The organism is Allobosea sp. 47.2.35 (assembly GCF_024655635.1).
Classification (GTDB): Bacteria; Pseudomonadota; Alphaproteobacteria; order Rhizobiales; family Beijerinckiaceae; genus Allobosea.
Genome location: NZ_JANLGI010000015.1, coordinates 55,268 through 111,312, shown reverse-complemented (window position 1 = coordinate 111,312; position 56,045 = coordinate 55,268). Strand labels below are relative to the sequence as shown.

General features: G+C 67.0%; 52 protein-coding genes and 1 other RNA gene (2 of these 53 running past the window's edge). 22 read left to right on the top strand and 31 right to left on the bottom strand.

Features of this window, described 5'->3' with window-relative positions:
- Both NUV79_RS18240 and NUV79_RS18235 read right to left on the bottom strand, forming a co-directional pair.
- On the bottom strand, positions 1-455 hold the 5' portion of the coding sequence (locus NUV79_RS18240) for a GNAT family N-acetyltransferase (RefSeq protein ID WP_257734521.1). Its footprint begins 28 nt before the window's first position; the window shows 455 of its 483 coding nt (coding positions 1-455); the start codon lies at positions 453-455; its stop codon lies off the left edge, out of view.
- Positions 452-1,246: a thymidylate synthase gene (locus NUV79_RS18235; protein WP_257734520.1), complete on the bottom strand. Its 795-nt coding sequence runs from the start codon at positions 1,244-1,246 to the stop codon at positions 452-454. The genes NUV79_RS18240 and NUV79_RS18235 overlap by 4 nt, the downstream gene beginning before the upstream one ends.
- Before the next feature lie 216 nt (positions 1,247-1,462).
- Between NUV79_RS18235 and NUV79_RS18230 the strand changes: the two genes are divergently transcribed.
- From NUV79_RS18230 to NUV79_RS18200, 7 genes are all read left to right on the top strand, one after another.
- Positions 1,463-1,726, top strand: a complete 264-nt coding sequence (locus NUV79_RS18230) for a hypothetical protein (RefSeq protein WP_257734519.1) — start codon at positions 1,463-1,465, stop codon at positions 1,724-1,726.
- Between the two features lie 38 nt (positions 1,727-1,764).
- Positions 1,765-2,150: a transfer-messenger RNA gene (ssrA, locus tag NUV79_RS18225) on the top strand.
- 591 nt (positions 2,151-2,741) lie between these two features.
- On the top strand, positions 2,742-4,229 hold the full coding sequence (gene ltrA / locus NUV79_RS18220) for a group II intron reverse transcriptase/maturase (protein WP_257734518.1): 1,488 nt from the start codon (positions 2,742-2,744) through the stop codon (positions 4,227-4,229).
- Positions 4,230-4,376: 147 nt separating this feature from the next.
- Positions 4,377-4,949, top strand: coding sequence for an SspB family protein (locus tag NUV79_RS18215; protein WP_257734517.1), 573 nt, complete (start codon positions 4,377-4,379; stop codon positions 4,947-4,949).
- An 11-nt stretch (positions 4,950-4,960) separates the two neighbouring features.
- Entirely contained in the window at positions 4,961-6,355 is a 1,395-nt protein-coding gene (gene fumC / locus NUV79_RS18210) for a class II fumarate hydratase (RefSeq protein WP_257734516.1), read from the top strand.
- A gap of 15 nt (positions 6,356-6,370) precedes the next feature.
- On the top strand, positions 6,371-6,568 hold the full coding sequence (locus NUV79_RS18205; RefSeq protein WP_257734515.1) for a DUF4169 family protein: 198 nt from the start codon (positions 6,371-6,373) through the stop codon (positions 6,566-6,568).
- Entirely contained in the window at positions 6,565-6,789 is a 225-nt protein-coding gene (locus tag NUV79_RS18200) for a ribbon-helix-helix domain-containing protein (protein WP_257734514.1), read from the top strand. Before NUV79_RS18205 ends, NUV79_RS18200 begins: the two co-directional genes overlap by 4 nt.
- Positions 6,790-6,891: 102 nt before the next feature.
- On the opposite strand, the gene NUV79_RS18195 is transcribed toward NUV79_RS18200, so the two are convergent.
- Both NUV79_RS18195 and NUV79_RS18190 read right to left on the bottom strand, forming a co-directional pair.
- The gene (locus NUV79_RS18195) at positions 6,892-10,494 is read right to left on the bottom strand and encodes an AsmA family protein (RefSeq protein WP_257734513.1); all 3,603 of its coding nucleotides are present in this window, start codon (positions 10,492-10,494) and stop codon (positions 6,892-6,894) included.
- A gap of 164 nt (positions 10,495-10,658) precedes the next feature.
- Positions 10,659-12,098 carry an FAD-binding oxidoreductase gene (locus NUV79_RS18190; protein WP_257734512.1) on the bottom strand — a complete coding sequence of 480 codons (1,440 nt, stop codon included), beginning with the start codon at positions 12,096-12,098 and terminating at the stop codon, positions 10,659-10,661.
- Positions 12,099-12,300: 202 nt separating this feature from the next.
- On the opposite strand from NUV79_RS18190, the gene NUV79_RS18185 reads away from it, so the two are divergent.
- The gene (locus NUV79_RS18185; RefSeq protein ID WP_257734511.1) at positions 12,301-12,873 is read left to right on the top strand and encodes a thioesterase family protein; all 573 of its coding nucleotides are present in this window, start codon (positions 12,301-12,303) and stop codon (positions 12,871-12,873) included.
- Between the two features lie 12 nt (positions 12,874-12,885).
- On the opposite strand, the gene NUV79_RS18180 is transcribed toward NUV79_RS18185, so the two are convergent.
- The 3 genes from NUV79_RS18180 to NUV79_RS18170 form a co-directional block, all read right to left on the bottom strand.
- Complete coding sequence (locus tag NUV79_RS18180; RefSeq protein ID WP_257734510.1) at positions 12,886-13,683, bottom strand: potassium channel family protein; 798 nt, start codon at positions 13,681-13,683, stop codon at positions 12,886-12,888.
- 72 nt (positions 13,684-13,755) lie between these two features.
- Positions 13,756-14,439: a class I SAM-dependent methyltransferase gene (locus NUV79_RS18175; protein ID WP_257734509.1), complete on the bottom strand. Its 684-nt coding sequence runs from the start codon at positions 14,437-14,439 to the stop codon at positions 13,756-13,758.
- A complete protein-coding gene (locus NUV79_RS18170; RefSeq protein ID WP_257734508.1) occupies positions 14,436-15,659 on the bottom strand; it encodes a BtaA family protein in 1,224 nt (407 codons plus the stop codon). Before NUV79_RS18170 ends, NUV79_RS18175 begins: the two co-directional genes overlap by 4 nt.
- 239 nt (positions 15,660-15,898) lie before the next feature.
- Here NUV79_RS18170 and msrB point away from each other — a divergent pair, with 239 nt between their 5' ends.
- Positions 15,899-16,330 (top strand): peptide-methionine (R)-S-oxide reductase MsrB, encoded by a 432-nt coding sequence (msrB, locus tag NUV79_RS18165; RefSeq protein ID WP_257734507.1) that lies wholly within the window; start codon positions 15,899-15,901, stop codon positions 16,328-16,330.
- 89 nt (positions 16,331-16,419) lie between these two features.
- On the opposite strand, the gene NUV79_RS18160 is transcribed toward msrB, so the two are convergent.
- Complete coding sequence (locus NUV79_RS18160) at positions 16,420-18,066, bottom strand: acyl-CoA dehydrogenase family protein (RefSeq protein WP_257734506.1); 1,647 nt, start codon at positions 18,064-18,066, stop codon at positions 16,420-16,422.
- A 115-nt stretch (positions 18,067-18,181) separates the two neighbouring features.
- Here NUV79_RS18160 and NUV79_RS18155 point away from each other — a divergent pair, with 115 nt between their 5' ends.
- The 4 genes from NUV79_RS18155 to NUV79_RS18140 are packed head-to-tail and all read left to right on the top strand — an operon-like array spanning position 18,182 to position 21,951.
- A complete protein-coding gene (locus NUV79_RS18155) occupies positions 18,182-20,557 on the top strand; it encodes an ATP-dependent helicase (RefSeq protein ID WP_257734505.1) in 2,376 nt (791 codons plus the stop codon).
- Positions 20,558-20,562: 5 nt separating this feature from the next.
- Positions 20,563-21,198 (top strand): hypothetical protein, encoded by a 636-nt coding sequence (locus NUV79_RS18150; protein ID WP_257734504.1) that lies wholly within the window; start codon positions 20,563-20,565, stop codon positions 21,196-21,198.
- On the top strand, positions 21,199-21,486 hold the full coding sequence (locus NUV79_RS18145; RefSeq protein ID WP_257734503.1) for a type II toxin-antitoxin system HicB family antitoxin: 288 nt from the start codon (positions 21,199-21,201) through the stop codon (positions 21,484-21,486).
- Between the two features lie 42 nt (positions 21,487-21,528).
- Entirely contained in the window at positions 21,529-21,951 is a 423-nt protein-coding gene (locus tag NUV79_RS18140; protein ID WP_257734502.1) for a GNAT family N-acetyltransferase, read from the top strand.
- A gap of 4 nt (positions 21,952-21,955) precedes the next feature.
- On the opposite strand, the gene NUV79_RS18135 is transcribed toward NUV79_RS18140, so the two are convergent.
- Positions 21,956-22,375: a winged helix-turn-helix transcriptional regulator gene (locus NUV79_RS18135; protein ID WP_374679296.1), complete on the bottom strand. Its 420-nt coding sequence runs from the start codon at positions 22,373-22,375 to the stop codon at positions 21,956-21,958.
- Between the two features lie 102 nt (positions 22,376-22,477).
- Here NUV79_RS18135 and NUV79_RS18130 point away from each other — a divergent pair, with 102 nt between their 5' ends.
- Positions 22,478-23,233, top strand: a complete 756-nt coding sequence (locus tag NUV79_RS18130; RefSeq protein WP_257734501.1) for an SDR family oxidoreductase — start codon at positions 22,478-22,480, stop codon at positions 23,231-23,233.
- Positions 23,234-23,245: 12 nt separating this feature from the next.
- Here NUV79_RS18130 and NUV79_RS18125 read toward each other — a convergent pair whose 3' ends face one another.
- Entirely contained in the window at positions 23,246-23,638 is a 393-nt protein-coding gene (locus NUV79_RS18125) for a VOC family protein (protein ID WP_257734500.1), read from the bottom strand.
- Between the two features lie 121 nt (positions 23,639-23,759).
- Here NUV79_RS18125 and NUV79_RS18120 point away from each other — a divergent pair, with 121 nt between their 5' ends.
- The gene (locus NUV79_RS18120; RefSeq protein WP_257734499.1) at positions 23,760-24,707 is read left to right on the top strand and encodes a 50S ribosomal protein L11 methyltransferase; all 948 of its coding nucleotides are present in this window, start codon (positions 23,760-23,762) and stop codon (positions 24,705-24,707) included.
- A gap of 45 nt (positions 24,708-24,752) precedes the next feature.
- On the opposite strand, the gene NUV79_RS18115 is transcribed toward NUV79_RS18120, so the two are convergent.
- Entirely contained in the window at positions 24,753-24,881 is a 129-nt protein-coding gene (locus NUV79_RS18115) for a hypothetical protein (RefSeq protein ID WP_257734498.1), read from the bottom strand.
- 56 nt (positions 24,882-24,937) lie between these two features.
- Complete coding sequence (locus NUV79_RS18110) at positions 24,938-25,180, bottom strand: hypothetical protein (protein ID WP_257734497.1); 243 nt, start codon at positions 25,178-25,180, stop codon at positions 24,938-24,940.
- 297 nt (positions 25,181-25,477) lie between these two features.
- Between NUV79_RS18110 and NUV79_RS18105 the strand changes: the two genes are divergently transcribed.
- The gene (locus tag NUV79_RS18105) at positions 25,478-27,313 is read left to right on the top strand and encodes an aminopeptidase P family protein (protein ID WP_257734496.1); all 1,836 of its coding nucleotides are present in this window, start codon (positions 25,478-25,480) and stop codon (positions 27,311-27,313) included.
- A gap of 196 nt (positions 27,314-27,509) precedes the next feature.
- Here NUV79_RS18105 and NUV79_RS18100 read toward each other — a convergent pair whose 3' ends face one another.
- The 4 genes from NUV79_RS18100 to NUV79_RS18085 all read right to left on the bottom strand — a co-directional run bounded on the left by NUV79_RS18100 (position 27,510) and on the right by NUV79_RS18085 (position 30,753).
- Positions 27,510-27,809 carry an AzlD family protein gene (locus NUV79_RS18100; protein ID WP_257734495.1) on the bottom strand — a complete coding sequence of 100 codons (300 nt, stop codon included), beginning with the start codon at positions 27,807-27,809 and terminating at the stop codon, positions 27,510-27,512.
- On the bottom strand, positions 27,806-28,519 hold the full coding sequence (locus NUV79_RS18095; RefSeq protein ID WP_257734494.1) for an AzlC family ABC transporter permease: 714 nt from the start codon (positions 28,517-28,519) through the stop codon (positions 27,806-27,808). Before NUV79_RS18095 ends, NUV79_RS18100 begins: the two co-directional genes overlap by 4 nt.
- Before the next feature lie 29 nt (positions 28,520-28,548).
- Positions 28,549-29,412, bottom strand: coding sequence for an AraC family transcriptional regulator (locus tag NUV79_RS18090; protein WP_257734493.1), 864 nt, complete (start codon positions 29,410-29,412; stop codon positions 28,549-28,551).
- Positions 29,413-29,508: 96 nt separating this feature from the next.
- On the bottom strand, positions 29,509-30,753 hold the full coding sequence (locus NUV79_RS18085; RefSeq protein WP_257734492.1) for an MFS transporter: 1,245 nt from the start codon (positions 30,751-30,753) through the stop codon (positions 29,509-29,511).
- Positions 30,754-30,848: 95 nt separating this feature from the next.
- On the opposite strand from NUV79_RS18085, the gene NUV79_RS18080 reads away from it, so the two are divergent.
- Positions 30,849-31,823 carry an AraC family transcriptional regulator gene (locus NUV79_RS18080; RefSeq protein ID WP_257734491.1) on the top strand — a complete coding sequence of 325 codons (975 nt, stop codon included), beginning with the start codon at positions 30,849-30,851 and terminating at the stop codon, positions 31,821-31,823.
- A 3-nt stretch (positions 31,824-31,826) separates the two neighbouring features.
- Here the strand turns inward: NUV79_RS18080 and ligA are convergent, their stop codons facing one another.
- Positions 31,827-33,992, bottom strand: coding sequence for an NAD-dependent DNA ligase LigA (gene ligA, locus NUV79_RS18075; RefSeq protein ID WP_257734490.1), 2,166 nt, complete (start codon positions 33,990-33,992; stop codon positions 31,827-31,829).
- A 213-nt stretch (positions 33,993-34,205) separates the two neighbouring features.
- Here ligA and NUV79_RS18070 point away from each other — a divergent pair, with 213 nt between their 5' ends.
- Positions 34,206-34,997, top strand: coding sequence for a DUF2189 domain-containing protein (locus tag NUV79_RS18070; protein WP_257734489.1), 792 nt, complete (start codon positions 34,206-34,208; stop codon positions 34,995-34,997).
- A 217-nt stretch (positions 34,998-35,214) separates the two neighbouring features.
- On the opposite strand, the gene NUV79_RS18065 is transcribed toward NUV79_RS18070, so the two are convergent.
- Positions 35,215-37,239 carry a DEAD/DEAH box helicase gene (locus NUV79_RS18065; RefSeq protein ID WP_257734488.1) on the bottom strand — a complete coding sequence of 675 codons (2,025 nt, stop codon included), beginning with the start codon at positions 37,237-37,239 and terminating at the stop codon, positions 35,215-35,217.
- A gap of 357 nt (positions 37,240-37,596) precedes the next feature.
- Here NUV79_RS18065 and aidB point away from each other — a divergent pair, with 357 nt between their 5' ends.
- Positions 37,597-38,418: an AidB family quorum-quenching N-acyl homoserine lactonase gene (gene aidB / locus NUV79_RS18060; protein WP_257734487.1), complete on the top strand. Its 822-nt coding sequence runs from the start codon at positions 37,597-37,599 to the stop codon at positions 38,416-38,418.
- 5 nt (positions 38,419-38,423) lie between these two features.
- Here aidB and recN read toward each other — a convergent pair whose 3' ends face one another.
- From recN to NUV79_RS18020, 8 genes are all read right to left on the bottom strand, one after another.
- Positions 38,424-40,106, bottom strand: a complete 1,683-nt coding sequence (gene recN, locus NUV79_RS18055; RefSeq protein ID WP_257734486.1) for a DNA repair protein RecN — start codon at positions 40,104-40,106, stop codon at positions 38,424-38,426.
- Between the two features lie 70 nt (positions 40,107-40,176).
- Entirely contained in the window at positions 40,177-41,070 is an 894-nt protein-coding gene (locus NUV79_RS18050; RefSeq protein WP_374679297.1) for an outer membrane protein assembly factor BamD, read from the bottom strand.
- A 311-nt stretch (positions 41,071-41,381) separates the two neighbouring features.
- Positions 41,382-42,329 carry a UDP-3-O-acyl-N-acetylglucosamine deacetylase gene (gene lpxC, locus NUV79_RS18045; protein WP_257734485.1) on the bottom strand — a complete coding sequence of 316 codons (948 nt, stop codon included), beginning with the start codon at positions 42,327-42,329 and terminating at the stop codon, positions 41,382-41,384.
- Positions 42,330-42,636: 307 nt separating this feature from the next.
- Entirely contained in the window at positions 42,637-44,343 is a 1,707-nt protein-coding gene (gene ftsZ, locus NUV79_RS18040; protein ID WP_257734484.1) for a cell division protein FtsZ, read from the bottom strand.
- Positions 44,344-44,440: 97 nt separating this feature from the next.
- A complete protein-coding gene (ftsA, locus tag NUV79_RS18035; protein ID WP_257734567.1) occupies positions 44,441-45,736 on the bottom strand; it encodes a cell division protein FtsA in 1,296 nt (431 codons plus the stop codon).
- A gap of 32 nt (positions 45,737-45,768) precedes the next feature.
- Positions 45,769-46,731, bottom strand: a complete 963-nt coding sequence (locus NUV79_RS18030; protein ID WP_257734483.1) for a cell division protein FtsQ/DivIB — start codon at positions 46,729-46,731, stop codon at positions 45,769-45,771.
- 5 nt (positions 46,732-46,736) lie between these two features.
- Positions 46,737-47,651 carry a D-alanine--D-alanine ligase gene (locus NUV79_RS18025; protein ID WP_257734566.1) on the bottom strand — a complete coding sequence of 305 codons (915 nt, stop codon included), beginning with the start codon at positions 47,649-47,651 and terminating at the stop codon, positions 46,737-46,739.
- Between the two features lie 135 nt (positions 47,652-47,786).
- Positions 47,787-48,284: a MarR family winged helix-turn-helix transcriptional regulator gene (locus NUV79_RS18020; RefSeq protein WP_257734482.1), complete on the bottom strand. Its 498-nt coding sequence runs from the start codon at positions 48,282-48,284 to the stop codon at positions 47,787-47,789.
- Between the two features lie 111 nt (positions 48,285-48,395).
- Here NUV79_RS18020 and NUV79_RS18015 point away from each other — a divergent pair, with 111 nt between their 5' ends.
- Together NUV79_RS18015 and NUV79_RS18010 are read left to right on the top strand one after the other, a co-directional pair.
- A complete protein-coding gene (locus NUV79_RS18015) occupies positions 48,396-48,980 on the top strand; it encodes a nitroreductase family protein (RefSeq protein ID WP_257734481.1) in 585 nt (194 codons plus the stop codon).
- Between the two features lie 36 nt (positions 48,981-49,016).
- Positions 49,017-49,910 carry a DMT family transporter gene (locus NUV79_RS18010; RefSeq protein ID WP_257734480.1) on the top strand — a complete coding sequence of 298 codons (894 nt, stop codon included), beginning with the start codon at positions 49,017-49,019 and terminating at the stop codon, positions 49,908-49,910.
- Here NUV79_RS18010 and murB read toward each other — a convergent pair.
- From murB to NUV79_RS17990, 4 genes are all read right to left on the bottom strand, one after another.
- Positions 49,885-50,811, bottom strand: coding sequence for a UDP-N-acetylmuramate dehydrogenase (gene murB, locus NUV79_RS18005; protein WP_257734479.1), 927 nt, complete (start codon positions 50,809-50,811; stop codon positions 49,885-49,887). The genes NUV79_RS18010 and murB overlap by 26 nt on opposite strands.
- A 94-nt stretch (positions 50,812-50,905) precedes the next feature.
- The gene (gene murC / locus NUV79_RS18000; protein ID WP_257734478.1) at positions 50,906-52,312 is read right to left on the bottom strand and encodes a UDP-N-acetylmuramate--L-alanine ligase; all 1,407 of its coding nucleotides are present in this window, start codon (positions 52,310-52,312) and stop codon (positions 50,906-50,908) included.
- Positions 52,313-52,327: 15 nt separating this feature from the next.
- Positions 52,328-53,425 carry an undecaprenyldiphospho-muramoylpentapeptide beta-N-acetylglucosaminyltransferase gene (gene murG / locus NUV79_RS17995; protein WP_257734477.1) on the bottom strand — a complete coding sequence of 366 codons (1,098 nt, stop codon included), beginning with the start codon at positions 53,423-53,425 and terminating at the stop codon, positions 52,328-52,330.
- Between the two features lie 4 nt (positions 53,426-53,429).
- Positions 53,430-54,554, bottom strand: a complete 1,125-nt coding sequence (locus NUV79_RS17990; protein WP_257734476.1) for an FtsW/RodA/SpoVE family cell cycle protein — start codon at positions 54,552-54,554, stop codon at positions 53,430-53,432.
- Between the two features lie 312 nt (positions 54,555-54,866).
- Here NUV79_RS17990 and NUV79_RS17985 point away from each other — a divergent pair, with 312 nt between their 5' ends.
- Positions 54,867-55,340 (top strand): VOC family protein, encoded by a 474-nt coding sequence (locus NUV79_RS17985; protein ID WP_257734565.1) that lies wholly within the window; start codon positions 54,867-54,869, stop codon positions 55,338-55,340.
- 3 nt (positions 55,341-55,343) lie between these two features.
- On the opposite strand, the gene murD is transcribed toward NUV79_RS17985, so the two are convergent.
- Positions 55,344-56,045 carry the end of a UDP-N-acetylmuramoyl-L-alanine--D-glutamate ligase gene (gene murD, locus NUV79_RS17980; protein WP_257734475.1) on the bottom strand. The gene runs 732 nt beyond the window's last position, so the window shows 702 of its 1,434 coding nt (coding positions 733-1,434); its start codon lies beyond the right edge, outside the window; it ends in the stop codon at positions 55,344-55,346.

Below are 56,045 nucleotides of genomic sequence, written 5' to 3'. Positions count from 1 at the left end.
GCCTCGCCTTCCAGCCGCTTCACGGTCCATTCGTCCTGCGCCTTGGCGCCGATCGCCCGGTAGAAGACCCGCGAGGGCTCGTTCCAGTTCAGCACCCACCAGGCAAGGCGCGGCAGACCTTCTTCGACGCAGCGCCGCGCCAGCCCCGCGATCAGGGCCTTGCCAATGCCGCGCCCGCGCTGGTCCGGCCGGACATAGAGGTCCTCCAGCCAGATGCCGTGCCGGCCGGAGAAGGTCGAATAGGTGTAGAACCACACCGCGAAGCCGACCGGCTCGCCATTCCATTCGGCGATGTCGCAGAAGGTCTTCGGATTCGGCCCGAACAGCGCGGCCTCGAGCTCGGCCTCGGTCGCCACGACCTCGTGCAGCAGCTTCTCGTATTCGGCGAGCTCGCGGATGAAGGCGAGCACGAGCCCGGCCTCGCCGGGACGGGCGGAACGGATGGAGAGCGTCATACTGCGATCGGAGCCTTGATGCCGGGATGCGGGTCGTAATCGGTGATCGTGACGTCGGAGAACTCGAAATCCTCCAGCCGCGTCACCGCCGGGTTGAGCGTGAGCTTCGGCAACGCGCGCGGCTCGCGCGAGAGCTGGAGGCGCGTCTGGTCGAGGTGGTTCACGTAGAGATGCGTATCGCCAAAGGAATGCACGAACTCGCCGACGCCGAGCCCCGTCACCTGCGCCACCATATGGGTCAGCAGCGCATAGCTCGCGATGTTGAAGGGCACGCCGAGGAAGACGTCGGCCGAGCGCTGGTAGAGCTGGCAGGAGAGCTTGCCGTTGGCGACGAAGAACTGGAACAGGCAATGGCAGGGCGCCAGCGCCATCTTCGGGATGTCCGCCGGGTTCCAGGCCGAGACGATCAGCCGGCGCGAATCCGGATTGCGGCGGATCTCGTTCACCAGCCAGGCGATCTGGTCGATCACCTGCCCGTCCGGCGCGGCCCATGAACGCCACTGCCGGCCATAGACCGGGCCGAGATCGCCATTCGCGTCGGCCCATTCGTCCCAGATCGTGACGCCGTTCTCCTGGAGATAGCGCACATTGGTGTCGCCGCGCAGGAACCAGATCAGCTCGTGGATGATCGATTTCAGGTGCAGCTTCTTGGTCGTGACCAGCGGGAACCCTTCCGACAGGTCGAAGCGCATCTGATGCCCGAAGACGGCGAGCGTGCCGGTTCCGGTGCGGTCGTCCTTGCGGACGCCCTCGGTCAGGACGCGTTGGAGCAGGTCGTGATACTGGCGCATGGCGACTCTCTGGAAGGCGCGCGACTATAGCGGCTCGCGGGCGGCTTGGCCCCTGCCCGGCAGGCAGGCATCCCCAGCCTTTGCCGCAGACCCTGTCAGGGTGTGGCGGGAGCCTGACTCCTCACGCGAATGCGAAACGTCGTGAGGCATCCCCGTCCGCAAACCCGCCCCAATCGGCGCCGCTCATCGCGCGCTTGATTCGTGGGGATAGTCGATATGCCGACCCTGAACGCTCCGACACGCTTGCTTGCCGCGCTCGCTCTCAACACCCTGATCGTGCTGTCGGCGCATGCCGAGGAAACCTATGCCAACGCGACGATCTCGGAGCGGCAGGCCCGCGACATCGCCTGGAGCGCCGGGCTCGTCCATGTCGAGGAGATCGTCCGCCTGGACGACCGCTGGGAGGTCGCCGGCCGCACCGCCGAGGACGACGAGATGAGCCTCGATATCGACATCCGAAATGGACGCATTCTGAATTGAGGCAGGGAAACCGCAGTCCTTGTCGAAAAAGCGTGAGAACCCTTTCCCAACGCCGCGGGGTTCCCTATATTCGGGAGTGCCGCTCGCAAGAACGGCTATGGCGATAAACGGATTACGTAATAAGCCTTTCGGACCCGGGGGCGGTACCCGGCGCCTCCACCCCAGCCCTGCAGCGCGAGCAGCAGGAACGTGCAGCCGAGCGGTTGCAGGGCTGCGGCGGGGGCGAAATAGGATCGACGAGGGTGTAAAGGTCTTCCTTTTGCTCGGAATGGTTCCGCCGTTATCGGGCCATTGCATAGTTGCCAACGACAACAATGCTCGGGTTGCTGTCGCCGCGTGAGCGGTGCTGGTTCCCAAACCTAAGTCCTTCCGTTTAGCGACGTAAGGCGGGGCTCGGAGGCGCCTGGCAACAGAAGCCTCGTTCGACCGGAGGGGTCAGAAACCGAAAGGTTTTTGACCCCGAAGGCCCTCTTTTCTAGTGCTCCACGGTTCGCTGTCGGAGACTCTGCGGTGCTCAGATGTCCCTATCCGAGGGCGTAACGGAGTAATCCAATACGCTGAGACTCGGAGACAAAGGGCGATTGGCTGGCAGCCTAAGCCGGCCATAGCCTGAGGGAAGACGGGTATGGTGAACACAAGCTAACTGCCATTAGGCTCGTCATGTTGAAACGGCCAAATAAGGCTGACAGGCCGTGACCAAAAGGTGAGTGGGGCGTGAGCCGGCGATGGAGCTCGTCTGCTCAGCACCTGTTGTCCCCACCGGGCTAAGAGGCAGCACCTAACCCCGTCACATTCTGGAAATGGGGGAACCGGGTAAGCCCATTGCATCCCGTCGCAAGCGGTATCCCAACCGTAAGGGAGGGGGACGATGCAGGGGGTAAAGGATGTCAGAGAAAGCGAAGGCCCGCCTGTAATCGGCGGGATAGGTCCGGAAACGGGTATAACCGACCCGAAAGGGTGCAGACTTCTGACGGGTACCAACGGAAGCGAAGCTAACGTATCGGCCTAACCTGCTATGACGTTTGACGGCTCTGCCGAACGGAAAGAAGGACGACTCACGAAGGCGTGGGACCAGATCGACTGGGCCACGGTGGAACGAGAAGTACGCCGACTGCAAGAGCGCATCTTCCGAGCTGCGAAAAACCGAGAGCATGCGAGGGTTCGTAACCTTCAAAAGCTCATGGTCCGATCATTCCATGCCAAGGTGCTGGCGATCCGACAGGTGACCCAACTCAATGCTGGGAAGAACACCGCCGGCGTAGACGGCTTTGTCTGCTCAAGCGACTCCCAGCGCATGGAACTCCTCAAGAGCGGTCTCGACCTCGACGGTTACCGCCCCTCCCCAGTTCGGCGGGTCTATATCCCGAAGAGCAATGGGAAGATGCGGCCCCTCGGGATTCCGACCGTCAAAGACAGGGTGATGCAGGCAATCGTGAAGCTTGCCCTGGAGCCCGAATGGGAAAGCCGATTTGAAGCTAACTCATACGGTTTCAGGCCGGGCCGATCAGCCCATGACGCCATCAAAGCAATCTGGCTTGGTCTAAACCAGGACGGAGCTAGCCAGTGGGTCGTGGATGCCGACATCAGCGGGTGTTTTGACAACATCGACCACGAGGCCCTTCTCAGCCTTGTGCCCGAGCACCTCAGAGAAGTAGTGCGACGATGGCTTAAAGCCGGAGTCGTCGAGCTCGGTAAACGAACGGAAAGCGACGCGGGAACGCCTCAAGGCGGGATCATTTCCCCTCTCCTTGCCAACATCGCCCTCACCGGAATGGAGCGCCTCTTCGAGGCCGAAAACCAAGACGGAAGGCCGAAGTTGCCAAGCCGAAGAAGGGGGATGAATCGCGGCATGCACCTCATTCGATATGCCGACGACTTTGTAGTGCTCTGTCCGACACGGGAGGTTGCGGAACAGTATGCCCTTCCACGGCTCGCCAACTTCCTGGCCAGCCGCGGCCTGCAACTCAGTGAAGCCAAGACCAAGGTCGTCCATATCTCCGAGGGCTTTGACTTCCTGGGGTTCCACGTCAGAGATATGTCCGGGAAAGTGTTGATCAAGCCGCAAAAGACGAAGGTACTGGGACACCTCAGGGCCTTGTCGGAATACGTGCGGTCCCATCGGCAGCAGCCCACAGCAGGGCTGATCCGCCACCTCAACCCAGTCATCCGAGGATGGGTCAATTACTACCGATATGTCGTCTCTAAGCGGGTATTTGCCAAAATTGACGACGCCATGTGGCCGATGCTCTACAAATGGGCGAAGCGACGACACCCGATGAAGCCACACAAGTGGGTTCAGCGCCGGTACTTCACCAATGGCGCGGGTGGGCGGGGATGGCAGCTAAACGACGGCAAGCGGGCATTGCTCAAACACGACTTCTTCTCTATCCAGCGTTGGATTAAGGTGGAAGGACGTGCTTCACCGTTCGACCCGGAGCTGCGCCATTATTGGATGGCTCGGGCGTCGCGGCGGTTGAAATTAAGGCGAGCGGCGACCAGCTAGGTGCTTGAGCCGTGTGTGGGGAAACCCGCCTGCACGGTTCTGAGAGGGGTGGGCTACAGTAATGTAGCTCACCTACTCGACCACTTCTTTTTCTGACGGCCTGCCGGCTGTTCCCGCCGGAACGCAACAAGCGGAAACCACGACTCGATGTCCAAGGATGTTCTTCGTTACGATCTCATGGTGCAGGACGCGCTGAAGGGCGTGGTCCGCAAGATCCTGACGGAGGCCGCGCGCGACGGGCTGCCGGGCGAGCACCATTTCTACGTGACCTTCCGCACGGGGGCTCCGGGCGTGCGCCTGTCGCAGCGCCTGCGCGAGAAGCATCCCGACGAAATGACCATCGTTCTCCAGCATCAGTTCTGGGACCTGAGCGTCGGCGAGCATTCCTTCGAGGTCGGCCTGTCCTTCTCCGGCGTGCCGGAGCGGCTGCTCGTGCCCTTCGACGCGATCTCGACCTTCTTCGACCCCTCCGTCCAGTTCGGCCTGAAATTCGAGGCGCAGGACCAGGCGGAAGACAGCGTTTCGGCAGAGCCTGAGCCCGCCGAGCCGGCCCCCGCACCGGCCAAGATCGTGCCAGCCGCCCTTCCCGCCGCAAAGGGCAAGACGCCTGCCGCCGATCCTGCCGCCGCATCCGCGAAAGCGGAGCCGGCCACCGAGGGCGATGAAAGCCGAGGCAGCGCCGAAGTGGTCAGCCTCGATTCCTTCCGCAAGAAGCCCTGACGACGGACGCCATGACCGAGACGCGCACCGAAACCGATTCCTTCGGCCCGATCGCCGTGCCGGCGGATCGATACTGGGGCGCGCAGACCCAGCGTTCCCTCGAGAATTTCCGCATCGGCGGCGAGAGCGAGCGCATGCCGCTGCCGCTCGTCCATGCGCTGGTGCTGGTCAAGAAGGCCGCCGCCCATGTCAACGCCAAGCTCGGCCTGCTCGACCAGCGCGTCGCCGGCGCCATCGCCCATGCGGCCGACGAGGCGCTCGCCGGCAAGTTCGACGGGCATTTCCCGCTGGTGATCTGGCAGACCGGTTCCGGCACCCAGTCGAACATGAACGCCAACGAGGTTCTGGCGAACCGCGCCAATGAACTGCTCGGTGCCGGCCTCGGCGCCAAGAGCCCGGTCCACCCCAACGATCACGTCAATCGCGGCCAGTCATCGAACGATTCCTTCCCGACCGCGATGCATATCGCCGCCGTGCTGGAGATCACGCGCCGGCTGCTGCCCGCGCTGCGCGGCCTTGAGAAGGCGCTGAACGCCAAGGCCGAGGCCTTCAGGCATCTCGTCAAGATCGGCCGCACCCATCTGCAGGATGCGACCCCGGTCACGCTCGGCCAGGAATTCTCCGGCTATGCGATGCAGCTCCATCTCGGCATCGGCCGGATCGAGGCGGCTCTCGGTGGGCTCTATGCGCTGGCGCAGGGCGGCACCGCCGTCGGCACCGGCCTCAACGCCCATCCGGATTTCGCCGCCTTCTTCGCCAAGGAAGCCGCGACACTGACCGGCCTGCCCTTCCGCAGCGCCGAGAACAAGTTCGAGGCGCTCGCGAGCCATGGCGCGCTCGCCGCCGCCCATGGCGCGCTCGCCGCGCTCGCTTCCGACCTGTTCAAGATCGCCAACGACATCCGCCTGATGGGCTCCGGCCCGCGCTCGGGTCTCGGCGAGATCAGCCTGCCGGAGAACGAGCCGGGTTCCTCGATCATGCCGGGCAAGGTCAACCCGACCCAGGCCGAGGCGCTGACCATGGTCGCGACCCAGGTCCACGGCAACCAGGCGACGGTCGGCTTCGCCGCCAGCCAGGGCCATTTCGAGCTCAATGTCTTCAAGCCGGTGATCGCCGCCGCCTTCCTGCAGTCCGTGCGGCTTCTCGCCGACGCCGCCGAAAGCTTCCGCGTCAACTGCGTCGAGGGCATCGAGGCCAACGAGACGCAACTCAAGGAGCTGCTCTCGCGCTCGCTGATGCTGGTGACGGCGCTGGCACCCGCGATCGGCTACGACAAGGCCGCCGGCATCGCCAAGGCCGCGCATCACAACGGCACGACCTTGCGCGAGGAAGCCCTGAAGGCCGGCGTCGAGGCCGAACTCTTCGACGCCACGGTCAAGCCCGAGCTGATGCTCGGCCCGGCCTGACGCAAGGCTCCCCCGGTGGCCGAGATCATCAACCTCCGCCAGGTCCGCAAGCAAAAGGCGCGGGCGGAGGCCGAGAAGACGGCCGAGCAGAACCGCATCACGTTCGGCCGCACCAAGGCCGAGCGCAAGCTGACCGAGGCCGAGCGCGACAAGGCCGCCCGCCATATCGACGGGCACAAGCTCGATCGCGACGACGAGCCGGAGCCGGCATGAAGCCGGAGCGCAAGCGCTCGCTCAGCATCGCCGGCCACCCCACCAGCATATCGCTGGAAGCGCCCTTCTGGGAGGCGCTGAAGGAGATCGCGGCCGGCGAGGACCGCCCGATCGCCGCCCTCGTCGCCGAGGTCGATTCCGGCCGGGGCGAGCTGAACCTCTCCTCTGCCCTGCGGTTGCATGCGCTCGCGCATTACCGAAAGCTGGCCGGCAGCGCCTGAAGCGGCGATGTCAACCGCCTTGCCGCAAGGCAAGGAAATTCGCGTTTTCAAAGACTTCAAGAAACTTCCGGAATCAAATCGCGAAGCTCTTGAATCAAGCTCTCAACGCAACGGCGCGCTGCGCGGCTGTGATTGCGGCGCCGACGGTGCGACGCCACCGGTTGGCGCCTGCACCGCGCCTTCCGGTGAGCTGCTAAGCGGGGCTCCCGGCAAAACCAGGGGGCCGGGCTGTGGTTGGGGCTGCGGAGGCGCGGATTGTGCTGCAGCCCGTTCGGCCGCCGCCGCTCGCTCAGCCGCGACGCGAGCGCGTTCCTCGGCTTCAGCGCGCCGGCGCGCTTCCAGCTCGGCTCTCGCCTGCTCGATGCGCCGCAATTCCTCGGCGCGCCTCTCCTCGACCTGCCGCCGCTGCTCCTCGATACGCCGCGCCTCTTCCTGCCGCTTCTCCTCGGCGATGCGGGCCTCTTCCTGCGCCTTCAGGAATTCGGCGAGCTTGCGCTCGTTCTCACGCGTCTCGCGCTCCGCCCGCAGGCGCCGCGCATGCATCGCCCGCTCGCGTGCATCCGCCTCGAAGGCCTCGACCCGCTCGATCTCGCGCGCCAGCGCCCGCGCCGCCACAGTATTGGACAAGGCGCTAACATCGCTTTCGCGCCGGAGATTGGACAAGGGCCCGCGCCAGGCGATGCCGATCTGCGGCGCATCGCCTGGCCAGCCCTTCGGCAAGGCGCCGAGCGGCTTCAGACCGAGCCTGAGATCGGCGGTGAGCGCGCGCAGGTCGAGAATGCCGCTTGCCTCGGCACGCAGGCCATTGCGCTCGAAGGCGAAGGGCTGGAGCCGGATCAGGCCGCCGGCCAGCGTGAAGGGCAGCGTGACATCGCCAAGCGCCCAGGCATCCTTGTCCAGCGCCTCGCTCAGGCGGTCCTGCAGGCGCGAGGCGTCGCTTTCGGAGGCGTCCTCGCCGGTACCGGCGATGATCCGCGCATAGGCATTGGGGTCGAAGCGTGCGAGCCGCGTGGCGGTAAGCGCGAGGCTGCCTGCCCCGCTCAGGCCTGCGACCAGTCGTGCCGGCGTCTCGCCGGAACCGCCGAACTCGACCTGCCCCGAGGCCTTGCCGCCGACCGCCCCCTTGGTGAATTCGCCGAGGTCGACCGCCATCAGGCTGAGCCGCCCGTTGAGCTGGGCCAGCCCGCCATCGCGGCGCAAGCCGAGCCGTCCGGTGACCTGCCCGCCGCCATAGCTGCCGCGGATGTCGTCGATCCTGAGCCCGTCCTGATCCGAACGCAGGGCGAAGCTGGCATTGCGGACCGTGCCACCATCAAAGGCGAGGAGCGTCCCCGCCTCCACCGCGATATCGAAATCGGGGAAGCCCGCCACGCGCCCGAAGCGCCCTGTCGACCAGAGCGTGCTCGGCGTTGCCGCCGCCTGCCCCAGCGCCGCGTTCATCAAAGGACGCAGATCGACCGAGGGCACCGCGATCCGCCCGGAGGAGCGCCCCTCGCGCGGCAGCAGCAGCGAACCGTTCACCGCCATGCCGCCGAGATGGGCGGTGATATCGTCGAGCCGGATCGCTTCCTCGGCGATGCCGAGCCGTGCTGAAGCGTCGATGACCCCATCGGGCAGCAGCCGCGCGGGGCCTTCGGCAAGAATCTGCCCCGGTCCATCGGCCTGCAAGGTCAGCTGCGGTCCCTTGCCGCCATCCTCGACGACAAGGGACAGCCCCTGCCCTGCGAGCGAGCCCGTTGCCTTGCCACGGTCCAGTTCGAGGTTGAACCGCCCCGCCCCGCCCTGCTGCGGCAATGGCAGCCCCAGCGCCGCGAAAGCCTGCCGCCTGTCATTGAGTTCGAAGCCGAGCGCGGCGCGGCTCCAGTTGCCGGCCCGGTCGAGCCGCCCGTCGAGCTTGAGTTTGCCCGCCGCAGCCGTGCCTTCCGCCGACAGGCTGGTCTCGCCGGAAGCCGCCCGCGTCAGCCGGAAGCCCGTATCGAGCCGCGCCAGCCCCTCGCCGACGCGCTGCAGTGCCTGGATCGCCGTTTCAGGCAGCAGCGGGCCGGCCAGTGCCGTCAACGTCTCGAAGCGCGGCGCCCGAACCCGTCCGGAAATTTCGCCGCCCTCCGCCAGCAAGGCGCCGGCGCCGGCGACCGCAACACCGCCGAAACCCTCGACCGACAGCCGGCTCAGGCGCCAGACATCGCCCTCGCGCCGGAGATCGAGATCGGCCGAGCCCGGCGGGGCATTCCGGAAGCGCAGGTTGGTCAGGGCAAGCTGGAGCGTTACGTCACGCTGCCGGAGCAGGCCGGAGAGGCTGTTGCCGGGCGGGAGGGTGTCGAGCGAGAGCCCGTTCACCGCAGCCTTGGCCGCGATACGGTTCGGCGCGATCTCGCCGGAGGCATCGAGCCGCAGCCCCGACGAACCCGCGACCAGCAGGCGCTGGAACCGGCCGCCATTGCCGGCCCAGGCGCCGACGATATCGGCATCGATCCGTCCGAGCCGCGCGATGAAATCGGTCAGCGCCGGATCGAGCCCGGCCCGCGCCAGCACCAGCCCGACGCGCCGTGCATCCTCGGCCTTGAGATTGAGCCGCCCCGAGGCCCCATTCCCATCGAGATTGCCGCTCGCGCCCAGCAGAGCCCCGGCGACACGCACGGAGGCGGAAGCATCACTCAAGCCGCCGTCATGGAGATGCCCGCGCACGGCAAGCGTCGAGAAATCCTCGCCGCGCCAGATCAGCTGGTCGAGATCGAGGCTTATGTCGAAGGCGCCCGGCAGGCCCTGCAAGGCGCGCTCGAAACCTTGCCGCTCGGCCAGCGCCGTCGTCAGCGCATCGGCATCGAGCCGGCGCGCCCGCAATGCCAGCGAGCCCTTGCCGGTGCCGGGGAGATACTGCCCCTCGCCTTCCAGCCGCGCCGCACCACCCGCGATGTCCAAAGCAAGCCCGGACAGGTCGAGCTGACGGCTACCGCCCTTGACCCGGCCGGCCAGCGCGACCGCTCCGCCCGGCGAAAGATTGAAGGCGCCGTCCAGCTCCACTCCGAAGCCCTCGGCACCATTCGGGAACAGCAGAGCGCCGTCGAAGCCGAGCTGCAGGTCCTCTCCGGTGAGATAGGCTTTCGTCCGCAGCCTTCCGTCGGCCTCGATCTCGCCGGTGGTGACGCGCAGCGACGCGCCCGCGACCTCGCCCTCGAAGCGCCAGGGGCCGGCAAAACTCACCGCCGACATCTCGGCCGCGATCGGCGAGAGCGTGACGGCAGGTTTGCCCGCCTCGCGCCAGATCAGGGTCGAGCGGCTGATCGTCAGGCGGTCCAGGCTCGCCCCGGCTGGAATACCCGTCCCGCTGCGCTCCGGCAGGCGGATCACGCCCGCCTCGTCCAGCGCAAGCGAGATCGCCGCGCCATCGAGCCGCGCTTCCGAGAAGCGGAACTCGCCGCGCGCCAGAGCCGCCAGCGCCAGTTCCACGGTCGCATGCTGGGCGCTGGCGGAGCTTGCCATGCCGTCGCCCGGCCCGATCCGGACATCCTCCAGTGCGATGCGCGGCGAGGGCAGCAGGCGCAGGCCGATCGCGCCGCCGACCCGCGTCTCGACGCCGAGCGCCTCGCTCAATCGCGCCTCAATCTGCGGGCGATAGGCGCGCCAGTCGACGAAGCCGGGGCCGATCAGGGCCGCCAGCAACGCCAGCACCAGCAGGCCGGCCAGAACTGTCAGACTCTCACGCAAATTCCGCTGCCTGCCCCTGTCGTCATGGTGAAGCAGCGCTGGCCTCGAAAGTCATTGCGACCACAATGACGGCCGGTACCGGCGCCTCCCCCATCCTGCCCGCAAGTAGCGGCGAGATCACGACATTTCCGCGAACCCCACGGGCAGCGCAAGCCGCAACGGCGTCACAGGGCGACGATTTTTCCGGGATTGAGGATGTTGCGCGGGTCGAGCGCGCGCTTCAGCGTGCGCATCACCGCGAGCGCCTCGGCCCCGTGCTCCTGCTCCAGATACTTCATCTTCTTCTGGCCGACGCCGTGCTCGCCGGTGCAGGTGCCGCCCATGGCGAGCGCCCGCTTCACCAGCCGGTCGATGAAGGCCTGCGCCCGCTCGACCTCGGCCTTGTCCGCGAGATCGACCAGCGGCTGCGTATGGAAATTGCCGTCGCCGACATGGCCGGCGATCGGCGCGATCAGACCGGAGGCCTCGATGTCGCGCTTGGTCTCCTCGACGCATTCGGCGAGCTGCGAGATCGGCACGCAGACATCGGTCGCGACCGAGTCGAAGCCGGGCCGGAGCGCCTTGGCCGCCCAATAGGCGTCATGGCGCGCCTGCCAGAGCTTGGAGCGGTCCTCGGCCTTGGTCGCCCACTCGAACGGGCCGCCGCCGAACTCGGCTGCGATCTCACCGAAACGCTCGGACTGCTCCTTCACGCCGGCTTCCGTGCCGTGGAACTCGACGAAGAGCATCGTCGTCTCCGGCAGGCCAAGCTTGGCATGCAGGTTGACGCCGCGGATCATCACGTCGTCGAGCAACTCGATGCGCGCCACCGGCAAACCGGTCTGGATCGTCAGGATCGTCGCGTCGCAGGCGGCTTTCACCGAAGGGAAAGGGCAGACGCCGGCGGAAACCGCCTCCGGGATGCCATGCAGTTTCAGCGTCACCTCGGTGATGATGCCGAGCGTGCCTTCCGAGCCGACGAGCAGGCGGGTGAGATCATAGCCGGCCGAGGTCTTGCGAGCCCGCGTCGAGGTCCTGACGATCGAGCCGTCGGCCATCACCGCGGTCAGCGCGAGCACATTGTCTTTCATCGTCCCATAGCGGACAGCATTGGTACCCGAGGCCCGCGTCGCCGCCATGCCGCCGAGCGAGGCGTCGGCGCCGGGATCGATCGGGAACATCAGGCCCTGGTCGCGCAGATGCTCGTTGAGCTCCTTGCGGGTGACGCCGGCCTCGACCACGACATCGAGATCCTCGGCATGGACCGCGATGATCCGCTTCATCTGCGACATGTCGATTGAGACGCCGCCGAAGGCCGCATTCACATGGCCTTCCAGCGAAGTGCCTGTACCGAAAGCGATAACCGGCACGCCATGGGCGGCGCAGAGCTTCACGATTTCCGAGACCTCTTCGGTGTTCTGCGGAAACACCACCGCATCCGGCGGCTGGTTCGGGATCCAGGTCAGCGTGTGGCCGTGCTGCTGGCGCACGGCGAGGCTGGTGACCAGCCGGTTGCCGAAGCTGGCGGCCAGCGCTTGCGTCACTGCCGCGATCGCCTCCGGCGAGGGCGGCAGCACTGCGGCCGGGACAGGGCTGTCATGAAGAGCGGCGGCAGGCAGGCTCATTGTCAACATCCGGTTTTGGCGCTTAGACTTGGAACAGATCGGTTTCGCAATCGGTTACGCTTCGACATGGTCCTGCCATACTGGCCGGTCCAAGATGCTGACGCCGATTGCGAGCGATGCATACTAGATCATGCGACGGTCGAATGGGCAGCGGCAATAATGCCGCCTGCCCTTGAACGAGGCGCCTGTCAGGGAGGCGAACATGAAACACGATACGCGCGCCCCGGCGCTGTTCTTCGCGCCTTTCGTCTCGTCGGCGATGCGGGTCGAGCCGCAATGGATCGACTATAACGGCCATCTCAACATGGCTTATTACCATGTGCTGTTCGACCGCGCGGTCGACGAGGTCTTCTCGTTGGTCGGATTGACCCGCGACTATGTCGAGACGCGCCATGCCTCCACTTTCACGGCGGAGTGCCACATCCTCTACAAGCGTGAACTGACCGAGGGCGATCTCGTCCGCGTCACCGCGCAGCTCATCGCCTTCGACGACAAGCGCCTGCATTATTACCTGGAGATGCGGCACGCCAACGAGGGCTGGCTCGCGGCGACCAGCGAGAACCTCTCGCTGCATGTCGACATGGTCCATCGCAAGGTCACGCCCTTCCCGGCCGATATCCTCGCCAATATCGCCCTGATGAAGGCGGCGCACAGCATGATGCCGCTGCCGGCCACGATCGGCCGCATCATCGGCATGCCCCGGAAGTCCGCGATCCGGGTGGACGAGACCGCCGAGGAACGCGAGACCGAGACGGCGACCGAAACCCGGCATTGAACGGGGGCCGTATCAGGGATCGTCGTCGGGGATCTTCAGCTTGTGCCCGCAGGCCTTGCAATAGACCGCATCCGGCTCATGGCGCTGCAAGGCACATTCCGGACAGGGAAACAGCACCTTGTTCGGGCGGAACAGCGCCTGCGCGAGCCGCACGAACAGCGTGATCCCGACGATCATCACCACGATCGAGGTCAGCTTGCCGGCGACGCCCGGCAGGGTCACGTCGCCGAAGCCTGTCGTGGTTACCGTCGCGACGGTGAAATAGAGCGCCTGGACATAGCTCTCCAGCCCGCCTTCATGCCGGAAGAAGAAGGTGTAGACGAAGCCGGTCACCACGAAGAGGAAGGTCGCGATATTGCTCAGCGCCCGGACGACGCTTTCCCATTCGCGCAAGCGCGTTTCGCGGAACTGCGCCCAGACGATGCCCTTATGCGACAGCGACCACAGCCTGAGGATGCGCAGGAAGCCGAAATTCTCCAGCCATTGCGGCGCGAGCAGCGTCAGCAGAATGAAGAGATCGAGCAGCATGGTCGGCTGGCGCAGCAGCCGGAGCATATTGGTCGAGGCCAGCAGTCGCGCCGCGATCTCGGCGATCATGATCACCGCGACGGAATAGTCGATCCAGAGGAAGGCCGCATTCTCCCTGAGCAAGGGCGTCAGGATGAAGAAGGCGATGATCAGCAGGTCGATGACCGTCGTCACCGCCTGGAAACGCAGGGCAGCCGGCGAGCGGCCGTGATAGAGCTGGCGCAGCCGGTCGCGCAGGGCGTCGAAACGGCTCGGATCGGAAGGGGCGTCGGCGGCATCCATCGCCGCCAGCATAGGCGCTAGAGCATCGGCCCGAAAAGTGGCCCGCGGTTTTCGGGCGAAGCCGATGGAAGATCAAAAGCCTGGCGCGCCGCTACGCCGCGTCGCCACCGCATGAACCGCATAGCCGCGATAGGGCGCACCGACCCGGCAATCGGCCCCAGCGGCCTCAGACATCGCCCGCACGACCTCAGGCAAATTCTCGCGCGGCGTCACATGGAACAGCGCGAGCCAGCGCAGCAGCACAACCTTGAACGGCGCCGGCAATCCGGCCTGATCGCCGAAATCGACGACATGCAGCGAGCCATCGGGGCAAAGCTGGCGCAAGGCCTCGGCGACGACGCCCTGCCAGGGCGGGATCATCGAAAGCGCATAGGAGATCACGATCCGATCGAAGCCGGCGCGATCGAACAGAGCCTGCGGATCGAAGCCGGTGGCATCCGCCTGCGCGAGCCTGATCCGCCTCTGTAGCCCCGCCTTCGCAACCGAGCCCTGCGCCGTCGCCAGCATCGCGCTGGAGACGTCGAGTCCATGGCAGGCGCAGTCCGGATAGCGCTGCGCGATCCGGATCAGATTGCGCCCGGTGCCGCAGCCGATCTCCAGCACGCTCCCGCCCTTGGGCGGTTGCAACCCATCGATGAGCTGGTCGCGGCCGAGCAGATAGAATTTGCGGCTGGCATTGTAGATATGGCGCTGGTGCCGATAGATCCGGTCCATCAGCCCGGCGGCGGAGCCGGCCGGCGCCTCGGCCGCGCTCACTGTGCCACCCCCTTCAGGACATAGAGATGGAAGCCGCCATAGATCGCCGAGCGATCCTGCCGGCAGAGCTCGCGGCTCTTCTCGTCCTCGTAGTGCCACTGGTCGAGGATCGCCGCTGGCACCCTTCCCGGCAGCAGGCGCTCATCGGCGGCGGTGCGGAAGATCACCCGCGCGCCCGGCCGGGCCGTCCGCGTGATCTGCGACCACAGTGCCGTCAGATCGGCATCGTTCATCCAGTCCTGCGCGTCGAGCAGCACATAGGCGTCGCAGCTCTCCGCCGGCTGGTCTTCCAGGAAGGCCGTAACCGCGCTCTGGCGATAGGAAACCTTCGGAGCGCGTTCCTTCACCGCCGCGAAATGCTGCTTCTGGAGATAGGGCGGGAAGGCCGCATCCGGCCCTTCGCCATAACGCCGGCCGAACGCCTGCTGGGCGAAATAATTGTCCTTCAGGTCGAAATCGCAAGCGAGACGCTCCAGCCGCAATTTCAGCGCACCCAGGATGCCGTCCTCGCCATCGGCGGCCAGCGCCTTGTATTGCGCCGGAGGGATGCCGAGCCCATAGAGCGAGGCCGGCTGGCGCACGAGCCAGCGCACCAGCTTGCGCTCGAAGACGGGTGCGAGATGCCTGTCGTAGAGAGCCCGCTGCTCGGCCAGGTCGCGCGCCGCCAGCATCGCCTTGGGATTGCCGCCGAGCAATCGCGCCAGCACATGGCCGGTCCCGATGAAGCGCCCGAGCAGGCCATAGCGATGGAATCCCCTCGCGAAGAGATTGATCCGGCGCCGCCCGTTCAATCCCCGACCCTCCCAATAGCCGCGCGAAACGGCATCGAGATGCTCGGCGATCTCGCGATCGTAGAGCGCGACATTGGCGTTCTCATTGGCCCGGCCGAAGAAGCGCAGGAAATCATCCTGCCTCTCCATCCGCGCCAGCGCCGCGAGCTTCAGCCGCCCCAGAGCGATATGGGTAGCATTGAGATCGACCGCGCTGACCTTGATCGGCGCCGCCGTCAGATAGGACAGGATGTTGCAGGAACCGGACGCGATCGCGACGACATGGTCGCCGGCCTTGAGCTGCAGCGCCGCCATGTCGACGACCGGATCCTCCCAGATCTGCGGATAGACCAGCCCGGAGAAAGCGCGGGCGAACAGCCATTCCAGCAGGCCGGCCTTGGAGAGCGTCTTGCTGCGCCGGACGGCCTGTCCCAGGCCCGAACTCGTCATGCGGCGGGCCGCGCGTGCCGTTTGCGTCGCTTGTTCCGTCACCGGCTTTCCTCCCTTTGCGGGTGGCCGGGCTGCTAGAGGAGTCGCGTGACGGTCCGGTGACGATGCTGCAGCGATTGCCACGGCATCGTGAAACGACCGGAGATCGGCGGGGCTGAAATTCCGCACGCGAAGCCCCATATTGGCGGCACGAAAGCCGATGAGGCGCTCCCGCCAGGAAGGAGATCGCGATGGGTCTGATGAGCATGTTCGGAGCCGAGAAGAAGCAGGACGAGAGCTTCCCCTTCCAGCTCACGGACGCCGAATGGCGCGCACGCCTGACACCGGAGCAGTATCGCATCCTGCGCGGCCACGGCACCGAGCGGGCCGGCTCCTGCGCGCTGAACTACGAGAAGCGCGCCGGCACCTTCTCCTGCGCCGGCTGCGACCAGAAGCTGTTCAAGTCTGGCAAGAAGTTCGAGAGCGGCACCGGCTGGCCGAGCTTCGACCAGCCGTTGGAGGGTTCTGTCGGCACCACCGAGGACCGCAGCTACGGCATGCTCCGCGTCGAGGTCCACTGCGCCAATTGCGGCGGCCATCTCGGCCATGTCTTCCCGGACGGCCCGCCTCCCACCGGCCTGCGCTACTGCATCAACGGCGAGGCGATGAATTTCGAGCCGGAAGCGGCTTGAGGCACACCCGTCATGCTCGGGCTTGACCCGAGCATCTCGTGACGGAAAAGCGATGAAGAGATGCCCGGGTCAAGCCCGGGCAAGACGCGTCAGACAGCGGGCACCGCCCTTCGCGCCAGCGCTGCCGCATCCACCATCGTCGGCAGATCGCCGAACTGCCCCGACCAGCCACCATCCAGCCGCGTCGCGATGAACGCATCTGCCACAGCACCCGGCGCAAAGCGCAGCAGCAGCGAGCCTTGCAGCATCAGCGCCAGTTTCTCCGTCAGCCTCCGCGCCTGCCCCTCGTTGCGCATCATCTCCGGCAATGCGCCCTCCAGCCGCTTCAGCGCCGCATCATAGCGCCTGTCCGCGCCAGCAGCCGCCATCAGCTCCGCCCGCAGCACGTCGACTGCCCCCTCCCCCCGCGCCAGCGAGCGCAGCACGTCGAGGCAGATGACGTTACCCGAGCCCTCCCAGATCGCATTGAGCGGCGCCTCCCGATAGAGTCGCGCCATCGGGTTCTCCTCGATGAATCCGTTGCCGCCATGGCATTCCAGTGCCTCGGTGACGACGGCAGGCGCACGCCGTGTGATCCAGTATTTCGCGATCGGTGCGCCGACCCGCGCCAGCAAACGCTCGCTTCCCGACGCCTCCTGCCGGTCGAGCGCTGCGAAGAGCCGGAAAGCGAGCCAGGCCGCAGCCTCCGCTTCGATAGCGATATCGGCCAGCACGTTCTGCATGATCGGCTGGTCGATCAGCGCCTTCTGGAAGGCGCGGCGATGCTGCGCGTGATGCGCCGCGAGCGAAACCGCCATCCGCATCAACCCGGACGATGCCGCCGCGATATCGAGCCGCGAATTGTGATTCATCGACAGGCCGGTGCGGATACCGCGCCCCGGCTCGCCGATGAGATGACCGATGGCACCCCGAAACTCGACCTCGGAGGAGGCATTCGAACGGTTGCCGACCTTGTCCTTGAGCCGCTGGATCGCGACGCCGTTGCGCGCTCCATCCGGCAGCCAGCCCGGCACGACGAAGCAGGAGATACCCTCGTCCGTCCGCGCCAGCGTCAGGAAGACGTCGGAATGCGGCACCGAGAAGAACCATTTCCGCCCGTGCAGCGACCATGTCCCGTCGCGATTGTCTTCGGCCACCGTTTGCGTCTGGCGCAGATCCGAGCCGCCTTGCGTCTCCGTCATCGCCGTACCGACGGTCGCGCCCGTCTTGAGATGGGCCGGCCCTTGCCGCGGATCGTAGCGATTGGAGGTGACGAGCGAGCCCCACTGCCTCCACAGCGCGGCATCCTGCTTCAGCACGGGCACGGCAGCATAGGTCATGCTGATCGGGCAGCAGATGCCGCTCTCCGCCCCGTACCAGAGATATTGCAGGGCGGCCCGCGCCACTTGCGCGCCGGGCTCGGGCCGGTTCCAGGCGAGCGCATGCGTCTCCTGCCCGATGGCGAGCCCCATCAACTCATGCCACGCTGGATGGAAGGCGATCTCGTCGATGCGGTTGCCGAAGCGGTCGAAGGCCTTGAGTTCGGGCGCGTAGCGGTTCGCGAGATAAGCCAGCTCCTGCACATCAGCCGAACCGACCGTCCGCCCCGCCTCATGCAGTCGCTCGCGCGCCCAATCGGCGCCGAAGGCCGCGACGATCCCGGGCAGCACCGGATCGGCGGCGAAGGCGTCGTAACCAGCCAGCACCGGCACCTGGTTGCTGACCTCCCAGCGCTCTGCTCCGCCCTGTCCGGTCATTGCTGCCACCTCCCTGTGGAACGGGATATAAAATGATCGCTCCGGCAGGGCGCAATCCTGACAGCGACGCCCTATATTCGCCGGAGAACGAATCACGCACGAGCACTGCACACCCTTGTCCGACGCAGACCCCTTTTCCGCTCCTCCGCCCCGCCCCGGCGGCCTCGCCGCGCGCGCAGCCGCGCAGCCGGCGGCCGGCTATCTCGCGGGGCTGAACCCGGAGCAGCGCCAGGCGGTCGAGGCGACGGAAGGTCCTGTACTCGTGCTGGCCGGCGCGGGCACCGGCAAGACCCGCGTGCTGACCACCCGCATCGGCCACCTGATCTCGACCAGCCGCGCCTATCCCTCGCAGATCCTCGCCGTGACCTTCACCAACAAGGCGGCGCGCGAGATGAAGGAGCGCGTCGCCCATCTCGTCGGCCCGGTCGCCGAGGGCATGCCCTGGCTCGGCACTTTCCATTCGATCTCCGCGAAGCTGCTGCGCCGCCATGCCGAACTGCTCGACCTGCGCAGCGACTTCACCATCCTAGACACCGACGACCAGATCCGCCTGATGAAGCAGGTGATCCAGGCCGAGGGCATCGACGAGAAGCGCTGGCCCGGCCGCATGCTGGCGGGCTTCATCGATAGCTGGAAGAACCGCGGTCTGGCGCCCAAGGACGTTCCGCATGGCGAGGCCGCCGTCTTCGCCAACGGCAAGGGCGGCAAGCTCTACGCCGCCTATCAGGAGCGCTTGACCGCGCTGAACGCCGTCGATTTCGGCGATCTGCTGCTGCACTGCCTGACGCTGTTCCGCGACTATCCGGACGTGCTCCAGACCTATCACGACCGCTTCCGCTACATCCTCGTCGACGAGTACCAGGACACCAACACCGCGCAATATCTCTGGCTGCGCCTGCTGGCCCAGGGCCGCCGCAACATCTGCTGCGTCGGCGACGACGACCAATCGATCTATGGCTGGCGCGGCGCCGAGGTCGACAACATCCTGCGCTTCGAGCACGATTTTCCCGGCGCGACCGTGATCCGGCTGGAGCGCAACTACCGCTCGACCGGCCATATCCTCGCCACCGCCTCGAAGCTGATCGCCCGCAACGAGGGCCGCCTCGGCAAGACGCTGCGCACCGAGGACGCGCTCGGCGAGAAGGTCACCATCACCGGCGCCTGGGACAGCCAGGAGGAGGCCCGCCTGATCTCCGACGAGATCGAGGCGATGCAGGCGAAGAAATACAATCTCGCCGAAGTCGCGGTGCTCGTGCGCATCTCCGCCCAGATGCGCGAGATCGAAGAGCGCTTCGTCCAGGCCGGCGTGCCCTATCGCGTCATCGGCGGCCCGCGCTTCTACGAGCGCGCCGAAATCCGCGATGCGCTCGCCTATCTGCGCTGCGTGGTGTCGCCGACAGACGATCTCGCCTTCGAGCGCATCGTCAACGTGCCCAAGCGCGGCCTTGGCGACGCCACCGTCCAGCTCCTCCACAATCACGCCCGCGCCACCGGCTTCTCGCTGATGCAGTCGGCTCGCGCCGCGGTCGAGAGCGACGAGTTGAAACCCAAGGCCCGCACGGCCCTGCGCGAGCTGGTCGAGGCCTTCGGCCGCTGGTCGAAACGCGCCGAGCACATGCCTCAGGGCGAGTTGGCCGAGCTGGTGCTGGAGGAATCCGGCTACACCGAGATGTGGAAGAAGGATCGCTCGGCCGATGCCGCCGGGCGCCTCGAAAACCTCAAGGAACTGGTCCGCTCGCTCGACGAATTCCCCGACCTGCCGGCCTTCCTCGAACACGTCTCGCTGGTGATGGATGTCGCCGATGGCGAGGCCGAGGCCCGCGTCTCGATCATGACGCTGCACGCCGCCAAGGGGCTCGAATTCGACACGGTCTTCCTGCCCGGCTGGGAGGAAGGCCTGTTCCCGAACCAGCGCGCCCTCGACGAAAGCGGCCGCGCAGGCCTTGAGGAAGAGCGCCGGCTCGCCCATGTCGGCCTCACCCGCGCCCGCAAGAAGCTGAAGCTCTATTTCGCCTCGAACCGGCGCATTCACGGCCTCTGGCAGACCAGCCTGCCCTCCCGCTTCATCGACGAATTGCCGGAGGAGCATGTCGAGGTCGAGCAGGCCCCGACCAGCTACTCGCAGGGCGGCTACGGCGCCTCGCGCTTCGACCGGATGGAAAGCTTCGGCTCGACCTACAACACGCCGGGCTGGCAGCGCGCGCAGGAGAACCGGGCGAAAAACAGCGGCGGTGGCTTCTCCGAAGGCGGCCGTGGCTTCGGCCAGGGCAATTTCGGCGGCTCCTCCCGCCAGCGTGGCCCGCTCCTAATCGAGGGCGAGCTGACGGCGAAATCCTCAGGCGAATCCGCCTATGGCGAGGGCGCCCGCGTCTTCCACGTCAAGTTCGGCCCCGGCTCGGTCGCCAGCGTCGACGGCAACAAGCTGACGGTCGATTTCGACAAGGCCGGCCGGAAGATGGTGCTGGATAGCTTCGTGCAGAAGGCCGGGTGAACAAAATGTCGGATGATGTCGGATCGCCCGAGCAGCAATCCGACATGGTTCAATTTAGTCTCGATGTTTGTGAGATCGATACGATCAAACGCTACATCGCAAACGACGCGCCGTATTGGAGCCGCCTGAGCCTAGCGTTCTGCCTACGTTTAGCTAACTTGGAGAAAGTTTACGGCGAAGCCAGGGATGTTTTCGACGAGATAGACTCGCTGGAAGGGCTACGCCCGCCGGGGATCACAAAAGCGGCAACGATCTTTAAAAGAGGCGCGCTTAAGGGACTGTGGCATAAGCACTTCTACTCATCGAGGCATATCATTCGCAATTTTGGCGAACGCTGGAACCTCGGGCGCAACGGAAACGCCGATCTAAATAACATGATCACAGAAGCCATGAAGGATTGCGGTGAGCAACCATCAATTTGGCCAGGAGCCATCGCACACCGCATTGTAATAGGTGGCCTAGAAGATCGGTCAGCGGCCCGCCGCATGACTGGAGACTGGATCATCTTTGCAAAAAATTCTGTCGGAGAAAATATATATCTCGACTTGGCGACCCATGAGGAAGGCAGGCGCGCTGACGTACTTTTGGAGAAACTTCGCATGGGAAATGCAGGGGAATTCCCCGAACTGTTCAACAATTAAATGACCCATTACGTCGCCATCATCGAGGATGCAGGCCCCGACCATGCCGTCGGCGTCTGGTTTCCCGATCTGCCCGGCTGCTTCGCGGCCGGCGATACGCTGGATGAAGCCTTGCTCAACGCTCCCGAGGCAGTGGCACTCTGGATCGAAGCCCAAGGCGGCCCGGCACCCCACGCTCGCACTCCCAGCGAATTGCGCAGTGATCCCGAGACCTCTGCGGACATGGCGGCGCATGCCATCGCCTTGATCCCGGCACCCGGCCTATCGTTGCAGCCGGCGGCGGAGTAGAAGCAGCGCATCCCTGCCGCCGCTCCAACGATACGACCGACCATGCCTCCCGAGATCACCCTCACCGACGCCGAAGACGACGCCTTTCGCAAGCTGCTCGGCGAAGGCCTGAAAGACTATAACGACGCGACGATCGGCCGGCACGATCGCCAAGAATTGCAGATTCGCATCAGCGACCCGGAAACGGGCGAGCCGATCGGCGGGCTCGCGGGGCGCACCTCGCTCGGCCTGCTCTTCATCGACACCGTCTACTTGCCGAAAAGCCTGCGCGGCACCGGCATCGGCAGCCGCATCCTTGCCATGGCCGAGGAGGAAGGGCGCCGGCGCGGCTGCAGCAAGGCCGTGCTCTTCACCATCAGCTTCCAGGCACCGGAATTCTACAAGAAGCTCGGCTGGCAGGTTTTCGGCGAGATCGCCCCGAAGCCGCCCGGCGCGACCCGGATCTACCTGACCAAGGACTTGTGAGCGGTCAGGCGCCGCCTTCCCGCTCACGGAAGGCTTTCCGCGCCGCCGAAACCTCGGCGTAATAGGTCTCGGCCCAGGTCCAAACCCCGCAGAAAGCGGCGCTGAGCTCGCGGCCCAACTCGGTCAGCGTGTAGTCGACATGCGGCGGGATCACCGGATGGACCGTGCGGGTCACCAGCCCGTCGCGCTCCATCTCGCGCAGTGTCTTGGTCAGCATCTTCTGGCTGATGCCGCCGACGATACGCCCAACCTCGGTGAAGCGCAGCGTGCCATGCTCCTCCAGCGCTTCCAGAACCAGCATCGTCCATTTGTCGGCGATCTGCGCGATGACCTGACGGACCAGCGATTCCACCGCGGGGCTGACCGGCGGGATCGCTTCGCTGCGCTGATGCATCGCCGCCATGGCAATCCGGATCGCCTGCATCCGACACTCTCCTTTTGGTACGTATGGCACTCTCAAGCGCCTTCTTTCCTTTGAAGAGTATGGGCGCCATCTCGTCTCGTGCAACCACGAGAGGGCTTTGCCATGAAGATTTCCGGAAACACCATCCTCATCACCGGCGGCGGCTCGGGCATCGGCCGGGCGCTGGCCGAGGGGCTGCACGCCAAGGGCAACAAGATCGTCATCGCCGGGCGCCGCGAAGCCGTGCTCGATGCGGTCACCGCGGCCAATCCCGGCATGGAATCGATGCTGCTCGACATCCAGGACGAGGCCGATATCGCGGCCTTCGCCCGACAGGCCGTCGCGCGCTTCCCAAACCTGAATGCCGTCATCAACAATGCCGGCATCATGAAGCCGGAGAATGTCCCGGCTGCCGACAATCTCGCCATCGCCGAGGAGACGATCGCGACCAACCTGCTCGGGCCGATCCGCCTGACCACCGCGCTGCTGCCGCATCTCCTGAAGCAGCCGCACGCCACGGTCCTGACCGTCTCCTCCGGCCTCGCCTTCGTGCCGCTGGCGGCGACCCCGACCTATAGCGCGACCAAGGCCGCGATCCATTCCTGGTCGATCGGCCTGCGCGAGCAGCTCAAGAACACATCGGTCGAGGTCATCGAGATCGCCCCGCCCTATGTGCAGACCGAGCTGCTCGGCCCGCATCAGGCGGTCGATCCGGCCGCGATGCCGCTCGCCGATTTCACCAACGAGGTGATGACGATCCTCGAAACCCAGCCCGAGGCCGCCGAGATTATCGTCGAGCGCTGCAAGCCGCTGCGCTTCGCCGAGGCGACTGGCAGCTTTGCGCAGGTCTTTGCCGGGCTCAACGCGCAGCACGGTTGACGAAAGAGGGTATTACTCCGCCCGATGGCAGCAGACGCAAACCTTGTTGCCGTCGGGGTCGCGAAAATAGGCCCCGTAATAATGCGCGTGATAATGTGGCCGCAGGCCCGGCGGCCCTTCGCAGATCCCACCATGGGCCAGCGCGATCGCGTGGCAGCTGTCGACGGTCGCCCGGCTTTCGGCCAGGAAGGCCACCATGTGGCCGTTCCCAGGCGCGGCGGCTTGCCCATCGAAAGGGCGGGTCAGGAACAGCAGGGGCCGGTCGGAATCCGTCGGCTGCCAGGCGGCAGCGGCGGCTTCCGGATCACGGAAGCGCAGCTTCAGCCCCAATGCGCCGCAGAGCGCGCCATAGAAAGCCTCTGCTCGCTCGAAGGCATTCGTTCCGACGCTGATATGGGAGAACATGCGGGACCTCCTGCTTCCAGCTTTGGCAGCTTGGGAATGTCTCGCACCCTACCGCAAGGTGCACCGCCCGGAAGCGCAGCGATCGCATGACAACCCCGCCGCACGCTGCTAAGGCCAGCGCATGCGTGAAGGCCTCCTGCCAGCGACGGTCGCGACCGTCCTCGAACTCTCCACCTCGGGCGAACAGGCCCGGGCCCTCACCGAATTGCTCGGCGAGATCTTCGATCCCACCGAGACGGCGATCTCCGCCTTCGAGGTCGAGGACGGGATCACCACGCTCTCGATGAATATTCCGTGGAAGGTCGAGATCTATTTCGCCAACCCGCCCGACGAAGAAGCAGTGCGCGACCTGCTGCGCCCGATCGTCGGCGAGCTCGTCGACAACACGCCCTTCACCACCGTCAACACCAAGGACTGGGTCGCCAACAGCCTCGACGGGCTGAAGCCGGTCCGTGCTGGTCGGGTCCTCGTCCATGGCGCGCATGACCGGCATGTCGTCCGTACCAACGATGTCGCCATCGAGATCGAGGCCGCGCTCGCCTTCGGCACCGGCCATCACGGCACTACCGCCGGCTGCCTGCTCGCGCTCGATGCCGAACTGAAGAAGCGCCGCCCGCGCAACGGCATCGATATCGGCACCGGCACCGGCATTCTCGGGCTGGCGCTCGCCAAGCAGATCAAGCGCAAGGTCGTCGCCGGTGATATCGACGCGGTCGCGGTCGAGGTCTCCGCTCATAACGCCCGGCTCAACCATGCCCCGAACGCGCTCGATCTCTATGTCGCGCCCGGCCTGCGCCATGCCAAGGCCTGGCGCCCCGGCCATTTCGACTTCGTCTTCGCCAATATCCTGGCCGGCCCGCTGAAGCGGCTCGCCCCGTCGATCGCCCGCGTGCTCTCGTCGAACGGCACGCTGATCCTGTCGGGCCTGCTGGCGATGGATGTGCCCGGCGTCGTCTCGGCCTACCGGCACCAGGGCGTCTATCTCGCGAGCCATTCGCTGCGCGAAGGCTGGGCCACGCTGGTCATGAAAAAAGGCGGCGCAGCCCCGAGGCTGCGCCGCCTTGCCTGACCTCCGGCGCTCCCGAGGGAAGCGCGAGGCCGTTACTCGTTCAGCTCAGAAGCCGATATAACCGTACTTCTTCTCGGCATCAGCCTGCAGGCTGCGGGCATCGTGCCAGACGGCGGCGGTGAACTTCGCGGCATCCGCGATCTGTTCGTAGATGTGCTTGATGATGGCGATCATGATGAAGGTCCTTGTAGGTTGTCGGCTGCGCGGCTCAGAGCCGCGGCGGCGTGAATTCAGCGGTTGAAAGGCAGCGAGACGTCGCTCGACAGCGTCGCGGACGGGAAGCCGCCCAGCACGAGTTCTGCCTCGTTGACGAGGAGGTTGCGGGCGCGCAGTTCGCGGGCTGCGGAGCGCGCGCGGCTCACGACGAGCGCGGCATAGAAGCGCTGCATCAGGCCCGGCTTGCTGGCGCGGGTTTCGCCATGGCTCCGGCCCGGTACGGGCAGCACGTCGGCATTGTTCAACACGTAGGTCATGGGTCTATCTCCGAAAAACGAAGGACAGTCCCGGTCGCTTCCTCGTTCTCTTATGCGACTAAGGTGGGGTCATTTCGCACTTGCGAGAAGATATGTTCGCATATGCAAGATATGCAAAAAACGCATGCGATTGGTCCATATCCATTAATGTTTGCGCAGATTGCATAACCAGACAGCACAATGCGAAGCGCTGAGGCAGCGCCGTCCCACGGAACGGGCAGTGCCCCGCCGACGCATTTGCGCTGGCGCTTTCAGCGGTGCGAGGCGACGATGCCGCGACCTAAGCCGGACCTTGCCATGATCGATTCGACCCTGCCGACCTGCCGTTTCCAGTCCTTTTCCGAACCGAGCGATCCCCGGCTGGTGGCCGGCCGCGTCGCCGCCCTGCGCAAGGCGCTTGCCACGCAAGGGCTCGACGGCTTCGTGATCCCGCGTGCCGACGAACATCAGGGTGAGTACGTCCCCGCCCATATGGCCCGCCTCGCCTGGCTGACCGGCTTCACCGGCTCGGCCGGCAATGCTGTGGTGCTGGCCGACAAGGCCGCGCTGATCGTCGATGGCCGCTACACCATCCAGTCGGCCGAGCAGACCGACACCGCGATCGTCACGCCGGTCCGCATGGAAGAGACGCCGCTGGAGCGCTGGGTCGAGCAGAACCTGCCGGCCGGCGGCAAGCTCGGCTACGATCCCTGGCTGCATACGGTGGATGGACTCGCCCGGCTCGAAAAGGCTGCGGCCGCGGCCGGCGGCAGCCTTATTGCCCTCAAGGCCAACCCGATCGACGCGCTCTGGAGCGACCGTCCGGCGCCGCCGACCGCGCCGGTCAAGGCACACCCGGCCGCCTTTGCCGGCGAGGACAGCGTCTCGAAGCTCGCCCGCATCCAGAAAGCGCTTGCCGAGGCCAAGGTTGATGCGCTCGTCGTCTCCGATCCGCATGCGCTGGCCTGGGTCTTCAACATCCGTGGCGGCGATGTCGAGCACACGCCATTGCCGCTCGGCTATGCCATCGTCCCGCGCAAGGGCCGGCCGACCGTCTTCCTCGCACCGGAGAAGATCACCAACGAGGCGGGCGATGCGATCGGCGCCGTCGGCGAGATCGCCCCTCCAGCCGATCTCGACAAGCAGATCGCCAAGCTCGGCGCGGCCAAGGCCAAGGTCCGGCTCGACGCCACGACCGCCGCCTCCGCGCTCGCGACCCTGATCAGCGAGGCCGGCGGCACGCCCGATGCCGGCACCGACCCGATCGCTCTGATGAAGGCGCGCAAGAATGCGGCCGAGCTGGACGGCGCCCGCAATGCCCATCTGCGTGACGGCGCCGTCATGGTGCGTTACCTCTCCTGGCTGGCGCGCGAGGCGCCGAAGGGCGGCCTGACCGAGATCGACGCTGTCGCCGCGCTGGAGGCCGAGCGGCTCAAGACCGGCCTGCTCAAGGACGTCTCCTTCACCACCATCGCCGGCGCCGGCCCCAATGCGGCATTGCCGCATTACCGCGTCAGCGAAGCGACCAACCGCAAGCTGGAGCCCGGCATCTTCCTGGTCGATTCAGGCGGCCAGTACGAGGACGGCACCACCGACATCACACGCACCATGGTGATCGGCACACCGACAGCCGAGATGCGCGATCGCTATACCCGCGTGCTCAAAGGCCATCTCGCGATCTCGCGGCTGGTCTTCGTCAAAGGCACCTCGGGCGCACAGCTCGATGCCTTCGCGCGCTTGCCGCTCTGGCAGGGCGGCTTCGACTTCGACCACGGCACCGGCCATGGCGTCGGCAGCTATCTCTCGGTGCATGAGGGGCCGCAGCGGCTCTCGAAGCTCGGCACCACACCGCTGGAGCCGGGTATGATCCTCTCCAACGAGCCCGGTTATTACAAGCAGGGCGAATACGGCATCCGCATCGAGAACCTGATCGTGGTCGAGGAGCGCCAGATCCCCGGAGCCGAGCGCACGATCTACGGCTTCGAGACGATCACCTGGTGCCCCTATGAGCGCGCCCTGATCGAGAAGGACATGCTCGACGCCGGCGAGATCGCCTGGATCGACGCCTATCACGCCAAGGTCTGGGACAAGCTCGCGCCGCAGGTCGAGGGCGAGGCGAAGGTCTGGCTGGAAGCGGCCTGCCGGCCGCTGTGAAGAACGCGGGGAACCCCTCTCCTGTAAGGAGAGGGGCAGGGGTGAGGTGTAGGCCCTTGGACCAGCGGAACTTTGCCTCACCGCCACGCAGCGACCATCTCACAGAAATACGGTGAGGGGCCTACCCCTAACCCTGCCCTCTCCCTCCGGGAGAGGGTTCCCCGCGCCCCTCCCATCAAGGCCGGGACAGATGTGGTCACATCACCATCCTGAACCCGACGACCGCGATAACCCCGACCGCGACCACGCCCAGCAAGGGCAATCGTGTCGCCGCAAGCGCCGTGATTGCCGCCGCCGCCGTCTCGGCCCAGCCGGTCGCGAGCGCGCTCGGCGCGATCACCGCGATCAGCACGGCAGGCGGGATCGCGTCGAAGGCGGCCTGCGCCCGCGGCGAGAGGCTGAGCCGCCCGGCCAATGCCAGCCCGGCGACGCGCGTGAAATAAGTCACGATCGCCATACCGAGGAAGGCGAGGAGGTTGATCGGATCGACGCTCACGCCTTTGCCTCCTCGGTGACCGGCTGTTCTTCACTACCTGCCGCGAGCCATGCCGCCAGCAACCCGCACAAGGCCCCCGCCGCGACATGCCAGGGCGGCCCGGCCAGCCGATAGGTCAACGCCGAGGCGATGCCGGCCGCCGCCACGGTCCAGAACGTCACCCGGCCCTTCCAGAAGGCGGCGACGAGGGCGATGAACAGCGCCGTGAAGGCGAAATCGGCACCGAGCCGCTTGGGATCGCCCAGCACGGCGCCGATCATCGCGCCGAGCGTCGAGTTGATCAGCCAGCCCGAGACGAAGGGGATGACCATCGCGAACCAGTAGGCCGGCGTCAGGCGGTGGGTGCGGGCGCGTTTCTCGGCCAGCGCCCAGTTCTCGTCGGCCATGTAGTAGAGGCCGAGGAATTTCTGCCAGCGGCTGAAGCCCTGCAGCTTCGGCGCAAGCGAGGCGCCCATCAGCACATGGCGCGCATTGATCAGCAGCGTCGAGAACACCAGCGCGGCCACCGGCGCCGGGCTCGCCCAGAGCTCGATCGCGGCGAACTGCGCCCCGCCGGCGAAGACCATGATGCTCATCAGGAAGACTTCGAAGGGCGAGAGCCCCTTGCTGGCCGCGACCGCACCGAAGAGCAGGCCGATCGGCGCCGCAGCCACCGCGGCCGGCCAGATATCGCTCAGGCCGCGCCTGATGTCGTCACGCATCGTGGACATGGATTGTCGGTTCTCTTGGAGATTATTGCTCAGCCGGCATGCGCCGCCCGGAAGGCGCCGGGCGTGACCCCGAGCCGCGCCTTGAAGGCCCGCGTCAGATGCGGCTGGTCGCAGAAGCCCGTCGCCGCCGCGACCTCGCCCAGGCTCTCGCCGCGCCGCAAGCGCTCGCGCGCCCGCCGGACGCGGACATCGATGAGGTAGGCATGCGGTGTCAGCCCGGTCTCGCGCCGGAAGGCCCGGATGAGATGATGGCGCGGCAACCCAGCCAGTGCAGCGAGATCGGCCAGTGACAGGTCTTCCTCGTAGCGCGCCTCGATCGCACGCCGCGTGCGCGCCACCGGCCCGTCCTCGCGCCCGATCGCCTGCACAGTCAGGTCGGCATGGCGCGCCAGCATATGGGCATAGGCGCGTAGCAGCGCTTCCTCGCCCGCCAATGCGTCGGTGCCTTCCTCCAGCAAGCGATGCGCGGCACTGAACAGCGCGGCGCCGGCGGGGTCCTGCACGACGGGATCGCGGAAGAACGGCGTGCCGACTGCCTCGTTCCCGGTCAGCGATGCCGCGATTTCCTGCATCAGTTCGACGGAGGGGTAGCTCATCCGGTAGCGATAGCCGCCCTCGCTCGGCGCGCCGTCATGGACGTCGAGCGGATGGTTCATGACGATGTCGCCGGGGCCGGCATAGAGCTTCTGCCCGCGCGCATGCCAGATTTCGCAACCCATCTCGATCGTGCCGATCGCGTAGGTGTCATGGGCATGCGGGGCATAGGCATGGGTGCGGAAGGTGGCGGCGAGGAACTCGAGCCCGTCGAAGCGGCGCGTGGCGAACAGGTGCGCGCTCTCCCCCGCCCTGAGCGGGGTTTCCAGCAAGGCCTGTTCCTGCGAGATCGACTGCATGCCCAAGGATAGCGCAGAAGCCTGCCGAGCTGTCTTGAAGAAAAGTGATCGGGCGCATCACGCGCCCGATCGATTTTGCCAGTTTTGGGTGAAGCGTCAGAGCGCGTGCGCGGCCGCACCTGCACCGATCCGCTCGGGGCTCTTCGAGCCCAGCAGCAGCACGCCCAACCCGCCGACCAGCGTCGCGACCGTGGCATAGGCGATGACGCCGAGCGTCCCGAAACAGTCGACCAGCAGGCCGCCGAAGATGGCCCCGCTCGCGATCGCGATCTGGAAGGCCGCGACGATCAGGCCACCGGCCGACTCGGCCTCGTCCTCAGGCGCGACCCGCACCAGCCAGGTCTGGAAGCCGACCGGCAGCGCGCCGAAGGCGAAGCCCCAGAGCCCGACCGCGATGGCCGAGGCGATCGGCGACGCGCCGACGAAGAGCAGGCTGAACCCCACCAGCGCGATCAGGAAGGCGCCGAAGATCACCGAGGCCTTGGCGCTGCGCGCGGTGATCGCCCCGCCCGCGAAGTTGCCGAGGAAGCCGCCGACGCCATAGGCCAGCAGGACGAGCGAGATCGCCTCGACCGAGAGCTTGGGTATCTGCTCCAGGAACGGACGGACATAGGTGAAGCCCGCGAAATGGCCGGAGATCACCACGACGATGCCAGCGAGCACCAGCGCGATGCTGGGCTGGCCGAGCAGGCGGAACAGCGTGCGGACATCGGGCGAGCCGCGCGCCGGCAGCCGCGGCAGCACCGCGATCTGGACGACGAGTGTCGCGACGCCGACCAGCGCCGAGAGCCAGAACACGAAGCGCCAGCCCATCACGTTGCCGAGATAGGCCCCGATCGGCGCGGCGCTGACGGTGGCGAGGGAGACACCGGCGAAGATCAGCGACATCGCCTTGGGGAGCGCGCTGGGCGGCACGAGCCGCATCGCGGTCGCCGCGACCATCGACCAGAAGGCGCCGAGCCCGATGCCGAGCAGGACGCGGGCGAAGAGCAGCGTCGTCAGGTTGGTGGCGATCGCCGCGATGATGCTGGAGACGATCAGCAGGCCGGTCAGCGACCAGATCACGAGGCGCCGGTCGATGCCGCGCGTCACGATGGCCGCGGCGAGACCCGCGATGGCGCCGACGACGGCGGTCGCGGTCACCGCCTGCCCGGCGGCGCCGACGGAAACGCCGACATCGGCCGCCATCGGGGTGAGCAGGCTCGCCGGCAGGAACTCGGCCGTGACGAGGCCGAAGACGCCGAAGGTGAGTGATGTGACGGCGGCCCAGGCCGGCTTGTCGCGGGCCTCCTCGGCGCTGTCGTCGAATTCTAGTGCAGTGGCAGACAGGGAATCTGACATGGGGTTCTCCATGAGGTTGCCGGAAGATGGGCGTGGCCCCATGGAGTTTCCATGCTATATCATCCGCATCTCATGACCGTTCGTCCAGGATTGCCATGACCGCTTCCGCCGACCACCTGACCGAGATGCTGCGGGGCCTGAGGCTCGACGGCGTCGATTACAGCCGCTGCCAATTGGCCGCGCCCTGGGGCGTCGTCTACCCGCCGACCCATCAGGCCTATTTCCATTTCATCTCGCGCGGCAGCTGCTCGCTGAAGACGCCGGCCGGCGAATGGCTGGAGCTCGCGGATGGCGACGCCGTCCTGCTGCCGCGTGGCGGTGGCCATGTCCTCGCCAGTTCGCCCAAGGCCCTCGCCTCCCCGCCCTGCGAATGCCGCGTGCTGGAAGCCTATGGCAATGTCTTCGATGTCGAGGGCGGCGGCACGGGCGCGCATATGCTGCTCTTCACCGGCCGCATGACCTTCAATGTCGATCTCGACCATCCGCTGCTGCGCCTGATGCCGGACCTAATGCGGATGAGCGATTTCATCGCCGACGAGCCGGGGCTGCCGCATCTGCTGGAGGCGATGGGCCGCGAGGTCATGCTGGACCGCGTCGGCGCCGGCGGCATCCTCGCCCGCCTCGCCGACGTGCTGGCGGCCGCGATCATCCGCGCCTGGGTCGAGCGCGGCTGCGGCGCCGCGAAGGGCTGGGTCGCGGCGGCCCGCTGCCCGACGATCGGCAAGGTTCTGGCGGCGATCCACGCCCATCCCGAGACCGACTGGACGGTCGAGAGCCTAGCCGAGTTGATGGGCGCGTCGCGCTCCGGCTTCGCCGAGCGCTTCGCCGAGGTCGTCGGCGAGACGCCGGCCCGCTATGTCGCGCAGGTCCGGATGCATCAGGCAAGGCAATGGCTCGCCCGCGACAAATTGCGGATCGCGGTGGTGGCACAGCGCCTCGGCTACGAGTCGGAAGCCTCGTTCAGCCGCGCCTTCAAGCGCATCACCGGCATGGCACCGAGCCAGGTGCGGACTGCCGGCGAAGCACCGCCGGCCGCGATGTTCACGCCAGCGGCGGAAGCTGCGGAGTAGGCCTCAACCGCCTACCAGATCGAACCAGCCGGCCTCGTCGATCACCTCGACGCCGTGCTTGGCCGCATCCTTGAGCTTCGATCCTGCCCCCGGCCCGGCGACGAGCAGATCGGTCTTCGACGAGACCGAGCCCGCGACCTTGGCGCCGAGCCGCTCGGCCATCGCCTTCGCCTCATCGCGAGTCATCCGCTCCAGCGCGCCGGTGAAGACCACGATCTTGCCCGCGACAGGGCTGGCCGAGGCCACCGCTTCAAGTGGCTGTGGCGAGACCTGCGCCAGCAGGCGGTCGAGCAGTTCCTCGTTATGCGGCTCGCCGAAGAATTCGACGAGAGCCTCGACCACGGTCGGGCCGACGCTGTCGATGGCGCCAAGCTCCTGCCGCTCCGGCGAGGCTTCGTCGGCAGCGGCGATGCCGGCCGCCCTGAGCGCCTCGAACGAACCGTAATGCCGCGCCAGCAAGCGCGCCGTCGTCTCGCCGATATGGCGGATGCCGAGGCCGAAGATGAAGCGGTTGAGCGGCGGGGTGCGCCTATCCTCGATCGCATCGAACAGCTTCTTCGCGCTGACCGCGCCAAAACCTTCCTTGTCCTTGAGCCTCTTCAGGTTCGCCGCGTCGCGCGCAGCCAGCGTGAAGATATCGGCCGGCTCCCTGACGGGAAGCTCGGGATCGCCATGGAAGAACTCGATCTGCTTGTCGCCAAGCCCGTCGATATCCAGCGCGTCGCGCGAGACGAAATGCTTGAGACGCTCGACCGCCTGCGCCGGGCAGATCAGGCCGCCGGTGCAGCGGCGGATGGCGTCTTCCTTGCCGCTGCGCGGGTTGAGCTCGCGCGTCGCATGGCTGCCGCAGGCCGGGCAGAGCGTCGGGAATTCATAGGGCTTCGAATCCGCCGGGCGCTTGGCGAGATCGACCGCCTCGACGCGCGGGATCACGTCGCCCGCCCGCTTCACCGTCACCGTGTCGCCGATGCGGATATCGGTGCCGTCGCGGATCGGCAGCCCCTTGGAATCGAAGCCGCGGATATAATCCTCGTTATGCAGCGTCGCATTGGTCACGACGACGCCGCCGACCGTGACCGGCTTCAGGCGCGCCACCGGTGAAAGCGCGCCGGTGCGGCCGACCTGGATGTCGATTGCCTCCAGCACGGTCGTCGCCAGCTCGGCGGGGAATTTATGCGCGATCGCCCAGCGCGGCGCGCGCGAGACGAAGCCAAGCCGGGCCTGCAGCGCGAGATCGTCGACCTTGTAGACCACGCCGTCGATATCGTAGCCGAGTGTGGCGCGCTGGCTCTCGATCAGCCGGTATTGCGCGATCAGCTCCGCCACGCTCTCGCAGCGCTTCATCAGCGGGTTGGTGCGGAAGCCCCAGCGCCGGAAGGCCTCGACCACACTGAATTGAGTCGGCGCCGGCAGCTCCGGCATCTCGCCCCAGGCATAGGCGAAAAAGCGCAGGGGACGCGCGGCGGTGACGCTCACGTCGAGCTGGCGCAGCGAACCCGCCGCCGCATTGCGCGGGTTGGCGAATTCGGGAAGCCCCTTCTCGCGCTGGCGCTCGTTGATGGCAGCGAAATCGGCGTGTCCCAGATAGACCTCGCCACGCACCTCGGCGATCTCAGGCACATCCGGCCCGGCGAGCGTCCCGGGGATTTCGGAGATGGTGCGGGCGTTCAGCGTGACGTCCTCGCCCTCCTCGCCATCGCCGCGCGTTGCGGCCGCGACCAGCTCGCCCTTCTCGTAGCGCAGCGAGAGCGAAAGCCCGTCGATCTTGGGCTCGGCCGTGAAGGCGATGCCGTCCTCCTCCTTGCGGCCGAGGAAGCGGTAGACCCGTCCCACGAACTCGGCGACGGCCTCGTCGGAGAAGGCATTGTCGAGCGAGAGCATCGGCACGCGATGGCGGATCTTCGCGAACTTGCCCGACGGCTTGGCGCCGACCTTGGCGCTGACATCGCTCTCGCGCGTCAACGCCGGAAAGGCTTCCTCCAATGCGACGAGCCGGCGACGCTTCGCGTCATAGGCCGCGTCGTCCATGATCGGCTGGTCGTCCTGGAAATAGGCGTCGTTTGCCGCCTGAACCTCGGCCGCCAGCAGCTTGTGCTCGGCCTTCGCCTTGCGCGGCGTCAGCTCCGCGATCGGCGTTTCGGAGAGGGCGGAATCTTCAGCGTCGCTCATGGCAAACCATTAGGCGAGATGCGCGTGACGAGAAAGGGCAGCAGCCTTTGCCACAAGCGCAGGGCTGCGCCGTCCCGAAAGCCTGCGACAAACCCGGCATTCGCGGATATAATTCCAAGGCTGGGAATTGGAAGCTCGACGCCGCAGGCCGTTGACGCCAAGGATTTTGTCGACAGCCATATGGCGAACCGGGCCGGAACCGGGAGACACGCCATGGCCAATCTCGACGGCACAGTTCATGACATTGTTTCGCTCTCGCAGCCGCGCATCAAGACCATCACCACGCGGGACCTGACCGAAGCGCTCTTGCGCGGCTGGGAGGATTTCAAGGCGCAGCCGAGCCACCTCGTCTTCGTCGCGCTGATCTATCCCGTTGCCGGCATCCTGCTGGCGCAGCTCACGGTGAGCTACAATATCTTCCCGCTGCTCTTCCCGCTGCTTTCCGGCTTCGCGCTGCTCGGCCCCTTCGCCGCGATCGGGCTCTACGAGATCAGCCGCCGCCGCGAGAAAGGCATGGATTCGTCCTGGATGCATGCCTTCGCGGTGCTGCGCTCGCCCTCGATCGGGCAGATCGTCCTGCTCGGCGCGATGCTGACCGGGATTTTCCTCGGCTGGCTGTTCAGCGCCTGGTTCCTCTATCGCGGCCTGCTCGGCCTGCCGGCCGATGTCTCGACCGCCGATTTCCTGCGCGCCGTGTTCACCACCGCCGACGGCTGGATCATGATGGTGATCGGCAACTCGATCGGGCTTCTGCTCGCGATCCTCGCCTTCTCGATCTCGGTCGTGTCCTTCCCGCTGATCATCGACCGGCATGTCGATGCGCCCACAGCGATCCGCACCTCGATCGCCGCCGTCGAGGCCAATCCGCGCGTGATGATGTACTGGGGCCTGATGGTGACCGGGCTTCTCGTGCTCGGCTGCCTGCCGATGCTGGTCGGACTGATCGTGGTCATGCCAGTGCTCGGGCACGCCACCTGGCATCTCTACCGCAAGGTAGTCGGCTGAGCGTCGACAAGCGCCAAGCGGGAACCTTTGGCGCCCAGAACGGGTTCACCCCCTGCCAGATCGAGCCGCAAGGCTCCATTCCGTCAGGGGGTTTTTCATGAACAACATCATTTATCTCGTCGGCCTCGTCGTGGTCGTGCTCGCCATCCTCTCCTTCCTCGGCCTGCGCTGAGGAGGGAGGGCGAGAGCGTTCTCGACCCGCGCCGACGCGCGGAGCTTAGCCGCGAGGGCCGCCCCGCGGCTTGCCCTTGCCGAAAGGCTTGGGGCCGCCTGGGCGCCCGCCCTCGGGCTTGCCACCGAAGGGCTTGCCCTTCCCGGCAAACGGCTTCTTGAACCCGCCACCCGGCTTGCCATCGTCGCGGCGTGGCGGACGCGCGTCATCGCGCGGAGGCCTGCTGTCGGCGCGGTAGGGCTTGCGGTCCTCGCTCCGCGGCGCGCGTTGATTGGCGTCCCGGGGCTCGAAACGCGGCCGCTGCGGCCTGTCCTCGGCAGCCTGATCGTCACCCCAGCTCCGGCGCGGCGCGGCGGGGCGCTCGGCCTTGTCGGCGAACGATTTTGCCGGGCGGCGCTCGGCCTCGGTCGTCGGCTCGATCACGATCTTGTCGCGATCCGGAATACGCACCGAATCGTAGAAGCGGTCGGCGACATCCGCATCGATCTCGACCTTGGTCTCGCGGTCGAAGATGCGGATCGCGCCGACCTCGTCGCGCGTGATCCGGCCACGGCGACACAGCATCGGCAGGAGCTGGCGCGGATCGGCGCCCTGCTTGCGGCCGATATCGAGCCGGAACCAGACGGTGTCGCCACGCGGCCCGGCCGGCTTGCGCGGACGCTCGCCATCCTCGCCCTCGTCGCGCCCGGCGCCAAACGGGCGGCGCTTGGCAGCATAATCCTCGTTGGTGCGGGCCGGGCGGCGCTCGTCGCGGCCGAAGCCGGGATCGCCGACCTCTTCCGCCGCCGGCAGGCGGGCGCGATAGAGCCGGACCAGCGCAGCGGCGATGTCGCGCGCCTCACGGCCGGCCATCAGCGCCTCGATCATGCCGGCATCGTCCTCGGAGCCGTCGCCATTCAGCAGCGGGTCGGAGAGCAGGCGCTCCTGATCGAGGACGCGGATCTCCTCCTCGGTCGGCGGGCCGATCCACTCGGCCTCGACCTTGGCTTCGATCAGCAGGCGCTCGGCCTTGCGGCGGCGCGACTGCGGCACCAACAGGACGCTCGTGCCCTTGTTGCCGGCGCGGCCGGTGCGGCCCGAGCGGTGCTGCATCACCTCGGAATCGTTCGGCAGTTCGGCATGGATGACGAGATCGAGCCCCGGCAGGTCGATGCCGCGCGCGGCGACGTCGGTCGCGACGCAGACCCGCGCCCGGCCGTCGCGCAGCGCCTGGAGCGCCGCGTTGCGCTCGTTCTGGCCGAGTTCGCCGGACAGCGCGACGGAAGTGAAGCCGCGCTCCAGCAGGATCGCCTCGAGATGGCGCACGGCGTTGCGGGTGTTGCAGAAGACGAGTGCCACCGGCGCATTGTGGAAGCGCAGCAGGTTGACGACCGCAAGCTCGGCTTCCTTCGGGAAGACGCGCACGGCCTTGTAGGCGATGTCGGCATGGCCGCGCCGGGTCGCTTCGACCTCGATGCGCAGCGCATCGCGCTGGTAGCTCTGCGCGAGCTGGACGATCGCCTTCGGGAAGGTCGCCGAGAACAGCAGGCTGCGGCGGCTCTCGGGCGCCGTCTTCAGGATGAATTCGAGATCATCGCGGAAGCCGAGATCGAGCATCTCGTCGGCCTCGTCGAGCACGACGGCCTTGAGCGCGGAGACATCGAGACGGCGGCGCTCGATATGGTCGCGCAGGCGGCCGGGCGTGCCGACCACGATATGCGCGCCCTCGTCGAGCAGCATCGCTTCGCGGCGCGGGTCCATGCCGCCGACGCAGGAGATCACCCGCGCACCGGTCTGGGCATAGAGCCAGGCGAGCTCGCGCTGCACCTGCAAGGCGAGTTCGCGCGTCGGCGCGATGATCAGGGCCAGCGGTTCGGCCGCAGGGCCGAGCTTCTCGGCCGTGCCCAGCAGGGTCTCGCCGATGGCGAGGCCATAGGCGATGGTCTTGCCGGAGCCGGTCTGCGAGGAGACCAGCAGGTCGCGTCCGCGGGCGGCGTCTTCAATGACGGCGCTCTGCACCGGCGTCGGGTCGGAGTAATTGCGATCGGCGAGCGCGCGCGCGAGCGGCGGGCTCGTGAGGGAAAACGACATGCGATAAAGGCCTAAGGGTTGCGGCGCCGATGAGGGAACGGCGCGAAAGCGTGAGCGATGGGTTCAGGCGGCACTAGAGCATCGGACCGAAAGGCAGAATGCACTTTTCGGCAAATCCGATGCCAGAACAAAAAAGCTAGATCGCCCCCCGTCGTCCGGAAGGACATATGGCGATCTAACGGCATGCTGCACCATCGGATGACAGCGGCTCATAAAGCAAAGCGATACAAAAGGAAATGCGGCATTCCCGCGCCCTGCGCAGGGCTGAGCCGGGCCGGACGCGCCTTGCCGGCGAGGTAGCGGCCCCACTAGCTTCCGGCCTCACGAAGGCGCATCTCGCCGAAGCGGAGAACAGCCATGGTCCAGCAATCCCGCCGCATCGGCGCCTACGAGATCTCGATCCTGCATGACGGCGTCTTCGAGGCTCCACTCGATGTGCTCATCCATGCCGATGGCGAGGCCGCCCGCGACGAAGCCGTGGCGCGCTGGGGCAAGCCGAAGGTCAGCATCATCGTGAACTGCTTCGCTCTGAAGGGAGCGGACGGGATCACATTGATCGATGCCGGCACCGGCCCGTCCTGGGGCGCCGCGATGGGTCATGCACCGGCCGCAATGGCAGCGGCAGGTATCGCACCCGAGAATGTCGCCCGCGTCCTGATCACGCATCTCCATGGCGATCACGCGCTTGGCCTGTTCGACGGCGACAAGCCCTTCTTCCCGAACGCCGAGATCATCGTGCCCGAGACCGATTTCGGCTTCTATGGCGACGAGGCCAATCGCGCGCGCGTGCCGGAGAAGAAGCACGGTGCTTTCGCCATCACCGCGACGCTGAAGAAGCTTTATGCCGGCCGGATTCGCGCTGTCCCGGCCGGCGAGGCCCATTCGGGCATCACGCTGATCTCGCTTCCCGGCCACACCTTCGGCCATAGCGGCTACCTGATCGAGGGCGCGGACGAGAGCCTGCTGATCTGGGGCGATGCTCTGCACCTCTCCGATCTCCAGGCCTCCGACCCGGATATCGGCTTCGTCTATGATTTCGATGCCGGGACGGCGCTCGCCTCGCGTCGCGGCATCCTGGGGCGGGCCGCTCACGAGAACTGGCTGGTGTCCGGCGGGCATGTCGAAGGTTTCAGGCGGGTGATCAAGAAGGGCGCAGGCTACGAACTGATCGCGGCCTGACAGGCTCAGCCGCGCAAACCCGCCGCCTGCAGCAGGCGCCCGGCCGCCGCGCGCGCTTCCTCGGTGATAGAGGCACCGGCCAGCATCCGCGCAATCTCCTCACGCCGTGCCTGATCCTCCAGCGCCGTCACCCGCGTTACGGTGCGCGAGGCCTCGCCCTCCCCCGCCGATTTCGCGATCAGGAAATGCTGCCCGGCCTTGGCCGCGACCTGCGGCGCATGCGTCACCGAGATCACCTGTACCCGGCCGGCAAGCCGCGCCAATCGCTCACCGATCGCATCGGCTACGGCACCACCCACGCCCGTGTCGATCTCGTCGAAGACCAGCGTCGGCGCCGAGCCGCGCTCGGCCAGCACGACCTTCAGTGCCAGCATGAAGCGCGAGAGCTCGCCGCCCGAGGCAACCTTCATCATCGGCCCCGGCCGTGTACCGGGATTGGTCTCGACCCAGAACTCGACCTTGTCGAAGCCTTCAGGCCCGCGCGCCGCAGCATCGCTTTCGATGCGGGTGATGAAGCGCGCCCGCTCCAGCTTGAGCGGCGGCAATTCGGCTTTCACGGCGGCATCGAGCCGTGCAGCAGCGCCTTGGCGCGCGTCCGACAGAGCCTGCGCCAGCCCAATGAAGGCTACTTCCGCCTCGTTCAGCTCCGCTTCGAGCCGCGACAGCGACGATTCGCTCTCATCCAGCGCGGCGAGATCGCTCGCCATCGTGGCTGCCAGAACCGAGAGTCCGTCGACCGGCACATCGTATTTGCGGCCGGCCGCCCTCAGCGCGAACAGCCGCTCCTCGATACGTTCCTGCTCGCGCGGATCGTATTCGGCGGCGCGCGTCGCGGCGGCAAGCGCCTCGCCAGCCTCTTCCAGCGCGACGATCGCGGTGTTGAGCGCGGCGATCGAAGGATCGACCAGCTCCGGAGCTTGCCCGGCCCGGCGTTCCAGCCGGCGCAGCACGGCGGCGAGCGTCGGCACGGCCGAGGATTGCCCGCCGACCGCCTCATAGGCTTCGTTGAGATCGCGTGCGACCTTCTCGGCCTGCATCATGCCTTGCCGGGTCGCGGCCAGCGCATCCTCCTCGCCGGCCTTCGGCGCGAGCTTGCCGAGTTCCTCGACGGCATGGCGCAGGAAATCCGCTTCCTTGCGCGCCGCCTCGACGCGCAGGCGCTGCGATTGCAGGGCCTGCCGCGCCCGCTTCAGTGTTTCGCTCGCAGCTGCGACGCCCTCGGCTTGCGCCTCCAGCCCGCCGAACCCATCGAGGATCGTGCGGTGCTGCGCCGGATCGGTCAGGGCACGGTCGTCATGCTGGCCATGGATCTCGACGATCGCGGCGCCGACCATGCGCAGAATCTGCACCGAGACCGGCTGATCATTGATGAAGGCACGGGTGCGTCCGTCCGCGTACTGCACGCGGCGCAGGATGAGATCGCCGTCCGTGTCGATCTCCTGCGCCTGCGCCAGCTTGCGGGCGGGATGGGTCATCGGCAGGTCGAACACGGCGCTGACCTGCCCTTGCGCCTCGCCATGGCGCACGAGCGAGCCGTCGCCACGGCCGCCGAGCGCCAGCGCGAAGCCGTCGAGCAGGATCGACTTGCCGGCACCGGTCTCGCCGGTGAGAACGCTCAGCCCCTCATGGAAGCCGAGATCGAGCCTGTCGATCAGGACGATGTCGCGAATCGAAAGCTGCGCCAGCATCGGCGCTCAACCTCGTTTTCGGATCTGGCAGGATCGCCCGTGGCCCGTCATGCAAGGGGCGTCCCATCCGTCAGAAGCGGGTAATCCCGACGATACCGCCAACCGTGCGCGAGAAGCCCTGGAAGGCGCGGCTGATATAGGAGCCGCGATCCTCGCGAGGCTCCAGGCCGCCGCTCTGCAGCAGGGCATAGGCGTCCTTGTACCACGGGCTGTCGGGGAAGTTGTGCCCGAGCACGGCTGCCGCCGTCTGCGCCTCGTTGGTGATGCCCATCGCCATATAGGCCTCGGACAGGCGCATCAGCGCCTCCTCGACATGACGCGTGGTCTGGTACTTGATGATGACCTCGCGGAAGCGGTTCACCGCGCCGGTGTAGTTGCGCTTCTCCAGATAGTAGCGCCCGACATTCATCTCCTTGCCGGCCAGCTGGTCGCGCGCCACCAGGAGTTTCTCCCTGGCGTCGATCACGTATTCCGACTTCGGGTAATTGGCGATGAGCTGTTCCAGCGCCTGGATCGCCTGGCCCGTCCGCTCCTGGTCGCGGGTCGCGTCCGGGATCTGATTATAATAGGACATCGCCATGATGTACTGCGCATAGGCCGCGTCCGGGCTCGCCGGATTCTGTGCGATGAATCGCTTCGAGGCGGTGATCGCCTCTTCCCATTTCGATGCCTGGAAATTGGTATAGGCCGTCATCAGCAGGCCCTTGCGGGCATAGGGCGAGAACGGCGCGGTCTTGTCGATATCCTCGAACCGCTTCGCGGCGCCTTCGCTGTCGCCGTTCTGGAGACGGGCGAGCCCTTCGTTGTAGAGCTTGTCGGCCGGCGTCACCGGCGTCAGGTCCGGCTTGTAGACCTCCGGCTTGTCGAAGGGATTGAGCGAGGACAGGGTATCGCAGCCGCCGAGCAGCAAGGCGGCGCCCAGCGCGAGGGCGATGCCCTTGCGCGGCGAAAGACCGCGATGGATTGCCGGAAGGCTTTGCCGCGTCACGCTCACGTCGTCCGTCCTCTTTCGATCGTCCCTCAAGCATCGGACCGAAAAGTGGAAGCCACTTTTCGGGGCAATCCGATGCTGAAACCAAGAACCGGATCGCCACTTTGCGTCTGTTGGGACGCACCGCGATCCAGCCTCCGGGAAGCATGCCTTACCTCAGACGCTTCCCCCGCGCCACTGCCGAAAATCGGTTATGACGGGATTCCGCATCGCTGCGGCATCTGGGACAAAAACCCGGCGATAGGAAGGCGAAGCAGCGTCTCGCCGGATTTTGCTGGAGGCTCTCAGTGCAGGTCAGGCGCAAAGGCGGCCGGCGCGGCGGCAGCCATCTGAACGGCGCGCGGCGCGGCGAAGACCGGCTGGGATTCGACGATCGCGAAATTCGCGCGGTCGGCGAACAGCGCCTGAAGGATCTGAACATTCATCCGGTGGCCGCCGCAATAGGAGCGGAACTCGCCGATGATCGGATAGCCGGCAAGCGCGAGGTCGCCGATCGCGTCGAGCACCTTGTGGCGCACGAACTCGTCGCCGTAGCGCAGGCCCTCGGGGTTGATGACCTTGTCCTCGCCGACAGCGACGGTGTTATCGAGCGAGGCGCCCTGGGCGAAGCCCGCCTTCCAGAGCTGCTCGACATCGCGCATGAAGCCGAAGGTGCGAGCCTTCGAGATCTCGCTGGCATAGGCCTGGGCGTCGAGATCGAAGATCTTGCGCTGGCGGCCGATCACGACGCTGTCGAAATCGATCTCGACATCGAGGCGGAAGCCATGCTCGGCCGGGGCGAGCTCGGCGAAGGCACGGCCCTGCTCGATGCGGACCGGCTGGAGAACCTTGAGGTAGCGGCGCGGCGCGGCGAGCGTCGTCATGCCGGTCGCCTCGATGGCGGCGACAAACTCGCGGGCGCTGCCGTCCATGATCGGCATTTCCGGCCCGTCGATCTCGACGAGCACGTTGTCGAGGCCCATGCCGGCGCAGGCCGACATCAGGTGCTCGATGGTCGAGACCGAGGCCGGGCCACGGTCGCCGATCACCGTGCAGAGCTCGGTGGCGCTGACCTTGGTGTGCTTGGCATGGATGAGCTGCGGCGGCATGCCCTCGATGCCCGTCCGCAGGAAGACGACGCCCGAATTGGCGCTGGAGGGCTTGAGGCAGATGCTGGCGGGAGCTCCGGAATGAACGCCGATGCCGGTCAGGGTCACGGCTGCCCGCAAGGTCGTCTGCCGATCGAAGGTCATTCGGTTATCCAATCCTGATCACCGGGTTCAGCCTGCTCTCCGCCGGGGCGAAGGTGGCACGGTCCGGCGATGTCTATCCAAGGCCGGCACCGGAGCAGACCCGGCGACGCTGTCGTTCTGATGCGCCGCAAGATAAGCTTTTGAGGCCGCCTCTCAAAATCACGCTTTCTTTCGCTGTGTTACAGCGCTGCCCAGGCGGATCGGATCATATAAAGCGCTGAAAGATAAACATTTTCTAACGACGAAAAACCCGCCGCGGATGATCCGCGGCGGGCTTGTTACAAAGCCGTGAGAGGCTCGGGTCCCGTCAGTTCGCCTGGCGGCGGAGGAAGGCGGGAATCTCGAGATGGTCTTCCTCGCTGGAGCGAGCAGGCTGAGCGCGGCCATGCGGGTCGAGCTGGCCCTGCGCCGGGCGCGAGGCCGGCTGCGGCGCCGGGCGGCGCATGTATTCGGCGTGCGCTGCGCTCGGCGCGGCCGCCTGCGGCATCGGGGCCTGCGGCATCTGGCGGACGGGCGCCAGGGCCGGAGCCATCTCGGCCTCCTCGTCCTTGCGGCCACCGAAACCGACCGAGGCGAGGCGCTGCATCAGCGACATGCGCTTCTGCTCGACGGCGCTCGGCGGCTGCGGCGCGGGCTGGGCGCCGCGATGCGCATTGAGCTGGGCCTGGCCGGGAACCGGCAGGTCCTCGACGCGCGGCATGCGGGTCGGGCGAACGACGGCGCGTTCCGGCATCGGCGGGATGAAGCTCTCGTCGAAATGCAGGTGCGGCTCGGCCTGGTGGACAGGCTCCGGGGCCGGCGGAGCGGCCATCACGGGACGCGGCTGCACCGGCTCGATGCGGATGTCCTGCGCGACCTGGGCGACCGGAGCGGGCTCCGGCATCGGCACCGGGGCAACGCGGGCCGTCTCGATCACGGGCGCCGGCGGGGCGACCGGACGGGCGGCGGCGACCGCGGCGTTGCTGCGCAGGCGGGCCTCGGCCTTCAGGCGCTCGGCGACCTGGGCGATGCGGGCCTCGGTGTCGTCGTTCTCGACCAGCGACGAGATCGGCTTGTCGATGCCAGTCGCGACGACGGAGACGCGCACGGTGCCTTCGAGCGATTCGTCGAAGGTGGCACCGACGATGATGTTGGCCTCGGAATCGACCTCCTCGCGGATGCGGGTGGCGGCCTCGTCGACCTCATAGAGCTTCATGTCGCGCCCGCCGGTGATCGAGATCAGCAGGCCGCGCGCGCCCTTCATCGAGACGTCGTCGAGCAGCGGGTTGTTGATCGCAGCCTGGGCCGCGGTCAGCGCGCGCTTCTCGCCCTGCGCCTCGCCGGTGCCCATCATCGCCTTGCCCATGCCGCGCATCACGGCGCGCACGTCGGCAAAGTCGAGATTGATCAGGCCGGGGCGGACCATCAGGTCGGTGATGCAGGCGACGCCTGAATAGAGCACCTGATCGGCCATGCCGAAGGCATCTGCGAAGCCGGTGGTCTCGTTGGCGACGCGGAACAGGTTCTGGTTCGGGATGACGATCAGGGTGTCGACCGCCTCGTTCAGCTCGCCGATGCCGGCTTCCGCCATGCGCATGCGGCGCTGGCCTTCGAACTGGAACGGCTTGGTGACGACGCCAACGGTCAGGATGCCCATGTCGCGGGCGACGCGGGCAATCGCGGGAGCAGCGCCGGTGCCGGTGCCGCCGCCCATGCCGGCGGTGATGAAGACCATGTGGGCGCCCGCCAGATGGTCACGGATCTCGTCGATGACCTCTTCGGCCGCCGCGCGGCCGACTTCCGGCTGCGAGCCGGCGCCGAGGCCCTCGGTGACCTGCAGGCCCATCTGCACGATGCGGGAGGCGCGCGACAGGGCGAGAGCCTGCGCGTCGGTGTTGGCTACGACGAAGTCGACGCCGTCGAGGCCGGCCTCGATCATGTTGTTGACCGCATTGCCACCGGCGCCACCGACGCCGAACACCGTGATCCGGGGCTTCAGTTCCCGGATGTCCGGGGCTTGCAGATTCATCGCCATGGTTGCCTCTTTTGATCCCTTGTCCGGCGCCTGGCGGGAGCCGTCCCGATTGCTACGTTTGACGCCGTGGCCCGCCCTCGAGGGCGAGCCGTACTCACTAGAAACTGTCTTTCAGCCACCGGCCGACACGCGAGAAATACCCGTCCGTCCCAGTCATCAGAGGACGCCCGCCAGCGGCGCGCGGCTCGAAATGCTCGACATGGGCGACCTGCGGATAGACCAGCAGGCCGACCGCCGCCGCGAAGGCCGGGCCCTTGCCCGCTTCCGGCAGGCCCTTGATCCCGAGCGGGCGCCCGGTGCGGACCTGGCCGCCGAGGATGCGCCGCGCCACTTCCGGCAGGCCGGTGAGTTGGCAGGCGCCGCCGGTCAGGACGACGCGCCGTCCGGCCTGGGCCGAGAAGCCGGCATTGTTCAGCCGGTCACGCACCAGCTCGAGGATTTCCTCGACGCGCGGCTTGATGATCCGCACCAGATGCGACTTGGCGAGATGGTTCGGCATGTCGCGCTCGTCGTCATCGACCTGCGGCACGGCGATCATGTCGCGCTCGTCCGAAGCGCTGGAGATGCAGGAGCCGTGCAGCGTCTTCAGACGCTCGGCCGCCGAGACGCGGGTCGAGAGACCGCGCGCCACGTCCATGGTGATGTGGTTGCCGCCGACCGCGATCGCGTCGGCATGGACGAGATGCCCGCCGGAGAACACGCCGAGCGAGGTCGAGCCGCCGCCGAGATCGACAAGCACGACGCCCATCTCCGATTCGTCGTCGACAAGGACGGAGAGGCCCGACGCATAGGGGGTCGCGACCACCGCCTCGACTTCAAGATGGCAGCGCTCGACCGCGAGCATGACGTTGCGCGCCGCCGCTGCCTCGCTGGCGACGACATGCATGTCGACCGAGAGCTTGCCGCCGATCAACCCGCGCGGATCGAGCACGCCCGGCACGCCGTCCAGCGCATAGCCGGTCGGCAGGGCATGGAGCACGGCCTTGCCGGGGCGCAGCGCATGGGTTGCGGCGGTCGCGAGCACGCGCTTCACGTCGCCGTCGCCGACCGAGCCGGAGCGCAGGTCGACGCTGGCGGCATAATGCTGCGAGCCGATGCGCCCGCCGGTCAGGTTGACGATGACCGACTGCACCTCGACCTTGGCCATGCGCTCGGCCGCATCGACGGCAGCCCGGATGGCGCGCTCGGCGCTTTCGAGATCGACGATCGCGCCGCCCTTCAGGCCGAGCGAGCGCTGGTGGCCGATGCCGATGATGCGGGCGACATGGGTGCGTCCGCGCAGCCGCTCGTTGGTCTCGGCCGGGCTGAGCTCGGCGATCAGGCAGACGACCTTGCTGGTGCCGATGTCGAGAATCGACAAGGTCGCGCTCTTGCGCGACGACAGCGGACGCATGCGCGGGGTCAGACCCTGGGAGGTGACGTGGTTCACGCCTCGCCTCCCTTCTTCTTGGACTTGCTCTTGAGCTGGTCGGCGCGGGCCGCAGCCGCCTCTTCCGAGAGCCGCATCGTCACCCGGTCGGGCTGGCGCAGGTCGATGGCGAGCACGTCCTTTTCGAGGATGCGGTAATCGCTCTCCAGCGAGACGAGGCGCTGCACCGCGGCTTCCGGCTTGGTCTCGGGCAAGCGCACATCCATGCCGTTGTCGAGTTTCAGGTTCCAGCGACGCCCGGAAACGAGCGTGGCTGCGCGGATATGCTGGGCGAAGGCGCCGGCCTGGCTGCGGATCGCCAGATATTCGGCGGCGCGGTTATTGGCGTCCTTGCCGACGACCAGCGGCAGGTAGGCGAAGCGGCCATCGTCCATCTTGTCGATCACCGTGCCGTCTGCCGCGATCACGAAGAGCTCGCCCTTGACCTGCCAGAGCGCATAGGGCTCACGCTCGGTGAGCTGGATCGAGACCTCGCCCGGATAGAGCTTGCGGACGGCGGCCTCGCGAATCAGCGGCGTCGCCTCGAGCTGCTTGCGGGCCTCGTCGGCGTCGAAGAACACCAGCGAGGTCTTCGAATCGATGCCGGCCGCGACCAGGACCTCCTGCTCGGACAGGCCCGCGAGGCCGGAGATGGTGACACGGTCGATGCCGAAGCCGAGCGCCCGCGCGAACATGTGACGCGGCTCGCCGTAATTGTCCTGCATGGTCTGCCAGTGGCCACCGAGCACGAAGCCGCTGCCGAGGCTGAGCGTGAGGAAGCCGAGCGCCAGCCAGGTGCCGAGGCTCTGCGGCAGGCGCTGAGCCAGCGGCACCGCGACGGCGCTGCGGCGCGAGCGGCGCATCCAGCGGCCCTGGCGCTGCTCACCCACCAGAAGCTGGGGGGCGGCAGGCGCGACCGGGAGCCGGGAGAGCGGCCGGGCAGGCGCATATCGGGGCATGGCAACGGTCTTCGTCGTCATCGCTTTCACCGATCGAGGGAGGCGTCCTCCACCATCCATTTGACGAGCTCACCGAAATCCAGGCCCGCATGGGCAGCCAACTCGGGCACCAGGCTGGTTTCGGTCATCCCGGGCTGCGTATTGACCTCCAGCCAGACGAGCGTGTCGCTCTCGTCGTGGTAGCGGAAGTCAGATCGGCTGACGCCCCGGCATCCGATTGCTTGATGCGCCGTTAACGCACACTCTTCGATCTGCTGGTAAATTTTCGGTAAAATTTGAGCCGGACAGATGTGGATCGAGCCGCCTTTCGCGTACTTCGCGTCGTAGTCGTAAAACTCGCCGGTTGCGGCTTGTATTTCGGTCACACCGAGGCTGCGGTCGCCCATCACGGCGCAGGTCAGCTCGCGCCCCGCAATGAAGGTTTCGGCCAGCAGCATCTCGCCGCAAGGCCAGTCCGGCCGGGCGATTTCCTGCGGCGGATGCTCCCTGCCCTTCTTCACGATCACGACGCCGACGGAAGAGCCCTCGTCGATTGGCTTGAGCACGTAAGGAGGCGGCAGGACATGCGTCTTGGCAGCCGCGAATCGCGAGACGTTGACGCCATGGGCGACCGGCACACCGGCGGCCTTCACCACCGTCTTCGCCCGGTCCTTGCGGATCGCCAGCGCGGAAGCCAGCACGCCGGAATGGCTATAGGGAATGCGCAGGATCTCGAGCACGCCCTGGATCGTGCCGTCCTCGCCGAAGCGGCCATGCAGGGCATTGAAGGCGACATCGGGCTTCAGCTTCGCCAGCACCTCGGCGATGTCGCGCTGCACGTCGACGCGGGTGACGCGATAGCCGACGCTCTCCAGCGCCCGCGCGCAGGCCGCGCCGCTATTGAGGCTGACCTCCCGCTCGACGGACCAACCGCCCATCAGCACTGCGACGTGTTTGCTCATGCCGGCCCCCGCTCGATGCGATGGGCCCAACCTCGTTAAACTTGGTTAACAGCGCGTTAACCATGAAGCGTCCGGCGTTAACGGGAAGCCTTGGCGCGCAGCCCCGATACCGCGCGAAGCCCGCTGCGGCCGGGCTTAGCCGATCTTCGCGAGCAGCCGCCTGAGTTCGGCGCGTTCCTCCGCCGAGAGCGCGCTGACCAGCCGCTCCTCGGTCGCGACATGGCTGACGACGATTCGGTCCACCAGCGCGAAGCCGGCCTCCGTCAGCACGATCCGCAGCGCCCGCCGGTCGGCCGGATCGGGCTGCCGCTCGATCAACCCGCGCTTCTGCAGGCGGTCGAGCCGGTTCGTCATCGCCGAGGTCGAGATCATCATGTCCGCGGCGAGTTCGGAGGGCGAGAGCGCCCGCCCCCTGCCCTGGCGCCGGAGCGTCAGCAGTACGTCGTGGCCGGCGAGATCGAGATCGTCCGCCGCAAGATTGGCGGAAACACCTTCGCGCACCCGGTCCGCCGCCCGCCAGAGATCGCCGCAGACCGCCATGACGCTGGTGTCGAGGTCGGGCCGCTCCCGCCGCCACTGCGCCAGGATCGAATCCATCGGGCCGCCCTGCGCGTCCCGGCGCTCTTGACTCATTTTTATGCCTCGCCTAATTACGCGACATCAAATAATTTGATATCGAAATATCTGACTTCAAACCACAATACCATCCGCCCCTCGCAGGGCAAGCCATACGGACATCCTGCCATGGAACCGAGGACCGCCAGTTTCCCGATCGACCCGGTCTTTCTCGACCGCTGGTCGCCCCGCGCCTTCCAGCCCGACGAGATCGACCAGCACGCCCTGCTGACAATGCTCGAGGCCGCACGCTGGGCACCCTCCGCTTTTAACGAGCAGCCTTGGCGCTTCCTCTACGCCCTGCGCGGCGACGCCCACTGGCCGGAATTCCTGGCCTCGCTCGACGATTTCAACCGCGAATGGGCGCAGAACGCCGCGGCCCTCGTCTTCGTGCTGTCGGATGCCGGAGCGGACGCGGCCGATGCACAGGCGCAATCCCCGGCGCTGCGCAGCTTCGACACAGGTGCAGCCTGGTCCCAGCTCGCCCTTCAGGCCACGCGGCTCGGCTATCACGCCCATGCCATGGCGGGGCTCGAATACGATGTCGCGCGCCGCAACCTCGCCGTGCCCGGCCGCTTCCGCATCGAGATCGCCGTCGCGATCGGCCGCCGCGGCACGCCGGACCTCCTGCCGCCAGCTCTGCGGGACCGCGAGCATCCGAGCCTGCGCCGGCCCCTGACGGAAACCGCCTTCGCTGGCCCCTTCCCCGCCTGACCGTCCCGTGACCATCATCCCGCCCGGGAGCCCGCCATGTCGCTCAGCCTCAACAGAACCCTGCTGACTACGATCCTCGTGCCCTGCATCTGGGGCACCACCTACATCATCTTCACCCAGACGCTGCCGGTGGATCATCCGCTGCTCGTCGGCGCGCTCCGGGCCCTGCCGGCCGGATTGCTGCTGATGGCGCTCGGCCCCGGCCTGCCGCCGCGCGACAAGCTCCTGCCGCTGGCGGCGCTCGGCCTCGCCAATATCGGCATCTTCTTCGCCCTGCTCTTCGTCAGCGCCGCCCGCCTGCCCGGTGGCCTCGCCGCCACCGTCGGCTCGACCCAACCCCTGATCGTCGGGCTCCTCGCCTGGCCCCTGCTCAACCGGCGTCCGGGCCGCGGCCAGATCATCGCCGCGCTTGCCGGCCTCGTCGGCGTCGCCCTGCTGGTGCTCGATCCCCATGCCAAGCCCGATGCGCTCGGCATCGTCGCCGGCCTCCTGAGCGCCGCCTCGATGGCGACGGGAACCGTGCTGATCGAGCGCTGGGGCAAGATGGGTTCGCCATTGGCGATCGCGGCTTGGCAGCTCACGCTCGGCGGCCTGATCCTGCTGCCGGTCGCCCTGATCGTGGAAGGCTTGCCGCCGGTCCCCACCGCCCTGAACGGGCTCGGCTTCGCCTATCTCGTGCTCATCGGCACCGCCCTGACCTACTGGCTCTGGATCAGGGGCATCACGACGCTCGGTGCCGGCGTCGCCTTCCTGGGACTGCTGAGCCCGACCATGGCGACGATTCTGGGCGCCCTGCTGCTGGGCGAATGGCTGAGCCCGGTGCAATTCCTGGGCATCGCGATCGTCTTGGGATCGACCATCGTCGGGATGATCCTGTCGCGCCGCCGCGCTGCGGCAGTGCCGGCTACGCCGCAACCCCGAGCCGTTTGATCTCCCACTGGAGCTCGAAGCCGGAGTTCTCCTTGACCCGGCGGCGAACCTCCTCGCCGAGCCCTTCGACATCGGCGGCCGTCGCGCCGCCGGTATTGATCAGGAAGTTGCAGTGCATCTCGGAAACCTGCGCCCCGCCGACGCGCAGGCCACGGCAGCCGGCCGCGTCGATCAGCTTCCAGGCCTTGCCGCCCTCGGGATTCTTGAAGGTCGAGCCGCCGGTGCGCTCCTTGATCGGCTGCGCCGCCTCGCGCGCCGCCGTGACCCGGTCCATCTCGGCCTGGATTTCCGCCTGATCGCCCGGCCGACCCTGGAACAGCGCCGAGGTGAAGATGATGTCGCGAGTCGCGGCCGCGCTGTTGCGATAGGTGAAGCCCATATCGGCATGGGAGAGCGTCACGATCTCGCCCTTGCGGGTGACGCCGCGCGCCGAGACCAGCACATCAGTGGTCTCGCCGCCATGGGCGCCGGCATTCATGCGCAGCGCCCCGCCGATCGAGCCGGGAATGCCACGATAGAAGGCAAGCCCGTCGAGCGAGGCATCCGCCGCCGCGCGCGCGACCTTCACGTCAGGCACGGCCGTGCCGGCACGCAGCCGATCGCCGCTCTCCAGCGCGATTTCGCCGAAAGCCCTGCCGCCGAGCCGGATCACGACGCCGGGAATGCCGCCATCGCGCACGATCAGGTTGGAGCCGAGGCCGATCACCGTGACCGGAACGTCCTCCGGCAGCTTCGACAGCAGATAGGCGAGGTCCTCGTCATCGGCCGGCGTGAACAGGATCTGCGCCGGGCCGCCGACGCGGAACCAGGTCAGGCCCGAAAGCTCCTGATTGGCGAGAAGCCGGCCCCGCAGGTCGGGAGCCGAGGCGCGGATATTGGAAGAGAGGTCTGCGAAGGGCATGGCGTCGCTTTAGAACATGATGGTCCGGGACGGAACTGCCCGCCATGCTTGGGCTCAGGCCCGAGCATGACGGCGCAATTGCGGCGTGTCCGGCTTATCCCTTCAACGCCGCCAGTTCGCCCGGCAGCGCATAGGCCCATTGCGTGATGTTGCCGGCGCCGAGACAGACGACATAGTCGCCTGGCCCCGCCAGCTCTGCCACCATGCCGGCGAGCTTGTCGGAGCTCTCCAGCGGCAGGGCATGGCGGTGGCCGCGCGCCTTGATGCCGGCAACCAGCGAATCGCGGTCGGCACCGGCGATCGGCGCCTCGCCGGCCGCATAGGTATCGGCCACGATCACCGTATCGGCATCGTTGAAGCAGGCGGCGAAATCGTCGAACAGGCTGGAAAGCCGGGTGTAGCGATGCGGCTGGACGATCGCGATCACCTTGTTCTTCGTCGAAGCGCGCGCAGCCTTCAGCACGGCGGCGATCTCGACCGGATGGTGACCGTAATCGTCGAAGATCAGTGCGCCGTTCCATTCGCCGGTCTTGGTGAAGCGGCGCTTCACGCCGCCGAAGCCGGCCAGCGCCTCGCGGATGCGCTCGACCGGGATGCCCAGATCGTAAGCGACCGCGATCGCAGCCGTCGCGTTCAGCGCGTTGTGATGGCCGGGCATCGGCATGACGAGATCGCGGATCACCTCGTCGCGGCCGGTCTTGCGGTCGCGGATGAGGAGCGTGAACTTCGCCTGCCCGCCCGAGAGATCGATATCGATCAGGCGGAAATCGGCCTGCGGGTTCTCGCCATAGGTGACGACGCGGCGGTCGGTGATCTGGCCGACGAGCCCCTGCACCGTGGGATGGTCGATGCACATCACCGCGAAGCCATAGAACGGCAGGTTCTCGACGAAGGAGCGGAAGGCCGCCTTGATCGCGTCGAAGGTGCCGAAATGGTCGAGATGCTCGGGGTCGATATTGGTGACGATCGCGACGTCGGCCGGCAACTTCAGGAAGGTGCCGTCGGACTCGTCGGCCTCGACCACCATCCAGTCGCTCTCGCCCATGCGGGCATTGGTGCCATAGGCGTTGATGATGCCGCCATTGATCACGGTCGGGTCGAGCCCGCCCTTCTCCAGCAGCGTCGCGACCAGCGAGGTCGTGGTCGTCTTGCCATGGGTGCCGGCGATGGCGACGCAGCTCTTCAGGCGCATCAGCTCGGCCAGCATCTCGGCGCGGCGCACCACCGGCAGGCGCTTCTCGCGGGCGGCCAGCAGCTCCGGATTGTCGCGCTTGATCGCGGTCGAGACCACGACGACCTCGGCCTCGCCGAGATTCTCCGCCTTGTGGCCGACGAAGGTGGTGATGCCCTTGTCGGCTAGGCGCTTGACGTTGGCGCCATCGGAAGCGTCCGAGCCCTGCACCTTGTAGCCGAGATTGTGCAGGACCTCGGCGATGCCGGACATGCCGATGCCGCCGATGCCGACGAAATGGATGGAGCCGAGCTTCGGCGGCAGCTTCATGGTCCTGGAATCCTGTCAGTTCGTAGAATGGGCCGTGGCGATCACGAGATCGGCCAGGCGGTCGGCGGCGTCGGGGATGCCGGCGCTCTTCGCGTTTGCCGCCATCGCCGTCAAGTGAGTGGGCTGCGCGATCAGCTTGGACAATTCGTCAGCAAGATGGCGCGGCGTGAAGTCCGGCTGGAGAATGCGGGTCGCCCCGCCCACCCCTTCGAGGAAGGCGGCATTGGCCGCCTGATCCTGATCGAGCGAGCCCGGCAGCGGCACGAGCAGGGCCGGCCGGCCGATCACAGTGAGCTCCGCCACGGTCGAGGCACCGGACCGCGCGATGACGAGCTGCGCCGCCGCCATCTGCGCCGGCAGGTCCTTGAAGAAGGGCGCGATCGTCGCCGGGACGCCGAGCGTCTCGTAGATGCCGCGCACGCGCGCGTCGTCCTCGGCCCGCGCCTGCTGGACGATGCTCAGGCGCGCCCGCTCGGCATCAGTGAGGAGCTCAATCGCCGGCGGCACGATATCGGCCATGATGCGCGCGCCCTGGCTGCCGCCGAACACGAGGAGCCTGATCTTGCCTTCGCCCGGCCCGTCATAGTCGCGGCCTGAGGCCTCGATCACGGCCGGGCGGACGGGATTGCCGACATGCCGGCACTTGGCCTGTTGCGCCTCGTTCAGACCGCCGACCTTGGCGAAGCCGGTCGCGATCACGTCGGCGCGGCCGGCAAGGAAGCGATTGGCGCGGCCGATCACGGCATTCTGTTCGTGGATCAGCGTGCGGACACCCGCGAGCGAAGCGCCGAGCACCGGCGGCACCGTCGGATAGCCGCCGAAGCCGACGACCACGGCAGGCTTCACCTGCCCGATGATCCGCCGTGCCGCGAAAGTCCCCTTGGCAATGGCGAACAGCGCAGCCGCCTTCTGCAGCGGCGAGCGGCCGGACGGCGTCGCCGCCGGCACGGCATGCACCGCCTCAGCCGGGAAGTTCCCGGCGAATTCGGCGGCGCGCGTATCGGTCATCAGCACGACGCGCATGCCCTTTGCATGCAGCGCGTGGCTCAGCGCCTCAGCCGGGAAGAGATGGCCGCCGGTTCCCCCGGCCGCCAGCATGATCAGCTTGCCCATCGGATCAGCGCCCGAAATCCACCGCGCGCGGCCGGCGACGGGTCAATGCCAGCAGGAAACCGGTTCCGACCGCGAGCGAGAGCAGCGAGGAGCCGCCATAGGAGATGAAGGGCAGCGTCATGCCCTTGGCCGGCATCATGTGCAGGTTGACCATCATGTTGATTGCCGCCTGGATGCCGAAAAGCAGGGCAAGGCCGGTGACCGCGAGACGAATGAACGGGTCCTCCGCCTTCTGCGCCACGAACAGCGCCCGGATCACGATCGCGGCGAAGAGCGCGACCAGCAGCATGCAGACCACGATGCCGAATTCCTCGGCGGTCACCGCGAAGATGAAGTCGGTATGGGCGTCGGGCAGGATGCGCTTCACCGTGCCCTCGCCCGGGCCTTTGCCGAGCCAGCCGCCCTGCGCGAAGCTCTCCAGCGCCGTGTCGACCTGGAACGAGTCGCCCGAGCCCTTGTCCATGAAGCGCTCGATGCGGGCGCGAACGTGCGGCACCAGTTCATAGGCGACGAGGATGCCGACGGCGCCAATGCCGCCAAGCCCGATCACCCAGAACCAGTGCAAGCCGGCGACGAAGAACAGCCCGCACCAGACGAGGCTGACCAGCATGGTCTGGCCGAAATCCGGCTGGAGGACGAGCGGCACGATGGTGATCGGCAGCAGCAGCAGCGCCAGGATCGTGCCCGGCAGGTCCGGCCGGCGCGTGCCCTCGGCGAAGGCCCAGGCGGCCATGATGACGAAAGCGGGCTTGAGGAATTCGGACGGCTGGACCGAGCCCAACGGGCCGAGCGTCAGCCAGCGCTTGGCGCCCTTCACCTCGACGCCGAAATAGAGCGTCGCCACCACCATGGCGAGCGAGCCGAGATAGATCAGCAGCGCGGCGCGGCGCACCTGGCGTGGCGTCATCAGCGACACCCCGAGAAAGATCGCCATCGCGCCGACGAGGTAGGCCGCCTGCCGGTTGACGAAATGGAACGTCGAGAGGCCGAGCCGCTCGGCCACCGGCGGCCCGCCCGCCATCAGCAGCACGACGCCCGACACCATCAGGGCGACGAGCGCGGTGAGGATGAGGCGGTCGATCGACCACCACCAGCGGCCGCTGAGAGAAGGTTCCGCGCGCGAGACCATGACGGGTATCCCATCGACAAATTCGGCGCGACCGAAGCCGCGCTTGCGTGACGAATCACTCTGTCAATGAATGGTTAACCGATTGATTCCGATGCCCCGGATCGGCGGTTCCGGAGCATCACGATCCACAGCGGCGCCTCGCTATTCTGCGGCCTGTTCGATGCAGCCTCTGCCACCCCGATCGGCCCCATGCCTCATCTTCGCCCCGTGTCGCCTGTCAGATGCAGGAGCCTCTCCTGACACGTATTGTCGCCCTCATGGGAGGAGTTGCATCCCGCACCTGTCTCGACAGCGAAAGGACTGACCATGGCCATCGCCAAGAACACGATCTGCCTGTGGTACGACAAGGACGCTGAGGCCGCCGCCCGCTTCTATGCCGAGACCTTCCCGGACAGCGCCGTGAACGAGGTTTTCCGTGCCCCGACCGATTTCCCTTCGGGCAAGGCCGGCGACGTGCTGACGGTCACCTTCACCGTGCTCGGCATTCCCTGCCTCGGCCTCAATGGCGGACCGATGTTCAAGCATAGCGAGGCCTTCTCCTTCCAGATCGCCACCGAGGACCAGGAGGAGACGGATCGCTACTGGAACGCCATCGTCGGCAATGGCGGGCAGGAGAGCGAATGCGGCTGGTGCAAGGACAAATGGGGCCTGTCCTGGCAAATCACGCCGCGTGTGCTCAGCGAGGCGCTTGCCGTCGGCGGCGAGGAGGCGAAACGCGCCTTCGCCGCGATGATGACGATGCAGAAAATCGACGTCGCGAAGATCGAGGCCGCGCGGCGGGGCTGAGGCCTACCGCTTCCCGCCGAAAGGCTCGAAGCCCGGCAGCTCCGCGACCAGCTTGCGGAACGTATCGCCGCGCACCTCGAAATTCGGGAACTGGTCGAAGGAAGCGCAGGCCGGCGAGAGCAGCACCGCGATCTCGCCCTCGCCCGTCGCCGCCAGCGCGTCGCGGGTCGCCTCGGCCACGGCCTTGTCGAGCGTGACGCTGCGCTCATAGGAGACGCGCCCGTCATCGTCGAAGGTCGCGGCGAAGAGATCGCTTGCAGCCCCGATGAGGTAGGCGCGGGCGATATTCGGGAAGTAACGGCGCAAGCTTTCGATGCCGCCCTCCTTGGCCTTGCCGCCGAGGATCCAGAAGATGCCGTGGAAGGAGGTCAGCGCCTTCTCGGTCGAATCCGCGTTGGTCGCCTTGGAATCGTTGATGAAGACGACGCGGCCGATCCGGCCGAGCTCCTCCATGCGATGCGCCAGGCCCGGATAGGTCTTGAATCCATCAGCGATCTCCTCGGCGCTCAGGCCCAAGGCCGAGCAGGCGGCAAAGGCCGCCGCCGCATTCTGCGCGTTGTGCGAGCCGCGCAGCGAACCGATCCCCGCGAGATTGGCCACCACCTTCGGCTTGCCGTCCTTCACTTCGACGATGCGCGTATCGAGCCGGCCCTGATTGGCGGTGACGCCGGCGAAGACGCCCTCGTCGAGAGGCTGCTCGCCGCT

Bases quoted from the DNA above. Each gene is read 5' to 3' on its own strand.
- NUV79_RS18085 (WP_257734492.1), bottom strand. From the start codon at position 30,753: ATGTCAGATTCCCTGTCTGCCACTGCACTAGAATTCGACGACAGCGCC.
- NUV79_RS18010 (WP_257734480.1), top strand. From the start codon at position 49,017: ATGTCGCTCAGCCTCAACAGAACCCTGCTGACTACGATCCTCGTGCCC.
- NUV79_RS18115 (WP_257734498.1), bottom strand. From the start codon at position 24,881: ATGATCGCCATCATCAAGCACATCTACGAACAGATCGCGGATGCCGCG.
- NUV79_RS18235 (WP_257734520.1), bottom strand. From the start codon at position 1,246: ATGCGCCAGTATCACGACCTGCTCCAACGCGTCCTGACCGAGGGCGTC.
- NUV79_RS18145 (WP_257734503.1), top strand. From the start codon at position 21,199: ATGACCCATTACGTCGCCATCATCGAGGATGCAGGCCCCGACCATGCC.
- NUV79_RS18125 (WP_257734500.1), bottom strand. From the start codon at position 23,638: ATGTTCTCCCATATCAGCGTCGGAACGAATGCCTTCGAGCGAGCAGAG.
- NUV79_RS18180 (WP_257734510.1), bottom strand. From the start codon at position 13,683: ATGGATGCCGCCGACGCCCCTTCCGATCCGAGCCGTTTCGACGCCCTG.
- NUV79_RS18080 (WP_257734491.1), top strand. From the start codon at position 30,849: ATGACCGCTTCCGCCGACCACCTGACCGAGATGCTGCGGGGCCTGAGG.
- NUV79_RS18200 (WP_257734514.1), top strand. From the start codon at position 6,565: ATGAAGCCGGAGCGCAAGCGCTCGCTCAGCATCGCCGGCCACCCCACC.
- murG (WP_257734477.1), bottom strand. From the start codon at position 53,425: ATGGGCAAGCTGATCATGCTGGCGGCCGGGGGAACCGGCGGCCATCTC.
- NUV79_RS18090 (WP_257734493.1), bottom strand. From the start codon at position 29,412: ATGCAGTCGATCTCGCAGGAACAGGCCTTGCTGGAAACCCCGCTCAGG.
- ftsZ (WP_257734484.1), bottom strand. From the start codon at position 44,343: ATGGCGATGAATCTGCAAGCCCCGGACATCCGGGAACTGAAGCCCCGG.
- NUV79_RS18030 (WP_257734483.1), bottom strand. From the start codon at position 46,731: ATGACGACGAAGACCGTTGCCATGCCCCGATATGCGCCTGCCCGGCCG.
- NUV79_RS18105 (WP_257734496.1), top strand. From the start codon at position 25,478: ATGATCGATTCGACCCTGCCGACCTGCCGTTTCCAGTCCTTTTCCGAA.
- fumC (WP_257734516.1), top strand. From the start codon at position 4,961: ATGACCGAGACGCGCACCGAAACCGATTCCTTCGGCCCGATCGCCGTG.
- NUV79_RS17990 (WP_257734476.1), bottom strand. From the start codon at position 54,554: ATGGTCTCGCGCGCGGAACCTTCTCTCAGCGGCCGCTGGTGGTGGTCG.
- NUV79_RS18185 (WP_257734511.1), top strand. From the start codon at position 12,301: ATGAAACACGATACGCGCGCCCCGGCGCTGTTCTTCGCGCCTTTCGTC.
- NUV79_RS18015 (WP_257734481.1), top strand. From the start codon at position 48,396: ATGGAACCGAGGACCGCCAGTTTCCCGATCGACCCGGTCTTTCTCGAC.
- ltrA (WP_257734518.1), top strand. From the start codon at position 2,742: ATGACGTTTGACGGCTCTGCCGAACGGAAAGAAGGACGACTCACGAAG.
- NUV79_RS18190 (WP_257734512.1), bottom strand. From the start codon at position 12,098: ATGAGCCTGCCTGCCGCCGCTCTTCATGACAGCCCTGTCCCGGCCGCA.
- NUV79_RS18070 (WP_257734489.1), top strand. From the start codon at position 34,206: ATGGCCAATCTCGACGGCACAGTTCATGACATTGTTTCGCTCTCGCAG.
- recN (WP_257734486.1), bottom strand. From the start codon at position 40,106: ATGCTGGCGCAGCTTTCGATTCGCGACATCGTCCTGATCGACAGGCTC.
- NUV79_RS18095 (WP_257734494.1), bottom strand. From the start codon at position 28,519: ATGTCCACGATGCGTGACGACATCAGGCGCGGCCTGAGCGATATCTGG.
- aidB (WP_257734487.1), top strand. From the start codon at position 37,597: ATGGTCCAGCAATCCCGCCGCATCGGCGCCTACGAGATCTCGATCCTG.
- NUV79_RS18140 (WP_257734502.1), top strand. From the start codon at position 21,529: ATGCCTCCCGAGATCACCCTCACCGACGCCGAAGACGACGCCTTTCGC.
- NUV79_RS18215 (WP_257734517.1), top strand. From the start codon at position 4,377: ATGTCCAAGGATGTTCTTCGTTACGATCTCATGGTGCAGGACGCGCTG.
- NUV79_RS18025 (WP_257734566.1), bottom strand. From the start codon at position 47,651: ATGAGCAAACACGTCGCAGTGCTGATGGGCGGTTGGTCCGTCGAGCGG.
- murB (WP_257734479.1), bottom strand. From the start codon at position 50,811: ATGCCCTTCGCAGACCTCTCTTCCAATATCCGCGCCTCGGCTCCCGAC.
- lpxC (WP_257734485.1), bottom strand. From the start codon at position 42,329: ATGACCTTCGATCGGCAGACGACCTTGCGGGCAGCCGTGACCCTGACC.
- murC (WP_257734478.1), bottom strand. From the start codon at position 52,312: ATGAAGCTGCCGCCGAAGCTCGGCTCCATCCATTTCGTCGGCATCGGC.
- NUV79_RS18160 (WP_257734506.1), bottom strand. From the start codon at position 18,066: ATGACCGGACAGGGCGGAGCAGAGCGCTGGGAGGTCAGCAACCAGGTG.
- NUV79_RS18135 (WP_374679296.1), bottom strand. From the start codon at position 22,375: ATGCAGGCGATCCGGATTGCCATGGCGGCGATGCATCAGCGCAGCGAA.
- NUV79_RS18120 (WP_257734499.1), top strand. From the start codon at position 23,760: ATGCGTGAAGGCCTCCTGCCAGCGACGGTCGCGACCGTCCTCGAACTC.
- NUV79_RS18230 (WP_257734519.1), top strand. From the start codon at position 1,463: ATGCCGACCCTGAACGCTCCGACACGCTTGCTTGCCGCGCTCGCTCTC.
- NUV79_RS18150 (WP_257734504.1), top strand. From the start codon at position 20,563: ATGTCGGATGATGTCGGATCGCCCGAGCAGCAATCCGACATGGTTCAA.
- ligA (WP_257734490.1), bottom strand. From the start codon at position 33,992: ATGAGCGACGCTGAAGATTCCGCCCTCTCCGAAACGCCGATCGCGGAG.
- NUV79_RS18110 (WP_257734497.1), bottom strand. From the start codon at position 25,180: ATGACCTACGTGTTGAACAATGCCGACGTGCTGCCCGTACCGGGCCGG.
- msrB (WP_257734507.1), top strand. From the start codon at position 15,899: ATGAGCATGTTCGGAGCCGAGAAGAAGCAGGACGAGAGCTTCCCCTTC.
- NUV79_RS18020 (WP_257734482.1), bottom strand. From the start codon at position 48,284: ATGAGTCAAGAGCGCCGGGACGCGCAGGGCGGCCCGATGGATTCGATC.
- NUV79_RS18065 (WP_257734488.1), bottom strand. From the start codon at position 37,239: ATGTCGTTTTCCCTCACGAGCCCGCCGCTCGCGCGCGCGCTCGCCGAT.
- ftsA (WP_257734567.1), bottom strand. From the start codon at position 45,736: ATGCGTCCGCTGTCGTCGCGCAAGAGCGCGACCTTGTCGATTCTCGAC.
- NUV79_RS18170 (WP_257734508.1), bottom strand. From the start codon at position 15,659: ATGACGAGTTCGGGCCTGGGACAGGCCGTCCGGCGCAGCAAGACGCTC.
- NUV79_RS18130 (WP_257734501.1), top strand. From the start codon at position 22,478: ATGAAGATTTCCGGAAACACCATCCTCATCACCGGCGGCGGCTCGGGC.